Raw genomic sequence first — 57671 nt, forward strand, 5'->3', positions numbered from 1 at the left:
GCCCACCAGCAGGGCGCGCGCGTGGGCCAGCACGAGAGGGTCGTTGTCGGTGTAGACCACTCGGGCACGCGGGTCCAGGAACTGGGCGACCTCGTGGGTGTTGTTGTGGGTGGGCAGGCCGGTGCCGATGTCCAGGAACTGGTCGATGCCCTCCTCTCGGACCAGATGGGTGACGGCACGGACCAGGAAGGCCCGGTCGGCCAAGGCGTTGTCGACGATCTCGGGGAAGAAGGCCCGGATCTGCTCGCCGAGCTCCCGGTCGACGGGGTAGTTGTCCTTGCCGCCCAACCAGTGGTTCCAGATGCGGGCGTTGTGGGGGACGGTGGTGTCGATCTCGGGGCGGGTGGGGTGAAGGGGCACTGCCTGTCTCTCTCGGGGTCGGGCCCGGCCGGGCCGGGCGTGGCGGTCGCCGACCAGTCATACGGCCCCGGAGGGCTCCCGGACAAGAGTTGACGTCCTCCCGCCGTGAACGACGGGGATTGCGACCCGCCCTGAGGGGCGGGTGGTGCCCGCGCCTCGCGTCGCGCGCGGTTCCTGTGCAGCGGCCGGGAAACCCTCAGGTGTGGCCCGGTGGAGGCCTTCCGGGCCAAGCGGCGGCCGGTGCGACCCCTACACGGACGTGGCGGTGACCACGCAGGTCGCGGCGGGCACCCGCCGAGGGTGCCCGCGGTGGCCGGGATAAGGTGAGCGCGTAGAGGTAGAGGCCGCTCCGGTTCCGGGGCGGCGCCGGAACGGGCAGCCGCCCCGCGCGGCTGTCGGTGACGGCCACAAGCGAAGGTGAGGACACCCAGCAATGCTCGGAACCATCGGATTCGTGCTCATGGTCGTGAGCCTGAGCATGATGATCATCACCGGTCTCCTGCCCGCGGTCATCAAGACCCGCTGACAGAGGTGGTGACGGGTACCGGGGCGCCCCGGTACCCGCACACGGCCCCGTGTACGCCGGTCTTCCGGCCCGGGGCACCCGTCCTGTGCCCCGCACGGCCCACGTACGTGGGGCGCGGCTCCCACCTTACGGAACCGGGCCGGGAGGGCGGGAGCGTTTTCCGGGGTCCATGTGGTGCATATCTCGCGCCACGAGGTTCACTTTTACGACGTAGATCCTTTTAGCCCGATTCGACTCCCTCGCGGCTGCACGGGTTCCTTTCTCCCTCACGACTGCACGGGCCGCTGCCGACCCGGGCCGCTCGGCACGGCCGGGGCGGCGGGGGCCGCCCCGGTGGCGCCTGCGGCCCGGTCGGCCGGTCCGATCGGGTTCGCAGGTCAGGGTCGGGGCTCGTTGGCGCGGCTGGGGCGGGACGGACCCTCACGCTGAAGGGGCCGGGGCCGAAGGTACGGGTTCACAGAGCGATGGGCGGCGGCCGCGGCGAGGTCATCGGTGTCGGCCTCCTTCACTCGATGACGGTCACGCACTCCACCCAGCCCCACCGGTCCGGAGAGCGTCGCCAGGATGCACCCGCGAGGCCGTGGGGACAACCCGCTCCCCACCCCGCACACCCCGAGAGCACGGTCACAGTCTCCAGGACGGCCACCGCGCGGCCCTGCCGCCGGAGGAACCGGCCGCACGCACCGGACCCACGGCAGGAGAGGGCCGAAGCGGCCTCCGAGACCCTCCGGTAGGTCTGCCGTGACCGTTTCCGGCCACTGTGCGGCAAGAAGGGCCAGAGCCCGGGTGCGCCGACCACAGCGGTGGTATGTCTGGGATGACGCGGCCCTCGTGTCGTTCGGGTGACCGGAGGTCCCCGGCCCAGGAGCCTGAATGAGAGTTGGCAGATGTCGTCGATCTGGTCACGCGGTGACCGCAGGGGCAGGGTCGAAGAGGCCCTCCTGATGCTGGAGGGGCAAGGGATCATCGACGGCCTGGAGATCCTCACCCGCGAGGACAAGCCCTACCGGGTCCGGGTGCCTGCCGGGATCGTGCACTTGGGCGAGGACGAGGCCTCCATGTTCGCCCTGGGCGCCGTGGTGGGCGCGTTCGGAGGTGTGGCCCGGCGCCACGCCTGAAGCGGCCGCGAGCAGGACGCCGGCCCCGCAGCAGCACGACCGGGCTCCCCTCCACGTGGAGCACACGTTGCCCGGCACGGACCCTTCCGCTGCGTCCGCGGTCCGGTGCCGAAGGCCCCGCACGGCCTCAGAGCCAGTCGTAACGGCGGAAGACCCCGTACAGGGCCACGGCGGACAACACCATGATCACCAGGGTCACCGGCCAGCTGAACACCCAGTGGACGGCGTCCTCCGGGGCGTTGTTCATGCCGTAGAAGGAGGCGATCAGGGCCGGCACGACGAGGATGCCGCCCCAGGAGGAGATCTTCTTCATCGCCTCGTTCCGGTCCTGGTCGATGAGGGAGTTGTTGACCGACATGATGTCCTCCAGCAGTTGGCGGAACCCGTCCACGTGTTCGCGCGCGGCCGTCACGTGGTCGGCGACATCGCGCATGTGGTGGTGCAGGAGGACGCGATCGGGGTCGGGACCGTGTGTCCGCGGGCGGTCGGGCCGGTCCGGACCGGAATGTTCCGGGGACGCCATGAGCTCCTGCAGCACCGGCCCGAGGGGGTCCACGGCCCGCTGCAGGAGGATGACCTCCCGGGTGAGCCGGTAGACACGTCCGGTGGCCTGGGGGTCACCGTCGAAGACCTGGGTCTCGAGCTCGTCGATGTCCTGCTGCAGTGCGGAGACGGCGGGTGCGTAGGCGTCCACGACGGCGTCGAGGACGCCGTGGACCACCGCGAGTGTGCCCTGCCGGAGGATGCGCGGCTCCGATTCCACGCGTTGACGCACGTTCTCCAGGTCGATGTGCTCGGTGTGGCCGATGGTGACAGCGACGTTCTCCGAGGCGAACAGGTGCACCTCGCCGATCCCGATCCGCTCGTACACCTCGTCGTACTCGGCGGGGCGCAGCACGAGGTACAGCACATCGCCGTAGGTCTCGGCCTTGGGACGCTGATGGGCCACGATCGTGTCCTCCAGCGCAAGAGCCGGCAGCCCGAAAGTGCGGGCGAGTTCGGTGAGCTGGGTGCTGTTGGGTGCCTTCATCTCCACCCACACCATGAGGCCGGGGTCGGCGGCGACCTCTCTGTGGGCCTCCTGGACGGTGTCGGTCTCCCGTTCCCGGAGGCCGTCCCGGTACAGGAACGTGCGCACTTGCCCGGGAACGTCCCCGGAGGGCGTTGCGGTGCTCCTGGGGCCCACGGCCATGGTGCGTTCCGGCGCGGGTTCGGACATCTTCGGCTCCCCGGTGGATCGACTCGTGACAGCTCGATCTTCACCCGTGCGTGAACGGATCGCCGGGGGCCGACACGCCGGCCGGTGCTTCAGGGGCTCCCCAGGGCCCGCAGGGTGATGTTGAGACGTCCGCGGAGGTCGAGCCAGGAAGGAGCGGTGTCCGGGAAGGTGCGGGGGACCCCGTGGTAGGCCATGCGCGCGGGGCCGCCGAAGACGAAGAGGTCGCCGCTGCGCAGCTGCACGTCGGTGTAGGGGCGGGTGCGGGTCTCGGTGTTGCCGAAGCGGAACACGCAGGTGTCGCCGAGGCTGAGGGAGACCACGGGCATGTCGGCGTGCTCGTCCTTGTCCTGGTGCATCCCCATGCGCGCGTGGGCGTCGTAGAAGTTGATCAGGGCGATGTCGTAGGGCGGGTCCTCCCCCGCGGTGGGACGGCCCAGGGCTGCGGCCAGGGCCCGGTCGGCCAGCTCCCCCAGCATGTCGGGGAAGGGCTGGACGGGCGCGCCCTCGGGCAGGCGGTCGCTGTAGGAGTAGGGCCGCCAGAACCAGCCCAGGCTGGTCATCGACACACTCATACGGCCACCGCGCGGCATGGTGTGGTGGCGTGTTCCCGCCGGGCCGCGTGCCCACTCGCGGCAGTGTCCGAGGAGACTGCGCTGGGTGGGGGCGTCGAGCCACCCGGGCACGTGCACGGCCCCGGGTGCCACGGTCACCGGCGGCGCCCCGAACAACGGCTCGTCCATGCCTCCAGGGTAGGTCCGGTGTGTTCCGCCGGGCCGGGCCGAGCGGCCCGGCCCGGCGCGGTCAACGCCGGAAGAGGTCGCGGACGTTGACCACCAGCAGCACCACGACGACGATGCCGACGGGCACGGTGACGGCGATGCGCCAGTTCGCGACGAAGGCGGCCACCACCCCGGCGACGACACCGAGGACCACCGCCACGACCGCCATGCCGACCAGGTACTGGCGGAACCTGCGGCGTGCGACGGCGTCGACGGCGGCGAAGAGGAGGATGACACCGACCATCGCGTAGAAGGTCCACTGGCCGTCGAGCAGGAACAGCGTCAGTGCCAGCGACACCAGCAGCAGCGGGGTACTCAGCGCCACCCACAGGTACTGGAACCGGTTGTGGCGCTGCTCGCCCGAGGCGTAGGGCATGTGCGGGCTCTTGAGATGGCCGGTGGGATCGGGCTCCAGCGGGGTGTCCGACTCCAGCGCCCGCAGGTGGGACTCGCGTTCGTCGCAGGTCAGAGCCTGGCGTTCGCAGAGGCGGGCGTGCTCGGCCTCCATCTCCTCCAGTTTTTCGTCGTACTCGCGCGAGAGCGGCCGGGAGTGCGCCTCGCGGGCCAGGACCATCCGCGCGGAGTCGAGGCGGCGCATCTCGTCGCGCCGGCGGAGGATGTCGGCCTCCAGTTCCTCGATTCTGCGGTCCAGGTCCTCGATGTGAGCGCGCAGTTGGGTGCGGGCGGCCTCCTCCGTGGGGGCGACCTTCTGCAGCCCGACCCAGGCCAGGGGGTCGGCCCAGGAGCGGCGGACGGTGCCGTCGCGTTCGTAGCGGGGGCCGCTGGGTGCACGCTCACCGTCGAAGAAGTCACCGGTGTCGCGCCCCCACAGGCCGCGGTAGCCCCGGATCCAGGGGGTCTCGTCGTCGACGAGGACGGCGCTCCACTCCCGGTCGCCGCCGGGGCCGATCTCGACGCCGTCACCGCGGGCGTAGTCGACGAAGGGCACCCCGATGCCGTGGCGGTTGATGGCGCTGTCGGCCCGGAAGAGGCGCTGGGTGAGACGGCGCCAGGCGCGTACGAGCCCGCGCAGGAAGGAGGGGTCGACCTGGATGAGGTAGTCGCCCGGCAGCATCTGGTGCGAGTGGGAGCCGGCGCCGACGTAGATGCGGGGGTGGAGACCCTTGCGGTGCAGGCCGGGGTCGTTCCAGCTACGACGCAGGTCGTCTCCCTGGTATTCGTGCGAGGAGGCGCCCACCCAGGCAGGACGGGTGGTGCCGTCGGGGTCCTCGACGAGGTGGACGCTCACACGCTCCCAGTCGGCCTCGTGGTCGTTGACGCCGCCGTAGATGGTGCGCCAGTCGTTCATCGCGTAGAAGAACCAGTACTGCAGGACGGTGTAGCCGCCCTCACGGGTGACCCGGCCGTAGTAGTGGGACCCTCCGTCGTCGAGGCGTTCGCGGTAGCGGGTGACTGCGGCGTAGGTGACACCGCCGGGAACGGTCCCCCGCACGAGCAGGGAGAGCTTCATGAGGATGTCCAGGACCCTGCCCAGGACACCGACGGCGACCAGGCGGCCGCTCTTGGGGATCACCGATCGCGCGATGCCCTTGAAACGGCGGGCCTCCTCGCGGAGCGTGTCCTCCTGCACGAACCGCAGGTGCTTGCTGCTGCGCGGCCATTCCTCCTCGGCCCGGGAGAGCCGGTCGAGGGTGAGTTCACCGGCGGGCACGACGAGGCGTTCGCCGCCGTCGGGTTCCTCGATCCAGAGGCTGCAGTTGCGGACGTAGCGCTCCACGTCGGTGGGGAAGAACAGTTCCCCCTTGGTGTACACGAGCACTGGTTCGTGGGCGCGCAGGAGCTGGAGATCAGATGGGGACGGCATGATCGCACCAAGCTAGTACATGCGGATGTGGACGCGTGATCAGTAACGGCGCGGGGTACGGCGAGTTCCCGTTCCGGCAGCGGTGGGCGGGGCCTCCCCGGCATCGGGCCGGACGGAGGGAGGGTGCCGTGTGCGGGAGGAAGCGCCAGGTCCCGGGCCGGGCATGGGTGTCGGACCGTCGGGTGTGCGGGGCGAACGGTGGTCGGTCCTGCGTTGCGCGGTCCGCGGCGCGGCCAACCTGAATGTGGCCATGGTCACGGGCCCAACCCCGCACGCCGTTGGGGAGGGGCGCACGAGTGTGCGGCAGGCCTGGGCCTCGGCGTTGTCCGAGCCGCTGGGGCCTGCGGGTGGGTGGTGCCTCAGCGGGAGGCCCCAACGGGTTCGGACGCAGGCACGGGCGTGTGCGGGTACCCCTCAGCCGTTTCGGAGCAGACCGGACCGGGGGCGCTGTGCTGCGCCGCCGCCCCGGTGCCGGTACCGCGGCGCCGGACCACGCTGCGCACTGCGGGGCGGTCGGAACGGTCTCCGCGTGCAGCCCCGATCCCGGCGATCACCACCAGGGCCATGCCGATGACCTGAATCACGGCCGGGGTCTGACCGATGAGGAGTAGACCCATGATCAGGGCGACGGCCGGTTCGAGACTGGAGAAGGTACTGAAGGCCGTACGGCTCATGCGCTGCAGGGCGACCATCTCCAGCAGGAACGGGAGCATCGGGAACAGCAGCGCGATGAGCAGGGTGAAAGCGATCAGCTGCGGGTCCGGGTCCATGACCGCGCCCGGCGCGCCCAGGGGCGCGGTGACCGCGGCGCCGACGACCATGGACAGGGCCAGGCCGTGCACGGCGCTGAACCCGGCGCCCACCCGCTGGGTCAGGACGATGTAGCCGACCACGCACAGGGCTCCGGCGAGGGCGAAACCGATCCCGGCCAGGTCGAGCTCGCCCTGCCAGGGGCGGGTCAGGCACAGGACCCCGGCCACGGCGGCGACGATCCAGACGAGTTCGCGCCGGCGCCGCATGGCCAGGACGGCGACCACGAGAGTTCCGAGGAACTCGATGGAGGTGGCGGTACCGAGTTCGATGCGTGCCGTTGCCTCGGAGTAGAAGAGCATCATCCCCGCGCTCGCTGTGCCCAGGATCACCACGGAACCGAGCTCACGCGGGCTCGCCGCACGCACCGCGCGCCACAGCGAGGGTCCGCCGAGGGCTGCCAGGAGCAGGGCGGCCCAGGTCAGTCGCATCCAGGTGACGGTCGCGGGGGCTGCTGCGTCGAAGGCGTGCACGGCCATCGCGCTGCCGGTGTGCAGGGCGAACATGCCGATGAGCAGCATGAGGGGCGCCGGCACCCCGAATCGGACACGGCTCGGTGAGGACAGGAAGGAGAGGATCACCCGACCATTGCATCCATGCCTTCCGTTTCTGTCCAGGGAGCTTTGGTTGATAGATCATGTAGTTTCGGTGGATGGATTTCACCCGACTGCGCCTGCTGGTCGAGCTCGGGCGCCTGGGCACGATGGCGGCGGTGGCCGAGGTCACAGGGATGAGTACTTCGGCGGTGTCCAAACACTTCGCCGTGCTCGAACGTGAGGCGGGGGTCCCGTTGATCGCCCCGGACGGCCGGCGGGTGCGGCTGACCCCGGCGGGGCGGCGCCTGGCCGAGCACGCGGTGGAGATCCTGGCCCGGGTGGAGGTGGCCCGGGCCGAATTCGAGGGCGAGGGCGAGCCGGTGGGCCGCGTCCACCTGGTCATGTACACCAGTGCGGCACCTCTGGTGCTACCCGCGGTACGGCGCCTGCGCGAGGACCATCCCGGCATCGAGGTCGATCTGACCGAGTACGAGTCGGAACAGGCCCTGGACCTGTTGCAGGAGGGCGGTGCCGACCTCGGGGTGGTGTACCAGTACAGCCTGCTCCCCCGGATTTTTCCGGAGACCCTGACGGTGCACCCGATCGGTACGGAGGGGTTGCTGCTCTCCCAGCCCTCGGCGGGTGCCGACAGCCGCACGTTGACGCGGCGGCGCCTGCGCGAGCACGCGGACGCGTCCTGGATCGCGAGCCCGTTCCGGAGCGACGAGGACGCCCTGGTCCAGCGCATGTGCGCCGATGCCGGGTTCACCCCGCGCCTGGTGCACCGCCTCGACAACCTGGCCCTGATCGAGGACCTGGTGGCGGCCGGGTTGGCCGTGGCTGTGGTGCCGCGGCTGGCAGCCACGACCCGGCGCGGTGTGGCGCACGCGCCGCTGGGCGAGCTGGGCGGGGTGCGCCAGGTCTATCTGGCCGGGCGTACCGGCGGGTGGGCGTGGAAACCGATCCGGGTGACCGCCCGTTACCTGCACGAGTCGGCCCGTTCCGTGCTGGAGGACGTTCCGGGCCTGCCCGGGGAGGGGTGAAGCTCAGCCGGCGACGGCGAAGGGGCCGACGGAGGGCACGGGGACCTTGCTGGCTGCCTCGCGCACAGCGGTGAGCAGGGGTTCGGCGCTGGCGCCGGCGCGGGTGAGGGCGACGATGTGACGGCGGGCGGTCTCGCGCACCCCTCGCACGACCACGTTCGGGGGGTTGTGGCCGGTCCAGGCCAAGCGGGGCATGAGGGCGATGCCCAGGCCCGAGCGCACGAGGGCGAAGACGGCGCTGAAGTCGTCGACGGTGTGGACCACACGCGGCTGGAACCCGGCCTGGTTGGTCGCGCCGGTGACACAGGAGTACCAGGCGGTGCCGGGCGCGGACATGATCCAGTCCTCCCCCGCCAGGTCGTCGGACAGGTGCAGGTGGGTGCGGGCGGCCAGGGGGTGCTGGTAGGGCAGGATCGCGTCGAAGAGCTCCACCATGACCGACTCGGTGTGGAACTCGGGGTCCCCGGCCGGCGGCATGTGCGAGGTGGACATGGTGAGGGCGACGTCGAGGCGTCCTGTGCGCACCATCTCGGTACTCGCCTCGGGCTCGGCCTGTACGACCTCGAAACTCCACTTGGGGTGACTCTCGCGCAGGTGCGCCAGAGCGGGGGCGATCAGGTCGCTGATGCCGGTGGAGAAGGCACCCACCCGTACGACACCGCGGTCGCCGGCGGAGTAGGCGTGCAGGTCGGCGGTGGCTCGTTCCATCTCGGCGAAGATGACGTGGGCCCGCTCCAGCAGGACCCGTCCTGCTCCGGTGAGCAAAAAGCGGCGGTCATGGCGTTCGACGAGGGCGACGCCGGACTCCTTTGCGAGGGAGGCGAGCTGCTGGGAGACGGCCGACGGTGTGACGTGGAGTGCCTCTGCCGTGCCCGCAACGGTGCGGTGTTGGTCGAGGGCTTGGAGGAGCTGCAACCGCCGAAGGTCGATCATGCCCTCCAACTTAGGACAAAACATCCGACCTTCAGCGTGGTTTCAGTCGTGTTGAGTGGTTTTCGGGCGTGATCCGGTGCACACTTGATCACATCAGGTCACACCGCACGCACCCTCCGGCCGCCGACGCCTCCACCAGCCAGAGAGAAGGATCGACATTCTTTCTCTCCAGGGATCTCTTTCCTGAGTTTCCTCACACGGCACCCGTGTAGGCGCAGGCCCACACGTACAGTAAGAGTCACAGCTCAACCACCGAGCCTCGGGGAATCGAACCTCGGTGGCCACCACCTCACGCTGCTGGAACGGGTGAGAAGAAAATGCAAACTTCGCTGATGACCAAACCTCGGCCGTCCGACCTGGGTGTCCTCGGTTTCCGGTACTTGGGCGCTCACGAGGTGGAAGAACTCGCGGACCTGTGGGGTGCGCTCCACCAGCGGCACACTGTGACCGCTCCGCACCTGCAGGAGACCATCGGCGCGATGAGCCTGGACGAGTCCTGGCGGCGGCGCCGCGCCCAGTACCTGCAGTGGCTGCGCGACCCCGACACCATGGCCGTCCTCGCCGAGTACGAGGGCGACCTGGCCGGTTACGCGATGGTGACCGTCCGCGACAACGCCCTCGGCAGCTGGGACCGCGGCGACCGGGTGGCCATCGTCCAGACCTTCGCCATCGACCCGGAGTACACCGGCACCGGGGTGGGTTCCAAGCTCCTGGAGGAGCTGCGGAGCCAGCTCAGCGCCTCGAACATCCGCGACATCGAGTTCTCGACGCTGGCCTCCGCTTCCGAGGACATCGACTTCCTCCAGGAGGAGGGTTTCCAGCCCCTCACGACCACCATGGTCTGCCGCGTGAACGGGTTCGGCGCCCACGACTGAGCCGGCACACAGCCGGACCGGCGACAACGGCTGGGCGAGCCCCCGGCCCTGCGGGGACGGGGGCTCCGGCGTGCGCATCTGCGCCGACACACCCGGGCACACCGAAGCGGTGAGGCGCTACCCTCTGGCCCGTGGCCTCCTCCGACTCCAACACCTGCACTTTCCCCGGATGCGACCGCCCCGTCCCGCGGCCCTCCTCCCCCGGGCGCCCGCCCCAGTACTGTGACCTGCCCGAGCACACCCGGTGGCGCGCCTGGAAGGAACGCCAACGCCTGGCCCAGGAGGCCGAGCGCGCGAGCGCCGAACACACCGGGGAGGACGCCGACGAACCGGACCCGCCCGCCCACCCCGGCGGTCAGGGGGAACCGGTCACTGCGGCACGGTTGCGCGCCGACGACCTGCTCACCCGTTTCGCGGTCCAGAGCGAACAGCTGGAGGCCACCCTGCGTGGTGCCACCGAGGCGTTCGCCACCATGACCGATCCCGGCGCAGCCGAGGCCCAGGTCGAGTCGGCCCGGGTCGAGGGCGCCCGGCGGGTCGCCGAGGCCGATGCCGCCCGCCTGGAGGCCGAGAACCGGCGCAGGGAGGCCGAAACGGCCCGGCGCAGAGCCGAGAAGGCAGCTGCTGCCGCGGTCGAGGCCACCCAGGAGGCCGAACGCATCGCACAGGAGGCCGTCGACCGCCGTGACGGTGCCGAGTCCGAACGCGACCGGTACGCCCGGGAACACCAGCGGGCCGTGGCCGAACGCGACGCGGCCGTGGCCGAGGCCAACGCGGGTCTGGCCGCCGCAGAACGGCGCCTGGCCGAGCAGAGCGAACGCGCCCGGGCCGAGCTGGCACACGAGCGTTCCGAGTCCGAACGCCGCGCGGCCCTGGCACGCGACGAGATCGCCCAGCTGCGTCGTGAGCACGACGAGCACGTCCTTCGCGCCGACGAGGCCGAACGGTCCGAGCAGCAGGCCCGGGACCGGAGCGAACGTGCCGAGGAGAACGCGCGTGCCGCCGAACGGACCCTGGCCGAGGAGCGCACGCGCTTGGGCACCGAGCTCGAGCGCGCCCGCGACCGGCACGAGAGTGAGGCCGCAGCAGCCGCGGCCGAACGTGAGCGGCTCATGGCCGAGGTCGGCCGGCTCACCGGCGAGCGCGACCGGCTGGCCGGGGAGCTCGACAAACAGCGCCACAGCGCCGAGATCACACTGTCCGAGTCCCGGGAGGCGGCAGCGGCCCGGTTGTCGCTCGTCCGGCAGGAGCGCGACCGTGCCGTGGAACGCGCCGAACGGGCCGAGGCCGAGCTCGGCCACGCGCGTACGCATGCCGACGAGAACACCGACGATCAGGAGCGATGAGCACCGAGCACCCCCCGCAGGAGCCGATCCCTAGGATGGAGACCGTGCGAGATCTGGGAACCACTGGCAATACCGGCGCCATGGATCTGGGGGGTTCCCGGGAGGAGGGCCCCCGACGTGTGGAAGTGGCCGAGCGTCCCCGGCACAGGGTCGACCTGAAGGCGCTCTTCGGGCTGGAGCCCGGGACCCCCTGGGCGTGGGCCACCGCTGTGCGGGCCGCCGTCGCGATGATCGTCTCCTTCAGCCTGGTCGCGACGCTGATCGATCCCCGTCTGGCCACCCTCGCGGCCCTGGGTTCGATGAGTGTCCTGTACGAGCGGAACACCCCCTACGCCTACCGGTCGGCCGCGCTGGCCCTGGTGGGGCTCGGGTTCGTGGCCGCTGTGACCTTCGGATCGCTGGCCTCGGCCTTCTCCCCGTGGGCCGCGGTCTTGGCCATCGGGCTGACCGCGGGTCTGGCGACGTGGTTGTGTGCCGCCTGGCGGGTGGACAAACCGGGACCGATCTTCTTCGTCCTGGTGAGCACCATTTCCACGATCGTCCCGGGCGGGCCGGCCGACGTGCCCCTGCACGCCGGGGTGGCCACCCTGGGCGCGGCCGTGGGCTGGTGCGTGTCGATGACGGGGGCCGTGCGGGCCCGGCATCCCGAGTACCAGGCGGTCTCGGAGGCCTTCCGCCAGCTGGGCGCGCTCCTGCGGGCGGTGGGTTCGCCCGACCTGGACCACGCTCAGCACCAGGCCTCGGTCGCGGTGGCCGAGGCCTGGCGGATCGTCCTGCTGGCCCAGACCCGCGGCTACCGGGGCACACCCGAGGCGGCCCGGCTGCGGTCGCTGCTGCGTTGGGTCTCCGACATCCACCTGGCAGCCACGCAGGTGTGCATGGCCCGCAACGAGCCGTTGCCGGACGCGGCAGTCGGCTTCGCCGACCGCATGGCCGCAGCCGTGGCCGAACCCTCACTGGCCCCCGACCCGGACGAACTGGACGAACTGCGGCGCGGTCTGCGTCCCCGTTCCCTGGAGGCCAGGGTCTACAACCTTCTGGGCCGCGCAGCGGTGGCGGCCCGACGCACCCCCGACGAGGCCGACCGGGAGGACGAGCGCGGCAGCCGCCTGCACGACGAGCGTTATCCGGCCCTGTGGGGGGCGTTGCGGTCCAGCCTGACGGGGCAGTCGCTGATCCTGCCGACCGCGCTGCGCATGTGGATCACCGTGACCCTGGCGGGTGTGCTGGGCCTGTGGATCGGCCTGGACCACTACTACTGGGTCGCGCTGACCACCACCTCGGTCCTGCAGGGCGGAAACGTCGTACTGACCCTGAACCGGTCGTTGCAGCGCTCGCTCGGCACGATGCTGGGCGTGCTCTTCGGCGCGCTCCTGCTCACCCAGGACCTTCCACTGGCCGCGGTCGTGGTCCTGGCGGGCCTCTTCCAAGGACTGACCCAGCTGGTGGTGGGGCGCAATTTCTTCTACGGGTCGGTCACGCTGACCCCGATGGCGCTGCTGCTGTCCTACACGGCGATGCCCTACCCCATCGAACAACTCGCCCAGTCGCGCATCGTCGACACCGTGGTGGGTTCCCTCCTGGGTCTGGCGGGGGCGCTGTTGTTGTGGCGGCGCACCGCGGCCACACGGCTGCCGCAGACGATCATCAAGGTACTGGAGACCGCGCGCCCGTGCGTGGTGGAGATGCTCGACCAGGACGTGCACATGTCCCCGCAGCGCCGCTACGAACTGCGCCGGGACATGCGGGCGGCACTGGTGAGTCTGCGCGGTGTCTACAACAGCGCCGTGGGCGACCTGCCCCGGGCCCGTGCCACCCGGCCGTTGTGGCCGGTGGTGGTGGCCACTCAACGCACCGGCTACCTGGCGCTGTCGGCCCTGCAGTTGGAGAGCCCCGAGCCGGTCGGCACGATCACGCTGCAACGGGTGGACCTGGCCTTCAGAGAGCTGATCTCCTCCATGGAGGAACGGCGCACCCCCCGGATGGGGGCGCTGCCGCGCCTACCCGCCTACCCCCGCATCAACATGGAGCTGCGGGCGCTCTCCAGTTCGATGACCACGGCCGTGGCTCAGGACGAGCGGGCCGCGCAGAAGGAGGCCGCACGCCGGGCCCAACGCGAACGGCGCCGCGCCCAGAAGGATGTCGACGCTGACCTGTGAGGGCGCACCCGCCGCTCGGGGCGGGTGCGGGCCTCATCCGACGACGGCGAAGGCGCGCACCGGGAAGGCCGCCATACCGCGGACCTTGGCCGGCACCGCATGGAAGCGGAACCCCTCGGCGGGCAGCTGGTCGAGCAGGCACAGGTGGCGCACGACCGGCACACCTGCCGAGAGCAGGGTCCCCAGAGCGGGCCGGGCCCCCTCTGCGGCGGGAGCGGTGCGGTCCACACCGACGGCGTCGACACCCACGAGGGCTGCGCCGCCCTCGACCAGGAACTTGGCGGCCGCCTCCTCCAGATAGGGGTGATCGGGGTCGTTGTATCCGTCGGTCCGCCAGTAGCGGTCCCATCCGGTGCGCAGCAGGACCGCGCGGCCGTGCACGTCCAGCTCCCGCAGGAGGCGGGTGTCGATCGGGTTCCGTTCGGTGGCGTCCACGACGAGCCCGGGCAGGTCGGCCACGCGTTCGAGGTCGAGGTCGGCCAGGTCGGCTCCGTCGCGGTAACGGTGGGCGGGCATCTCGACGTAGGTTCCGGTGGCTCCGGCGAGGCCGACACGGCCGCCGGTACCGCCCGCGCCGGAGACGGGGTCGCTCCCGGCCGCACCCTCCTCCACAGTGGGGGCGGGCAGTCCGGGGCTGGTGGTCATCCCGTCGGTGATCTGGTGGCTGACGTCGACGAGTGTGGGCATGGCTGTCTTCCCCGTTTCACGAGCGCGGACCAAAGGTCTAGACCACCCTACGGGTGCGCCCTTCGCCACGGGAGGTCTTGAGCACATCGATTCGGCGGACCTTCGTCTCCGGGCGCTGGGCGCGCAACGATAGGCTCTGCAACGGCCGGTGACGGTTCCCGGCCTTGCCTTCCACCACAAGAGCAAGAAGGGTCGGGCCCATCGTGTCACTGTACGGAGCGGCCAAGTTCGTCGTCGCCCCCCTGAGCCGGGCCGCATGGCCCCAGCGGGTGGAGGGCGTGCACCACGTGCCCTCGGACGGGCCGGTGATCCTGGCATCCAACCACCTGGCTCTGATCGACCCGCTCTTCATCGGCACGGCCTGCCCCCGTCCTGTGCGTTTCATCGCCAAGCAGGAGTTGTTCGACGAGAGCTCCCTCCCCCGCAAGGCGCTCGCCCGTGTGTTGCGTGCCCTCGGACCGCTCTCGGTGGACCGCCGCCCGGGCCAGAGCGCCCAGGAGGCGATGGACAACAGCGTGGAGGTCATCAACGGCGGCGAGGTCTTCGGGATCTTCCCGGAGGGCACCCGTTCACCGGACGGGCGCCTGCACAAGGGCCAGACCGGCCTCGCGTGGTTGGCACTGACCACGGGCGCCCCCGTGATTCCCCTGGCACTGTCCGGCACGGAGCGGATCCTGCCGCCCGGGCGCAAGGTTCCCTCGTTCAACCGGGTCGGTGTGCGCTTCGGCCCACCCGTGGACCTGTCGCCCTGGTCGGGGCAGGCACACCGGGCGCGCCCCCGGCGGGAGGCCACCGACGCGATCATGGCGGCGATCGCCAAGCTCTCCGGGCAGGAGCAGGTCCCGCGCTTCGCCGCCTCGGTCAAGGCCGAACTCGAGGGCGGGAGCAAGTGACTTTCCCCACAGTTGTGGGCGGGCTGACCACGCGCTGACCGTGTGTTGAACCGTGGTGGGACCCTCCGCCGTCGCGCCCCGATCGGGCGCGAACCCGCGGCGAGCAGGGCTCTGCCTCCGATACGGGAACGGCCTTCCCCGGGAGGGCCTCCGCGCAGGAACGCAATTTCCCACCCTTGGAGTAGGGCTACCGGCGTGTGGTATCGGATAGATTAGGCAAGCCTTACCTTTCGATGGCGTCCGACTCTGGCGCGAAGACTTTGGAGCTGTACGATGACGCGACCCCTGCGAGTGGGAATCGTTGGCGCGGGACCGGCCGGTATCTACGCCGCCGACCTGCTCACCAAGGACGAGACCCTGTCCGCGTGCGGCACGTCCGTCAGCATCGACATCCTCGACAAGATGCCCTCGCCCTACGGCCTGGTCCGTTACGGCGTCGCACCCGACCACCCGAGGATCAAGCAGATCCAAGGGGCACTGCACAAGATCCTCGACAAATCCCAGATCACCTTCTACGGCAACGTCGAGTACGGCGTGGACCTCAAGCTCGAGGACCTGCACCGCCACTACGACGCGGTCGTTTTCGCCACCGGCAGCGACCGGGACCGGCCCCTGGACGTGCCCGGCGTCGACCTGCCCGGCAGCCACGGCGCCTCCGAGTTCGTCTTCTGGTACGACTCCCACCCCGACGTCTCCCCGTCCTGGCACGTACAGGGCACCAGTGTTGCCGTGATCGGCGCCGGCAACGTCGCCGTCGACGTGGCCCGCATCCTGGCCAAGGACGCGGACGACCTGCTGCAGACCGACATCACCGACAACGTCTACGAGGGACTGCGCGCCAAGCAGGTCACCGACGTGCACGTGTTCGCACGCCGCGGCATCGCCCAGTGCAAGGCCACCCCGATGGAGCTGCGCGAGCTCGACAAGCAGCCCGGCGTCGAGGTCGTGGTCTACCCCGAGGACTTCGACCTGGACGAGGGCAGCCTGCAGGCCTGCGATGACTCCAACCAGGTCAAGACCAACGTCAAGGTGCTGCAGGACTGGGCGCTCCGCGACGAGCGCGGTGAGGCCAAGCGCCTGCACCTGCACTTCCTGCACAGCCCCGTGGAGATCCTCGGAGAGGACCGCGTGACCGGTCTGCGCACCGAACGCACCGAACTGACCGGCGACGGCAGCGTCAAGGGGACCGGGGAGTTCATCGACCACGAGGTCCAGGCGGTCTACCGCGCCATCGGCTACCTCGGCTCCCCGCTGGCCGGGCTGCCCTTCGACGAGTCCCGAGGCGTGGTCCCCAACGAGGCGGGACGGGTCCTGGACCTGGACGATCAGCCGATCGAGGGGGTCTACGCCACCGGGTGGATCAAGCGCGGTCCCGTGGGCCTGATCGGCCACACCAAGGGCGATGCCCTGGAGACCGTCACCAACCTGGTCGCCGACCGCGAGTCCCTGACCCCGGCCCCGGAACCGGAGCCGGAGTCCTTCCGCGACCTGCTGCGTGAGCGTGGCGTGGAGTACACCACGTGGGAGGGCTGGCAGCGCATCGAGGCCCGCGAGGAGGAGCTCGGTGCCGAGCGCGGCCGCAAGCGGCTCAAGATGCTCACCCGCGACGAACTGACCGGGGCCGCCCTGCAGTCCTAGGGCTCCGGGCGCCCCGGTGCCCCGACCGAACCAGCCCTGAACGGGCTCCCCGGCCGGTCCCGTGCCCCTCTACGGGACCGGCCCTTCGCCTCCTCCGGGGCGGTGACATAGTGCATTCGGCTCACTTGTACATGCCGGAACAACGGGTGGCCCACATGGGTTAGAGTCGCTGTTGGTCGGCGTGGTAGCAAGTGTCCCCCGGGCCTCAACTATTGCCTTCGCGGAATACCGCGTCCGGCCCCTCCTCCCGGGAGGGTGACCGTACGGTCCGGAGCCCCGTTGTGCCCTGCGCCGAGAGGCGACCGCCACGTCGGCCATCAACCTGGTGCCCCGCTCCCGCCTTCGGTGGGAGCGGGGCGCTGTGGTTATCGAGGAGCACTGAACGAAGGACGGTCAGGCGTGGACGAACGGCACCCCCGACAGCCGGATTCCTCCGAGCCGCCCGAGGACTCCGCGGACACGGGTGCTGAGTCGCGCCCATCGAACCCGTACCGGATCCCTCAGCGGCCGCCGGAGAACGAACCCGGGGAAACGGGTGGTTTCAGTTACGGGCACCCCGCTCCGCAGGGGGAGGGCCTCACCGCGGAAGCCTGGGACAACCCCTTCCGCAGCGGATCTGCCGCCGAGGCCGGGAGCGGCCTCGAAACCCCGTGGGGCACACCCGTTCCCGGCGGCGGTTCTCCCGTCGGAGCGAGTCCCTCCGGGTCCACAGCCTCCGAGGACGGCTGGGACACCGGAACCCCGTGGGGCGCGCCCGTACCTGACGAGGAGCCCAGTACCTCCGCGTTCGGTGCCGTCGGTGCCTCCGATGAGACCCCTGGACCGAGCGAGGGCCGGGAAGAGCCGCCCCACGTGTGGGGCACGGTCCCTGAGAGCGCTCCGGGCGGAGCCGGCGACAGCGATGCCTCCTGGGACACCGATCTCTCCACCCCTTCCGGAGCACACGAGGAACCCGGCCCCGGGGAGGGCTGGATCCCGGCCCCCGAGGCCGGGGACACGTGGACGGGCCCCGCATCCGGTGTTTCCCGGGACACGGACCTTTCCGGCTCCGGCAGCGTCGCGGGAGGCACCAGCGGCACGAGCGACACCTGGAGCGCCGGCAGCGGTGCCTACAGTGCAGCTTCCGCCTACGGCGAGGACGCAGCCGGGGACGCCTGGGCCCCAGGCGCCACGGGCGAGGCCGGTGGTTCCTGGGACCCGGACACCGGCAGCACACGGGGCACGGGGCCTGCCCCGGCGTCCGAACAGCGCGAGCGGTCCGAGACCCACGACACCTGGGGCACACACGCGTTCGGCAGTTCCCTGATGTCGGGCAGCGCCCCCGGCGGACCGGCCGATGCCCAGGGACCGTCCGAGGGTCTGGACGCGTCCGGCGGTGCCGCCGACATCTGGGGCTTCGGCCCCGGTGGCCACGGCGTCCGGGGTCCGGAGCCGACCGGCACCGGTCACTCCTGGGACACCGGTGCGCCTGAGGGCCGCGGTACCACCGACACCTGGGGCGGCGCCCCCGCCCCCGAATTCGGGACCCACGAGTCCTGGAGCCCCGGTCCCTCGCACGGCGAGGACGGCGATGCCTGGGGCCGCCCCGGCCCCGAGGGGCCCGGTCCCGACACGGCCGCGTTCGGCCCGGTCGGCCACCCCGGCGCCGAGGAGTACCGGTACGGGGCCGCGCACGACGACGGTTGGGGCACCTGGGACGACACCCACAGCGGGGACCAGGGCTGGGACGACCCCTACCAGGACCAGCCCGTGCACCAGGGGGACACCCCCTACCCGGGCGGCCCGGTCCGGCCCCCTGCTTCCGAGCAGTACGAGTACCTGTACGACAGCGGGCGCGACGGCTACGGCGGTCACGGCGGGGACGACGGCTACGGCGCCGGCCCCGACGCAGCCCCGGACCCGGGCCCCGGCCCCCGCCGCAAGTCCCGCAAGGGCCTGCTCATCGGTGCCGCATCGGCTGTGCTCGTGCTCGCCCTGGCCGGAGGCGCCATCGGCTGGTACGTGTGGCAGATGCCCGAGCCCCAGGAGGCCACGACCGCCTTCGCAGCGAGCTGGGAGGCCCAGGACTACGAGGCCCTGGCCGAGACCACCAGGGGTGACGACGCCGCCGAGATCCTCGGGGGCATCGACGCCGGGCTCGGTGTGGACTCCATCGACGTCAACGTCGGCCAGCCCTCCGTCGAGAGCGGTGAGGGCAGCGCCTCCTACGAGGTGACGGTCTCGCTGACCAACGCCGACGACTGGGGCTGGGAGGGAGAACTCCCGCTGGTACGCGAGGACGGCGAGTGGTGGATCGACTTCTCGCCCGAGGTGGCCTACCCCGGTCTGGGCGAGGGCGAGGTCCTGACACGCACCGCGGTGTGGGGCGAACGCGGCCACATCCTGGCCGCCGACGGGACCCGGCTGGACACCCCGGAGGTCTCGGGCTCGCTGCAGATGATCGCGGGTTCACTGGGTGAGGCCGACGAGGACGACATCGAGCGGCTCGGTCCGGCCTACGAGGTGGGCGACACCATCGGTGTGGACGGTCTGCAGCGGACCTACGAGGAGCACTTGGCCGGTGATGCGGCGACCACGATCGTGACGGCCGACGCCGAGGAGGCCCAGGGCGAGGGTTCGGTGGAGGCCACCGAGGAGAACACCGTGGCGACCCTCGACGGCTCCGACGGCGAGGACATCACCACCAGCATCGACCCGAACGTGCAGAGCATCGCCTCGAGCGCGATCATGGCAGCGGACGACCCCGCGGGGATGGTGGCGGTACGCCCCTCCTCCGGCGAGGTCCTCGCCGCGGTGAACGTGCCCGGCGGGTTCAACCGCGCGTTCGAGGGCCAGTACCCGCCCGGTTCGGCGTTCAAGATCGTCAGTTACAGCGCGCTGCTCGACAACGGCTTGTCCACGGGCGCGACGATGAACTGTCCCGAGGAGTACGACCTGGGCGGCTGGCCCTTCCGCAACGCCGGTGACGCCGAGTACGGCGCGCAATCGGTGACCGAGGCGTTCGCGACCTCCTGCAACACCGCTCTCGTGTCGGAGCTGGGCGACCGGGTCAGCGGCGAGCAGCTGCAGGCCAGCGCCGAGCAGTTCGGGATGAACCAGCCCCTGGACATCGGGGTGACCACACACGAACCGCTCTTCCCGGCGGTGGACAGTGCCACGATGCTCGGCGCGCAGGGCATCGGCCAGGGTCAGATCCTGACCTCGCCGCTGCACATGGCCACGCTCCCGGCCGCGATCGCCGACGGTTCCTGGCGCCGTCCGGTCCTGGTGAACGACCCCGAGCCCGCCGACCTCCCCGAGCCGACACGGATCGCCAACGCCGAGGCCATCCGGCCGATGATGCGTGCGGTGGTCACCGACGGAACGGCCGAGAGCCTCGACTTCCAGGGTGAGGTCTTCGGTAAGACCGGTACGGCCGAGTTCGGTACGGCCGAGGACGCCGACGAGGACGACGAGCTGCCCAGCCACGCATGGATGGTCGGTTACAAGGGCGACGTCGCGTTCGCCGTGGTCGTCGATGGCGGCGGCGGCGGTTCCTCGGTGGCGGGCCCGCTGGCCGAGAGCTTCGCCAATGGACTGCCATAAGCCACAAAACGAACGGAAGGCGCGGCACTCCTTACTCCCAAGTTCCTCCCGACACAAGCCTGCTCCACCCCAAGTCGGGTAAACGTTCAGCACAGCGCGGATAATTTTACTTTAAGTTATTCATTCATTTCAGACTGTTACTGCTTGCTGGTGAAGGGCATGAGGGGAGTGGCTCGGAAACGGTCCTCTCGCCGCGGGTGAGCGGGCCGGTCGAGCCGGAAGAGCATACCCGTGTCGAGAGGACACCTGGAATGAACCGCAAGACCCTGACCAGCATCGCCATTGCGGCTGTCGCAGCCCCTGCCCTGGCCCTGGGCGGCCCGGCCGTGGCGATGGCGGACAGCTTCTACGGGACCGGCGGCGAACACGCCGGCCCGAAGGGTGCCCACCAGTGGGGCGTCGTCGCCGCTACCCAGAGCCCGGACTTCGGGCACGGCGGCAAGGACCAGAACGGTGACCACGGCCACGGCGGCTTCGGCAGCATCTACGCCGGCGGCTACAACTACGCCGGCCCGGAGGGCGCGGGCCAGGGCGGCACCGTGAGTGGTACCCACCACTGAGGAGAGCACCCGGTGTCGGGCGCGGTGGTGCACGCACCACCGCGCCCGACCGCTTTCAGTAGCCGTTTCACCACATGGACCGAGAAGAGGAACATATGGGACACACACGCCGGGCCCTGGCCGTGGCCGTGGTCACCGCCGGGTTCACCTTGGGAGCTCCCGCCCTCGCTCTGGCCGAGTCGGGCTTCGCCACCAGTGAGTCCTACGCCGGGCCGGACGGGGCCTCCATCACCTACGTCCAGAGCGTCGTCGACGACCAAGGCAACGTCTCCTACGAGCACGTCACCCTCCATGCCGGGCCGGACGGTGCCGGGCAGGAGAGGACTCGGAGCAGCGCGGGCTGACCCTTCCGCCGTACCTCGGGACGCCCACCCGAGGGGGCGTCCGTCGCTGTTCCGGACGGCCCTTCCTCCCCTGTCCCGTGACCGGGACAGGGGATCAGGGTCCGGGTGTTGGGATCCTCTCCCCTGCGGGCCCCTCGGCCGGGACGCTCTCCCCCGTGCCGGGCACGTTCTCGCTCGCGGGTTCGGGTTGCGGGGTCCCCGGTGTCAGCACGAACAGCAGGACCAGAAGACCCGCGGTGACCGCTGCGATCACCGCGCACGCCGCCCAGGGTTTCCAGCTGCCCAGACCTGGTTCGGCCGGCTCGTCCGGGTCCTCGGCCGCAAAAGAGTCGAGTCGTTCCGCGAGATCGGGCGCTTCCTCGTCAAGCTGCCGTTCGATCTCCGCGAGGATTCGCCGTTCATGCTCTCTCAAGGACATGGCACCCTCCTCAGCCGTAAGGGGACTGACCGCCGTCTCCGGGGTTCTACGAGTCTCCCCAGGCCACGCCGCGAATATCCCGCTATCGTCAGGTTTTCCCGGTAGGGTTCACCCAAACCCACGGGCCCGTGCGCACATGCCGGTCAGGCGCCGTAACACTCGACCTCGGCTGCCTTGACCCCGGCCCAGACCGTCTTTCCGCGCACGAGACCGAGTTCGGCGACGGCGGCGGGACTGACGTCGGCGGCGAGGTCGGGCGGCCCCGCCAGGTGGACCCGGACCTGGTCGCCGAAGCGCTCCACGCCGTCCACACACACCCGCCACACGTTGCGGGGACTGCCGTGGGGCGGTTCTGCGTACAGGGCCACGGACCGGGGCGGGAAAGCCACCAGCGCGGGCCCGGACGCCGGCTCGGGCAGCTGTACCGCCGCCGCTCCCCCGTCCCCCTCGGTCTCCAGGGTGACCGTGGTGTCCTCCGCCTGTCCCCGGAAGAGGTTCAGACCCACGAGCCGGGCGACGTAAGGGGTCCGGGGTCGACGGGCCACCTCTGCGGGGGTGCCCTGCTGCACCACCGCGCCGTGTTCGATCACCGCGATCCGGTCGGCCAGGACCATGGCGTCCAGGGGATCGTGGGTGACCAGGACCGTGACCCCGTCGAACTCCTCCAGCCAGTGGCGCAGACGGGCCCTGACCTCCACCCGCGTACTGGCGTCCAGGGCCGCCATGGGTTCGTCGAGCAGCAGCAGACGCGGCCGCACGGCCAGGGCCCGGGCCAGCGCGATCCGTTGGGCCTGGCCCCCGGAGAGGTTGCCCGGGCGGACGGCGGCGTACTCGGCCAGGCCCATGTGTTCCAACAGGGACTCGGCCCGGCGCCGTGCCCCGGCCTTGCCCGCGCCCTGGCAGCGCGGACCGAAGGCGACGTTGTCCAGGGCGCTCATGTTCGGGAACAGCAGGTAGTCCTGGAAGACCATGCCGATGGGGCGCCCCTCCACGGCGGTCGTGGTCTCGTCGCGGCCGTCCACCCGCACGTGTCCGGCCACCAGGGGCACCAACCCGGCCAGTGCGCGCAGGGCCGAGGACTTTCCTGCCCCGTTGGGGCCGAGCAGGGCCAGGATCTCGCCGCGCTCGGCGCTCAGACGCGCGTCGAGGGCGAAGTCGCCGCGGCGCAGTCGCAGGTGGGCGTCCAGGAAGGAACCCATCACGTGTTCATCCACTTCTCGCGCAGGGTCACCAGCACGGCCAGGGAGACCAGCAACAGGACGAGGCTGAGCACGATGGCGGCCTCCGGGTCGCGTTGCATCGCCATGTAGACGGCCAGGGGCATGGTCTGTGTACTGCCGGGGAAGTTCCCGGCGAAGGTGATGGTGGCCCCGAACTCGCCCAGGGCCCGGGCCCAGCACAGGATGGCGCCGGCCCCGATACCGGGCAGCACCATCGGCAGGGTCACTCGGGTGAAGACGGTGGCGCGGTTCGCGCCGAGGGTGGCGGCGGCCTCCTCGTAGCGGCGGTCGGCGCCCCGCAGGGAACCCTCGACGCTGATGACCAGGAACGGCATCGCCACGAACACCTGCGCCATGACCACGGCGGCGGTGGTGAAGGGGACGGTCAGGCCGAACCAGGCATCCAGGTGGGTGCCGAGGAGACCGTTGCGTCCCAGGACGATGAGCAGGGCCACACCGCCGACGACGGGAGGGATGACCAGGGGCACGGTCACCAGCGCGCGGACGAACCGGCGGCCGGGGAACTCGGTACGGGCCAGGAGCCAGGCCAGCGGCACCCCGAACAGCACGGAGACCACCGTGGCGACGGTGGCTGTGACCAGCGAGAGCCAGAGCGCGTCGAGCACCTCGGGGTCACGCAGGCGTTGGCCCATCTCCGGCCAGGGGGCACTGACCAACAGGCCGGCGAAGGGCAGCACGAGGAAGGCGACGGCGGCCAGCGCGGGCAGGAGGAGGATCCAGGGTGCGCGTCCCGGGCGGGGGCGGCTCCGCCTCGGGGTGGCCGGGATGGTGAGGTGCTGGGCGGTCACGGAGTACCGAACCCTGCTTCTTCGAGGGCGGCGGCGCCGGTCCCGGAGAGGACCAGTTCGACCCAGGCCCGGGCGGCCCCGGGCTCCTGTGCGCCGGAGAGCACACCGATGGGGTACTCGTTGACGGCCTCCTCCGTTCCGGCCTCGGGGAAGCCGATGCCTTCGACACGGTCCTGGGCGGCGACGACGTCGGTGGTGTAGACGAGTCCGGCGTCGACCTCGCCGAGTTCGACCTTGGTCAGAACGGCGCGCACGTCCTCCTCGTAGGTGACGGGGGTGATGTCGGTGCCGGATTCCTCCAGGGCCGCGGTGGCGGCTGCACCGCAGGGGACCTCTCGGGCGCAGAAGGCCGTGTCGACCCCGTCCCCGGACAGGTCGCCGAGGTTCTGGACGCCGGCGGGGTTCTCGGGGGGCACTGCGATCTGGAGGGTGTTGGTGGCGAACAGGGTTCCGTCCTCGGGGTGCCCGGCGGCCGGGTCCGGGTCCAGACCGAGGTCGTCGACGACCCGTTCCATCGTGACGGTGTCGGCGGCGGCGAAGACGTCGGCGGGCGCACCGGAGTTGATCTGCACGGCCAGTTCGCTGCTGCCGGCGAAGTTGAGGACGACGTCGACACCGGGGTGTCGGGTCTCGAACTCCTCGGCCAGGTCCTCGAAGACGTCGGTCAGGGAGGCGGCGGCGAAGACGTTGAGTTCACCGGACAACTCGCCCCGGTCCTGTGGGGCGTCCTGCCCGCCGTCCCCGGCACAGGCGGCCGCGACCAGGCTCAGGCACGTGACTGCGGCCAGGAACGCCGGGCGAGGGGGTCGGAGGGCGGTTTCACCCATGGCGGTCTCCGGTGCTCTCGATGACGACGTTGGTGGACTTGACGACGGCGGTGGCGGTACTGCCGACCTCGAGGCCGAGTTCGTCGGCGGCCTCGCGGCTCATGAGGGAGAGCACCCGGTGGGGCCCGGCCTGGATCTCCACGGAGGCCATGACGCGGTCGCGGACCACGTTCGTGACCAGGCCGCGGAAACGGTTGCGGGCCGAGGAGGTCCGGCGGGCCGGGTCCTGGTCGGAGCCGGCGCTCATGAAGGCGGCCAGGTCGGCTCCCTCGAGCAGGCGGCGTCCGCTGTCGTCGCGGTCGGCGGGCAGACGCTCGGAGTCGACCCAGCGGCGCACGGTGTCGGCGCTGACACCGAGTAGTTCGGCGGCCTCACTGATCCGGAATCGCGGCATGGGTCGACCATACAAGGCGCACATGCCAACCAAATAGGGGTATCGGCCTAGCATCAGCGCTCATCTGAACCATTTTTGTTGGCGGATGCCACAAGGATCCGACCCGTGCCCGGGACCGCGCCCCGGTGGTACGGGCGCGGCCCCGCTGCGGCCCGGCGGGGCACCCGTCCCCGGGACGGTCCTCAGCTGCGGACGTCCACGACCTCGCCGACCGGCCCCTCGGCCCGGTAGGCGTCCAGGGCGGTGACCACGTAGCCGGAGGTGTCCTCGTCGACGTCGTCGGTCAGCCCGGTTCCGCCGGTGAGCCCGACCAGGTTCTCCTGGGCGAGTGCGGCGCACTGCTCCTCGGGGTCGCCGCCGGCCGCTGCCTCGGCGTCGTCGGGGCCCAGGCGGTAGACCGCGTAGAAGCGGGCGTCCCCGTTCTCGTCCCAGGTGAGTTCGGCGGTGCCGTCGGAGACATCGGCCTCCACCCCCTGGACGGCGCCGACCTGCGGCTCTTCTTCGCCGGGGCCCACCCGCGGCGGCAGGGCCGGCTGCCCGTAGTGGCTGTCCCGGAGGTTCTCGACGGCGGCCTCGTTGTCCCGCATGCTCTTGATCGAGAAGTAGATGTCGCCGTCGACCTGCTCCTTCTCCCCGGAGTAGTCGAGCTGGGTGCTGAGCGCGTCCTCCTCGCTCCAGTCGTCGCCCAGACGGTAGGCGCCCTGGCCGATGTAGAGGTCGACGCCGGTGCCCTCGACCTCCTCGGCCCACCAGTCGCTCATCTTCTCGTAGTCGGCCGCCTCGAACCCGCGTTCCCAGTAGAGCTGCGGGGCGACGTAGTCGACGGTGCCCTCCTCGATCCAGGTCCGGGTGTCGGCGAACTGGTCGTCGTAGGACTGCAGGCCGGCGCTGGGCGATCCGCTGGGGTCGGTGGAGTCGTTGCGCCAGATCCCGAACGGGGAGACCCCGAAACTCACCCACGGCTTGCTCTCGCGGATCTGGTCGTGCACGTCGCGCATGAGCTGGTCGACGTTGTCGCGGCGCCAGTCCGCACGGTCGTCGAAGCCGCCGCCGTACTCCTGCCAGGTGGCGTCGTCGTCGAACTCCTCACCCTCGACCGGGTAGGGGTAGAAGAAGTCGTCGAAGTGCATGCCGTCGACGTCGTAACGTTCGACGATGTCCGTGATCACGGCGGTGACCCACTCGCGGACCGCGGGGTTGCCGGGGTCGACGTAGGCCTCCTCGCCGTGCTCGACGAGCCATTCGGGGTTCTGGCTGACCGGGTGGTCGTCGGTGAGGTTCTCCAGGTCGGGGTCGAGCAGACCGACCCGGTACGGGTTGACCCAGGCGTGCATCTCCAACCCGTGCTCGTGGGCCTGTTCGACCGCGTGTGCGAGCGGGTCGTACCCCGGATCGCCGCCCTGCTCACCGGTGAGGTAGCGGGCCCAGGGCTCCATGTCGGAGTCGTAGACGGCGTCGGCGGTGGGACGCACGTGCAGGAACACGGAGTTGAGGTTCATGTCGACGGCGTCGTCGAGCCAGGCGTCGAGCTCCTGCTTCTGTTCCTCCTCGGACAGGCCCGGTTCGGAGGGCCAGTCGATGTTGCGCACGGTGGTCAGCCATGCACCGCGCATCTCGCGCTTGTCCTGGGCGGGCCCGCAGGAGGCCGAGGGAGCGGACCGGCCGCCGGAGCCGTCCTGGGACTGTTCCGGTCCGGTCGAGCAAGCCGAGAGCAGCACGGTGGCGGCGACAGCCGTGATCCCCCACCGGGTGGCGGCGCGCGGCGTGGTCACGGCCCGTGCCACAGAGTCCATGGGAAACGTCTCCTCCGAGAGATGGTTCGCGTGCCGCCGTCCCCCCGGCGCCACACCGCGTCCAAGATTAAAGCAATACGTCAAGATTTCGTCACGATCGCTGTTTGATGTGGACAATATCGCCCGAGGAAGGCATCGGAACCCTCGCCCGGTCGGTCCGGCGCCGCACCCGCAAGGGCCCGAACCGGACACACCCTCCCGAACGACGTCCTAGACTCGGGTGCCGTGAACTGCGCCCTGACCCCACCGAAACTCGCCGTCCGTACCGTCGAACTGCGCGATCGCGCCGAGAGCCTGGTGCACCACCTGCCCGCCGGGGCACCATTGGCCTGGCTCTCCGAGGGGGAAGGGGTCGTGGGCTGGGGCGAGGCGATCCGTCTGGACCTGTCCCCGCAACCCCAGGGCACCTCCCCCGTCGACACCACCCGTTTCTCCGAGGCCGCCCGGTGGATCGACGACCTGGTCGCCAGGGCCTCCGTCACCGACGAGGTCGGCCTGCCCGGAACCGGACTGGTCACCTTCGGCACCTTCACCTTCGCGCCGACCTCCCACGGCTCTGCGCTGGTGGTCCCGCAGGTCCTCGTGGGACGCCGGGACGGGCGCACCTGGCTGACCACCGTCACCGACACCCCTTGCACCCACCCACGCGAACTCCCCCACCACCGCTCCCCCATCCGCCCCATCGGCCCCATCACGTGGCAGGAGAGCTCCCTGACCGCCCGGGAGTGGAAGGAAGCGGTCTCCGACACCATCGCCCACATCCGCGGCGGGGAGCTGGAGAAGGCGGTCCTGGCCCGTGACGCGGTGGCCCGGGCCGAGGGCCCCATCGACGTACGGGTGCTCCTGGAACGGCTGCGCCGCCGGTTCCCGAGCTGCTTCACCTTCTCCGTGGACGGCATGGTGGGGGCCACGCCCGAGCTCCTGCTGCGCCGCGAGGGCGACCGCATGACCTCGTTGGTGCTGGCGGGCACGCGCCCCCGCGGTCAGGACCAGGAGCACGACCGTGCCCTGGGCGAGGACCTGCTGGCCTCGGCCAAGGACGACCAGGAACACCACCTGGCAGTGGACTCCCTGCGCGTGGCGCTGGGCCCCCTGGTCGAGGAGCTGGACATCCCCCGGGCCCCGGAGCTGCTGCGGTTGGCCAACGTCCAGCACCTGGCCACGCACGTGGGTGCCCGGTTCGCCGAGGGGGTCTCGGCCCTGGACGCCGTGGCCGCCCTGCACCCCACGGCCGCCGTCGGGGGCACACCCACCGAGGCGGCGATGCGCCTGATCGCCGGGACCGAGGGCATGGACCGGGGCGGTTACGCCGGTCCGGTCGGCTGGATCGACGGCGACGGCAACGCCGAGTGGGGTATCGCGCTGCGTTGCGCCCGCGTGGAGGGCGCCCGCGCGCGCCTGTTCGCCGGCGGGGGCATCGTCGCCGGGTCCGATCCGGAGGCCGAGCTCGCCGAGACCGAGTCGAAGTTCCGTGTCATCCGCGAGGCCCTGACCGACCCGGATGCGTGAGACCGGCGAGCTCGGCACCAGCCCGCAGCAGCGCCGGCGACCCGTGCGAGTACCATGCCCCTGACGTGAGGGCCGGTCCGGTCCTCACGTCGCTCCTGCGCCGGGCCCATGAGGCCGCGAAGGCAGGTGTGCGGCGCCGTTGCGCCTGAGCCGTGTCTGCACACACGAACCGGCACCGGGTCCCCCACGACGGACTCCGGTGCCGGTGCTCTGCGGGCCGGCCGGGGTCAGGTCCGGCCGACGTCCCGGCCCTGGGTGTGCCAGATGCACACCACGGACGGGCGGACGAAGCCGCCGTCGGGCCACGTGCTGGTGGGTTCCTCGACGGTGCCGTTCTCACCCGGGTGCTGCGGGGCGATGAAGACGGTCTTGTTGTCCTCACTGATGAGAGGGCCGCAGCACTCGGCCTCCACCGGGACGGTCGCGAAGGTACGCAGCTCGCCGCGGAAACGCCCCTCGACCGGGACCACGTGCAGACCGTCGTTGACCCCCAACGCCCCGGGCTGGCCGTCGGTGGAGACCCACAGGTTGCCGTCCCGGTCGAAAGTGACGTTGTCGGGTGCGGCGATCGGCATGACCTTGGACTTGTCGTAGCCGGCGAAGTAGGTGTTCTCGTCCTCCGGGTCGCCGCACACGATGGGCACGCTCCAGGAGAAGGACTCCGATCCGGCGTCGTCGCCGCCCTCGACCAGCTCGAGGACGTGGCCGAACTTGTTGGGTCCGCGCGGGTTGGGCTCGTCGGCCTGGCCGGGCTCGCGGGCGTCGTTGTTGGTCAGGCAGCAGTAGACCTTCCCGGTGACCGGGCTGGGCTCGAAGTCCTCGGGTCGGTCCATCTTGGTGGCGCCCACCGCGTCGGCGGCCATCCGGGTGTGGATGAGCACCTCCTCGACGGTGAAGCCCTCCACGAAGCTCTCGCTGTCGCTGGTCAGCGGCACCCACTCGCCGGTGCCGTCGAACTCGCCGTCACTGGGCAGGGCTCCGGTACCGTCGATCTCCTCCTCGGGGCTGTTGCCGGTCAGGCGACCCACGTAGAGGGTCCCGGTGTCGAGCAGGCTCATGTTGTGCTTGCGTGAACCCTCGACGTACTTCTTGGCGCTGACGAACTTGTAGATGTACTCGAAGCGCTCGTCGTCGCCCATGTAGACGGCCACACGCCCGTCCTCGGTGAGGGCGGTGGTGGCGCCCTCGTGCTTGAAGCGGCCGAGCATGGTGCGCTTGACCGGCTGGGCCTCGGGGTCGAGCGGGTCGATCTCCACCACCCAGTAGAAGCGGTTGGCCTCGTGGGGGTGCCGGGCCAGGTCGAAGCGCTCCTCGACCCGGTCGAAGCGGCGGCCCACGTAGGTCTCGCCCTCGACCGCGATGGAGTAGCGTGCCAGCGCCTCGCGCTGGTCCTCGGGGGCCCGGTCGCCGCCCACGAAGTACTGGTCGCAGTTCTCCTCACCGCTGAGGACGGTGCCCCACGGGGTGTAGCCGCCCGCGCAGTTGTTGAGCATACCCAGGACCTCGGTGCCGTCGGGATCCGCCTCGGTGCGCAGGAGCTCGTGGCCGGCGGCCGGCCCGGCGATGCGGAACGGTGTGTTCCCGGTGATACGGCGGTTGAAGGGGCGCTCGCCTCCGGCCAGGCACCACTGGCCGGTGCCGTTCCGGCGTTCCAGTTCCACGATCGAGCCGCCGTGTGCGGCGATGGCGACCCTGATCTGCTCCGGCTCGGCTTCACTGCCGTCGGTGTAGCCGGCGAACATGAGCTCTTCGTTGGTGTACTCGTGGTTGACCCACAGGAGCCCGTGGTCGTCATCGAGCTGGTGGAAGGCGACGTAGTCGCAGTTGTAACCGAACTGCTGGGCCTGGGCCTCGCCGGTCTGGTTCTCGAAGTCGAACTCCGGCGCACCGGGCAGGACCGGCTCACCCCACCGGATGATGACGTGGTGGTCGTAGTTCTCCGGGACCGTCACCGCGTCGTCGGTGTTGGGCTGGACCGCCTTGAAGGTGGGGCGGGGCGACGGGTGGTTCCGGTCGTTGGCCACGGCCGGAGCCACCGAGGAGAGGCCCAGCGCCCCCGCACCCGCGGTGACCGCAGCGCCCTGCAGGGCGGTCCTGCGGGACAGCACCGTGCGGAAGATGTCACCGAAGTACGGGTTGTCGCTCTTGTTGGGCGCCGGATGGAAACAGGCGTTGCCGCACCGGTACTGGCAGGTCTTGGGGGAACGGCCGCCTCCGAGGTCTGTGAACAGGGGCAGGAGCCGTCGGCGGGGCGCGGATTCGGGCACTCGTTCTCCTCGTGGATCGTGGGCTCCACACCCTCAGCCGGTGCGGGGCTCCGGGTGGGGCACGGGGACTGACGGGCAGGGCCCTCTGCCTGGTCGACTACGACCTTGGCCGAGGTTCCACTCGCTCCGGTGAAACCGGGGTGAACACGCACGCAACACCTGTACACGAGTCACCCTGGTCACGCCGGACGGTCGCGAGCACACACACCGTAGGGCCCGGGATGATCTTTGCCCACCCCCCTACGGAGTTCCAGAAGACGCGCCCGGAAGCGGCTCGGGCGACCCCGAGCAGGCCGGGTCAGGGCCGGCCGGACCGGGGCGCGACGAGGCCCTGCACGTTCACGGGAGAGCGTCCACGGCCTCCTCGACCGCCGCCTGCAGACGGCGGCGCAGATCCGCGCCGGCCGCACGCGAAGTGCACACCTCGATGATGCGCAGCCCTTCGCCCATGAGCGCCTTGGGCAGGTCACCGGCCCATTCCAGGCGGGTGTAGGGCAGGTCGGACACGGCCGCGATCCGCTCCATGGACACCCCGTGCGGCGTTCCGAAGACCCGCTCGAAGTCGGGGTGCCCGGCCTGTTCGAGACCGGAGAAGATCCCGCCGCCGTCGTTGTTGACGGCCACGACGGCCAGGTCGGGCCGGGGTTCCCCGGGGCCGATGACGAACCCGTTCTGGTCGTGGATCATCGCCAGGTCGCCCAGGAGGGCGAAGGCCTTCCCCTGCTCCGAGCGCTGGTGGGCCAGCGCCGCCCCCACGGCGGTGGAGACGGTGCCGTCGATACCGCTGACACCACGGTTGCCGACCAGGCGCACGCCGCAGCGGGGCCGCATGGTCGAGTCCAGGTCGCGGATGGGCATGCTGGATCCGGCGAAGAGCAACGAGCCCGGACCCAGGTCGGCGACGAGGTCGCGGGCCAGGCGGGGTTCGCTGAGCGCCTCCTCCGAGTCCAGGACCGAGTCCAGGGCGGACCGGGCGGCGAGCTCGGCCCGCTGCCAGGAACGCGACCAGTCGGTCTCGGCGGGCGTGCCGTACTCGGTCCCGGCGGGCGGGGCCACGGCCGCGACCACGTCGGTGGCGGTGCGGGCCGGATCGGAGTAGGCGTTGGCCAGGTGGGAGACGGGATCGCCCACCTCGTCGGCGGTGACCACGACGTGGCGCTGTGCGCGGCGCAGGTAGGACAGCACCTGCCGCGACAGGTTGGGCCGGCCCACACTCACCACGAGTTCGGGCGTGTGTTCGCGGACGAACCGGGACGAGGCCAACAACTGCCGGTAGGTCGAGACCGCACCCGAACGGCGGGCGTTGGAGGTGGGTTCGGCCAGCAGCGGCCATCCGGTGAGTTCGGACAGAGCCAGGAACGGCACCGGGTCGTAGTCGCCGTCGCCGCACACGATGACGCCTCGTTCGACGCCGGGGAGCTCGAAGGGTGCGGGTTCGGGTGCCCGCAGCGGGCGGGCGGTCCAGGGCCGTCCGTCGGAACGCCCGTCCAGGGGTTCGGGCCAGGACGGTCCCTGGCCCTCGTCGGGGGTGAGCGGGTCGCGGAAGGCCACATTGAGGTGCACGGGCCCGGGTCGGCCGCCCCGGGCCGAGGCCCAGGCGCGCCCGGCCAGCGAACGCCAGTAGGCGACCGTGCCGGGCACCGGGTCAGGGGTACCGACCTCGGTGAACATACGCACGGCCTGGCCGTAGAGGCCGATCTGGTCGGTGGTCTGGTTGGCCCCCGTACCGCGCAGTTCGGGCGGCCGGTCAGCGGTGAGCACCAGCAGGGGGACCCCGGACTCGTCGGCCTCCATGACGGCAGGGTGGAAGTTGGCCGCGGCGGTACCGGAGGTGCAGACGAGGGCCACGGGGGCACGCGAGGCACGCGCCAGGCCCAGAGCCAGGTACGAGGCCGAACGCTCGTCCACACGCACGTGCACCCGGATGCCGCCGTGGGCGACCAGGGCGAGCGCGAGCGGGGTCGAACGCGACCCCGGCGCGACGACGGCCTCGGTCAGCCCGCAGCGGGCCAGTTCGTCAACGAGGACCCGCGCCAGGGCGGTAGACGGATTCATCCACAACGCTTTCGTTCGTCAAGTGTGTACCGGTTCCAGTCAACCCGCTCGGCTGCCCCGACGCGAGCCGACCCGGTGTGATCCGATGCGTTCCCGTCGTGGGAGCGGGTCAGCGGACCTGCCCGGCGTTCCGGGCCGCCTCGGCGCGCCGATGCCAGCCGGCCGGGTCGGTCTCGACGGCACGCAGACGGTCCTGGTCGACAGTGACCGGGCGTACCGGCAGGGCCCCGTCGACGGGCAGCAGCGGGTCTGCGGTGACGTCGGCTGTGAGCATCTGCACGGTCGCGAGCCCGCAGGCATAGGGCAGCTCGGGCAGGGCGGCGGCCAGTGCGACCCCGGTGGCGATCCCGACGGAGGTCTCCACGGCGCTGGAGACGACCACGGGCAGCCCGCAGGCCTCGGCGACCTCCAGGGCCGGGCGGACCCCGCCCAGGGGCTGGGCCTTGAGCACGACCACGTCGGCGGCCTCGGCGGCACGGACCTTCAGCGGGTCCTCGGCCTTGCGGATCGACTCGTCGGCGGCGACCGGAACGTCCACCCGGCGACGGACCCGGGCCAGATCCTCCAGGCTCGCACAGGGCTGTTCGGCGTACTCCAGCCCGAAACGCTCCAGCGCGGTGATCATGGCGACGGCGGTGTCCACGTCCCAGGCACCGTTGGCGTCCACCCGGATCCGGCCTCCGGGGCCGATCGCATCGCGGACGGCTTCGACGCGGGCCAGGTCCTGCGCGGGGTCCTGGCCCTTCTCGGCGACCTTGACCTTGGCCGTGGAGCACCCGCCGCGCGCGACGATGTCGGCGGCGCGTTCGGGGCCGACGGCGGGCACGGTCACGTTGACCGGGACCCGGTCGCGCACGGGTGCGGGCGGGCCCAGGTGGGCCGCCTCGTGGCAGGCGGCCCACCAACGTGAACTCTCCTGGGGCCCGTACTCGGCGAAGGGAGAGAACTCGCCCCAGCCGGCCGGGCCCTGCACGAGCAGGCCCTCGCGCACGGTGATACCGCGGAACCGGTTGCGCAGACCGATCGCGAAGGCACGTCCCCGGACCGGACCGGCTTCCGAGGCGAGGTCCGGGCGGCTCACGGGCGGCGCGGGAACTTGTCGAACTCGGGGCTGCGCTTGTCCTTGAAGGCGTCCCGGCCTTCCTGGGCCTCTTCGCTCATGTAGTAGAGCATGGTGGCGTCACCGGCGAACTGCTGCATGCCCGCGGCTCCGTCGCTGACGGCGTTGATGGCGCCCTTGACCATACGCAGGGCCAGCGGGGACTTGGCGAGCATCTCGCGGGCCCACTGCACCGTCTCCTTCTCCAGGTCGGCGAGGGGCACCACGGTGTTGACCATGCCCATCTGCCTGGCTTCCTCGGCGTCGTACTGGCGGCACAGGTACCAGATCTCGCGGGCCTTCTTCAGGCCGACGGTCTCGGCCAGCAGCCAGGAGCCGTATCCGCCGTCGAAGGAGCCGACCTGGGGGCCGGTCTGGCCGAAGCGGGCGTTGTCGGCGGCGATGGTCAGGTCGCAGCACACCTGCAGGACGTTGCCGCCGCCGATGGACCAGCCGGCGACCATGCAGATGACCGGCTTGGGCAGGCGGCGGATCTGCACCTGCAGGTCGAGGACGTTGAGGCGGCCGATGCCCTGCTTGGCCACGGCGTCGTCGCCCATGTAGCCGTCCTCGCCGCGGATCTTCTGGTCACCGCCGGAGCAGAACGCCTGATCGCCGGCTCCGGTGAGGATGATTACACCGACATCGGAGTCGTCGCGGGCGATGCTGAAGGCCCGCTCCAGCTCGAAGAGGGTCTGGGGCCGGAAGGCGTTGTGCCGCTCAGGGCGGTTGATCGTGATCTTGGCGATGCCCTCCGCGGTCTCGTAGATGATGTCGGAGTACTCGCCCGACCGCTGCCAATCGATCACGCTGCTCACGGCTACTGCCTTCTCCTCACGGGGACACGGGGACGTGCGTTGCGCACTGGATGAACCGTACGCCCGAACGTCAACTTCGTACATTCTGCCAGGCCTCGTGGAACACGTGTGCCTCACCACCGGACACGGTCGGGCGCCCGTGCACGGTCCGCACGGTCCTATCCTGGCGTGCGTGGTTAGCCAGAACACCGTGCCGTCCGCCGTCCCTGCCGGTCCCGCTTCGGGAGGGCGTGCCTTGCAGGCCGCAGTGGGGTTGTCCCCCGAGCGACTCACCGAACTGTACGCCCACGCGCTGGAAGGCCGGGGACCGGCCCTGCTCCCGGTCCCGGCCGGTACCCCCGAGGCGCGGGTGCGGGAGTTGTTGGGTTCGATGCGCCCGGGATCGGTGTTGACCCCCGAGGGCCGGACTCCGCTGGAGGAGGGCGCCCCGGTGGCCGAGGACACCGCGCTGGTGGTGACGACCTCCGGGTCGACGGGCGCCCCGAAGGGGGTGGAACTGTCGTCCTCGGCCCTGCTCGCGTCGGCGCGTGCGTCGGTGGAGCGCATCGGTGCCGTCCCGGAGGACGCCTGGCTGTGTGTGCTGCCGGCCGGGCACATCTCGGGGCTGCAGGTCATCACCCGGGCCCTGGCCCTGGGGGCCGAGCCCGTGCACGCCCCTTTCGACGTGGAGGGCGTGGCCGAACTCGCCGAACGCCTGCGCCCGCACGTGTCCCTGGTGCCCACGCAGCTGCGCCGCCTGCTCGCGGCCGGGGTGGACCTGGGCCGGTTCGGCACGGTCCTGTTGGGCGGTGCCGCCGCCGAGGCCGAGCTGCTGGAGGCCGCCCGTGCGGCCGGTGGGCGGGTGATGACCACCTACGGCATGAGCGAGACCTGCGGCGGTTGTGTCTACGACGGGGTGCCCCTGAACGGTGTCGAGGCCCGGGTGGAGGCCGAGGAGCCCGGTGGTCCGGGTCGGATCGTGCTCTCGGGCCCTGTCCTCGCGAGCGGGTACCGGTACCCGCCGGGGTCCGAACCGGGCCCCGACCCGTTCGTGTACGGGCCTTCCGGGGAGCGTGTGCTGCGCACCCAGGACCTGGGGCGGTTCGAGGAAGGGCGCCTCCGGGTGCTGGGCCGGGTCGACGAGGTCATCAACACCGGTGGTCACAAGGTCGTACCGAGCCAGGTCAACACCCTGCTGAGCGCCCACCCCGCGGTGGCCGATTCGGTCGTGGTGGGACGCCACGACCCGGAATGGGGCCAGAGGGTCAGCGCCGTGGTCGTCCCGGCCGACGCCGGGGCCCCGCCGACCTTGGCGGACCTGCGCTCATGGGTACGTGAGCGCCTTCCCGCCCATGCCGCACCGCGCGAGCTCGATCTGCGGGACTCGATCCCGTTGCTGGCCTCGGGCAAACCGGACCTCGTGGCCCTTCGGCAGTCCTGAGCGGCATCGGCGGACGTTCGGGGGACGAAGCAGCGTTTACCGGTGCGCTCCCAACCCATGGGAGCCTGGGGGCGAAGATGTGCGTGCGCGCACCGGCTCGGTCGGGTGCACACGGCAACGGGAGGCGCTCGACCGAGCGGTGGTGTGCGGCCGGGAACTTCCGAAGGCTTCTTCGCGTCTTACCCGAGTAACCGGTCCTTCGGCCCCTCAGTCCCAAGGAGGCCCGCGGTTGGCTACTGCCATCGGCCCACCCGTCCGCGACCCTGCGCCCTCCCCCGGGCCCGAGAACACCCGGTCCTGTCGCGACCCCTCCGGGACGGCCCCCTTTACCCGCTCCGGCGCTCGTACGGCCACTTCAGACACAGTGACTTATGCCACTCTCGCCGATATCCAATCGAGACTGGGAACATTTGACTCCTCGACGCGTTGGACATATTGGCGCGTCCAGTCGGCGGGAACCCTCCGCCGCGTGCCAATCGCCGAGGAAGGGAGGGAGTTGCCCGGATGACAAGCACTGGCATGACCGCTTCGGACGAAGAAGCGACGGCTGGAAGCGCTCCGACCGAGGAGATCACCGTCGATGCGGCCCTGACCGACCTGATCACCCGAGGCCGTGCACAGGGACAGGTGTCCCTCTCCGAACTACGCACTGCCTTCACCGCGGCCGGAGTCTCCGCCTCCGAGGGCCGCACCATCCTGCGTGAACTCACCGAGAACGGGGTCCGCCTCTCCAAGAGCGACGACGACTCCGCTCTGGTGGCCGACCCTGACGCCGAGGACGACGTGCTGGAAAACACTCTCACCGCCACGGTGCTCGACACCGACGAGACGACCAAGGCCGCATCCGGCAAGGCCTCGACCCGCAAGAGCACCTCCACCCGGAGGAAGCCGCGCTCCCCGCGGCGCGCGAAGAAGGCCGAGAACACCCAGAACAACATCGATCCGGACGCCACCGAGACCGATCTCGACGACCAGTCCCCCGCGATGGGCGACTCCGTCCACACCTATCTGAAGGCGATCGGCCGCAGGCAGCTGCTCACCGCCGAGCAGGAGGTCGATCTGGCCAAGCGTGTGGAGGCCGGGCTCTACGCCGAGTACCGCCTGGGCCAGCACGGCGAGGTCGACGAGTCCTACGACCTGGCGCCGGCCGAGCAGGACGAGCTCGAGTGGGTGGTCGAGGACGGCCGTGCCGCGAAGTCGCACATGCTCGAGGCCAACCTGCGCCTGGTGGTGTCGGTGGCCAAGAAGTACAGCGACCGCGGGATGTCACTGCTGGACGTGGTCCAGGAGGGCAACCTCGGGCTGATCCGTGCGGTGGAGAAGTTCGACTACACCAAGGGCTTCAAGTTCTCCACCTACGCCATGTGGTGGATCCGCCAGGCCATACAGCGCGGCTTCGCCGACTCGGCCCGTACGATCCGCCTGCCCGTCCACGTGCTGGAGCTGCTCAGCAAGGTCAGTCGTCTGGAACGTGACATGCACCAGGCGCTGGGCCGCGAGCCCACGCCCGAGGAGCTGGCACTGGAGCTCGACAAGACACCGACCCAGATCGAGGAACTGCTGCGCGTGACGCGTCAGCCCATCAGCCTCGACTCCACCATCGGTGAGGACGGCGAGACCCGTATCGGCGACCTCATCGAGGACGTGGACGCCTCGGAGGCCTCCGAGGTGGTCGACCGGCAGATCATGGCGGACCAGCTGCGCAACGCACTCTCGGACCTGGAGCCGCGCGAGGCCACGATCATGTCCCTGCGTTTCGGCCTCATGGACGGCCGTCCGCGCACCCTGGACGAGATCGGCAAGCACCTCGGGCTCACCCGTGAGCGCATCCGCCAACTCGAGAAGCAGTCGCTGTCCAAGCTGCGCCACCCGAGCCGGGCCCAGCAGCTCCTGGACTTCGCGAGCTGAGGACCTGTTCGGGGTCCGCAACCACACGTGGGGGTCGTCCCGTCGGGACGACCCCCACGTGTGCGCGGGCCCGGAGCACAGCAGGAGGACACGGCCACGAGGACGGGCCCGGGGAAGAACGGTGCCGCGGCACCGCCGAACACGGTCCCGTTGGCGCGGCCGCGCACGGGCGGAACGCGGCGAACGGCCGTGGTCGCCGCCGTCGCCCCGCCCCGGAACGCTGCCCCGTCCCGGGATCCGCCACGGGGCTTGACCGGTCAGTTCTCCAGAGCGGCGCGCAGGATCCGGACGGCTTCCTCACGGTCCAGGCCCACTCGTTGGATGACCTCGGCGTAGGTGCGGGCGGCCTCCAGAGCCTCGGCCCGCTGGTCGTCACCGGAGGCCGCCACGAACGTGCCCGAGCGCCCCCGGGTCTCCACCACACCTGCCTGTTCGAGTTCCCGGTAGGCACGGGCGACCGTGTTCACGGCCACCGAGAGCTGCCCGGCCAACGCCCGTACCGTCGGTAGTCGGTACCCGACGGGTAGTTCCCCGTTGGCCGCGGCGATCGCGACGATCGCCCGGATCTGTTCGTAGGGCGGAACCTTCGACGTCGGATCAATGCGGATGAACTCCGCCATCTCCTACTGCACTCCCTACAGGGGCCCGCGGGCCCCGTCCCCGTCGAGTGCGGGGGTCTGTCCTGGTCCGGTCGGGATCCAAACTACCCCGTGCGCTCCCTCCGTACGTGCCCGCACAGCCGGAAACCGACAGGACCGGGGCCCCGCACGGCAGGAAACCGCGCAGGGCCCGGCCGGGAGGGATCAGTACGTGTTCCGGGGGATGCGCTGGATGCCGTGGAGCCGGTGGTCCTCACGTGCGGTGAGCAGCTTCTCGGCCTCCTCCGTGGCACGGCGCACGGCCGGCTTCGCCAGACGCTTGCGGCGGTGGATGCGGTCCGTGTACCCCTTGGAGCCCACGAGGATGCGCTCCTTGGCGTAGGCGGCACGCATCGCCTCGGTCAGGGCCGTGTCCAGCTCGAGCCCGTGGTGGCGCACCTCCTCGGCGGAGGCTCCCTGTCCACGGGCGGCCTCCAGCTCGCTCTGGGCCCGGGAGACCGAGCGCATCAGACCGGGCAGCCGGTCGGCCCGCTCCTGGTCCTCGGCCAGACGTTGCATCGCCTGTTCCCTGCTCTGCATGACCGGTGACATCTGTCGTCCTCCGTTACCCGCGTGTGGTCGGTCACAGTCACTCTAGTCTCCTCGGGTCCGGGGGCGGCGGCGAGAACGTGGAGCGCGGGGGACCGAAGCGGCGGCGGGCACGGTGCCCGCACGGCCGTCACAATGGAAGGCAGGAGGCCGGCGGTCGTCACGTGTGGCGAGCGGCGCGTCGGCCTGGCCCTCGCCGCCCCGAGCTGCCAGCTTTGTCGGGCACATTCCCGAAAGGAAGACCGTGAGCAGGAACAACGCCGGACTCAGCCGTGAGCGCATTCTCATCGAGGCGCTGCACATCATCGCCGGCCGGGGGCTGGGCGGGCTGTCCATGCGCCGCCTGGGCGACGCCCTGGAGGTGGAGGCGATGGCGATCTACCACCACTTCCCCCTCGGCAAGGAACAGTTGTTCAACTCGATCGCCGCCTACGTGGCCTCCCCCTCGCCCACCGGAGCCGCCTTCCACGACGAGGTCGGCCAGGACGGCGAGGAGCAGACGGAGGTCGAGGAGCAGGCGGTGGCCGACGAGCGCCCCTGGGACCAGCGCCTGACCACGTGGGCCGAGGCCTACCGGGAGCGGCTGCTGACCTACTCGGGCGCGCTGTCGCTGCTGGCCCACAGGGCTCCGCGCACCCCCAACAGCGCGACGACGTGGGCGCTGATGCGGCACGCCTTCGACGAGGCCGGGCTGGCCGGCGAGGACATCGAACGGGCGGCCGACGCCCTGCACTCCTACTGCATCGGCTCGGTGGTGCACCAGGTGCGGCACTCCGGCCACGACGACGAGGACGCCCTGGATGCGCGGGAATGGGCAGCACGGTTCCGGTTCGGTCTGCGGTCCCTGCTGCGGGGTCTGGTCTGACCCGACCGGAGATCGGGACCGAACCGGGAAAAACCGGGACCGAACGAGGAACCGGAACGCCCCACGCCACGTCTACCTGAGGGAACGGTCCAGAACCCGCCCGACAGGACACTGCCGGGCGGCCGAGAAAGTTAGGCTTCCATGGTCCTCAAACGTCTGCTCGCCGGTATCGGGTTCGGTGGGGCTTCAGTGGAAACCGTCGTGGACACACCCGTGGTCACCCCCGGCGGCACAGTGCGGGGCACGATCATGATCGAGGGCGGCGAGGTCGAGCAGCAGATCGAGCAGCTCACCGTCGGCCTCCAGTCCAAGGTCGAGACCGAGGTCGGCGACCACGAGATCAAGAACAACGAGGAGTTCCACCGGGTGAGCGTGGGCGGGCGGTTGAGCCTCTCCCCCGGCCGACGCCTGCAGGTCCCCTTCGAGCTGCCCGTACCTTGGGAAACCCCCCTCACCCTGCACCGCAACCGCCGTCTGCGCCCCATGCAGGTCGGGGTCAACACCCGCTTGCACGTGGAGAACGCGGTCGACCCCGGGGACCTGGACCCCGTGGACATCGAACCCCTGCCCTCCCAAGCTGCGGTCCTGGACTCCCTGGAGTCCCTCGGTTTCGCTTTCAAGAGCGCCGACCTGGAACGGGGACGCATCCGCAGGACCCGCCAGCAGCTGCCCTTCTACCAGGAGATCGAGTACTACTCGCCCCGCCGCTACCGGGGGCTGAACGAGTTGGAACTGACCATGGTCACCGACCACAACGGTTTCGAGGTGGTCCTGGAGCTGGACAAGAAGAGCGGCCTGCTGTTCTCCGAGGGACGCGACACCTACCACCGTTTCAGCGTCGACCACCACAGCGGCGCCGGACACGACTGGTCCGGCCACCTGCACCAGTGGATCGACTCCCTGGCAGGGACCAGGAACCTGCTCTAGGGCGCTGATGGGGGCTGGGGCGGGGGTTTCTTGTTGTGCCGGGGGTGGGGGTTCGTCGGGATCGGGATTTTAGCCCGGCCGGGTCTGCGCGCAACCCGCTCCGGCGCCACCCCCGCACACGTTTCTTTGCGGGGTTGGTGCCGGGTGTGTGGTGGGTTGGTGTGGGGGCGCCTCGGGGTGTGCGCTGCGACCCTTTGCGCCGGGCTTTCCCGACCCTCATCGACGAACCCCTCCCACCCCCGGCGCCCCGGCAGCAGAAGGAACGGTGGGTGCTTCCATCCCCCTGTGGGGCTGCATTGTGACCACCGCTTGCGGCGTGCGGGGGGTGGTTCGCTCATGCGAAAGGCAACGGCCCCCTGCGGGGGCAACTACCGGCCCTTCGGGTCTGGCCCCGCCTGCTCCCGGTGGCGCATTGAGGCCGGGGCCGTCGGGCGTGTGGGCGGTCTCTGAGGGCCTCGGGTTCCTGGTCTGTGGTGTGGAGGCCCGGGGGTGGTGGGTGTGCGTGTGGCTGGGCGGGGTTCGGCGCGTGGGTATTGCTGCCGGAACCGGCTTCGGCTGTGGTTCTTGTTGCCAGGGTCGGATTCGAGGCCCAGGCGGTGCCGGGCCGGGCGGTTGATAGTGCCCGTGTGGGCACCGTAGGCGGGTGCTGGTGCCCACACGAGCACTGTCAACGGTGGTTTTCGGTCTCCGGGGCCAGCCCGGGGAAGGGGCGGACCGCACACCCCGAGGCGCCGCGAACAACCCACCACACACCCGCCACCATCAGCGCAATGAAGCAGGTGTGGCGGGGCGCCGAAGCGGGTTGCGAGGAGCCCCGGCCGGGCTACGCTCGAGGCTCCGACGAACACCACCCACCTGCCACCGGTCCATGGCCCATGCCCCCACCTGTCACCGATCCACCGGACTCCACCAACTAAAGTTACTTCAGTTCAGTAGACACCTGTGGCCTGGGGTTTTACGCGGCCTGAGACAGCGCCGCAAGCCTCTCTCGAGCAGCTTCAGTGCGGCGACGTTCATACTCGGCCGGGCTGAGCTGACCGTTCGCGGAATGCCGCCGCCAGGGGTTGTAGAACCCCTCGGTGCAGGAGAACACCTCCCGTTCCACTTCCATCGTCCGCGCCGGCACCGGTCAGGGGCCGGGGACCGCGCGGCCACCGACCAGATGCAGTTGCCTGCCCTCCCAGTTGCGGCGCAGCCAGCGGTCGTGCGAGGCGACCACGACAGCGCCGGGTGCGGTGCCCAGGGCCTCCTCCAGCTCCTCGGCCAGTGACAACGACAGATGGTTGGTGGGCTCGTCCAGCAGCAGGACGTCGGGGGCGCGGCCCACGAGCATCGCCAGGGCCAGACGGCGGCGTTGGCCCGTACTGAGCAGGCCGACCGGCCGGTCCTGGTCGCGCGGGGCGACCAACCCCAGATCGACCAGCCGCGGCGCGTCGGTCCGTCCGGCGTTGAGCGCGTCGTAGAGCGAGCGCGGAGTGCGTTCGGGGTCGGCGAACCGCACGTCCTGTTCGAGCAGGGCCGCGGTGGTGCCACGGGCCCAGCTCACCTCACCCTCGGCGGGGGTCAGGCGGCGGGCGAGGGTGTACAGGAGTGTGGATTTTCCTGCCCCGTTCGGGCCGGTGACGAGCAGGCGCCCGTCGGCGGGCACGTCGAGGTGGGCCAGCCGCAGACGCCCGGGCACCTCGACCCCGCGCAACATCAGGGCCTGGTCCCCGGCCGTGGCAGGCCTGGCGGTCAGCTGTCCGGAGAAGGACAGTTTGCGCGGCGGTTTGCGCACCTGCTCGCGTTCGAGCTCCGCCAGGCGCCCGCGGGCATCACGCACCCGACGCGAGACCTGCTGCTGCACCCGCTCACCGGAGGCGTCGTAGTTCATCTTCTCGTTGTCCTTGGGCCTGCGGTTGTGCCCCACCCTGCGCGCGGTGGTGCGTACCGACTCGCGCAGGGCCTTCAACCGGTCCTGCTCGTACTCGTGGCGCTGCTGCCAACGTTCGCGTTCGACCTGCTTCTCACGCAGGTAGTAGGTGTAGGCGCCCCCGTAGTGGACGGGCCCGTCCACGGCCGGGTCGAGGTCGACCAGGCCGGTGCAGACCGCGTCCAGGAAGACCCGGTCGTGGCTGGCCAGCACCACCAGACCGGGCAGGTCGCGCAGGTACCCCTCGAAGAACTCCAGCGCGCTGTCGTCGAGGTGGTTGGTGGGTTCGTCCAGCAGCAGGGCACGCGGTCGGCGGATGAGCAGCGCTGCCAGGGCCAGGCGGGCGCGTTGGCCGCCCGACATCCGTGCCACGGTGCGGCCGGCGTCCAGCCCGTCGAGCCCGAGTCCGGCCACGACGAGGCCGGCGCGCCGGTCGGCGTCCCAGACCTCGAGGCGTTCGGCGTCGGCCAGGAGATCGGCGTACTCGGCCAGGGCCCGGTCGTCCCCGGGTCCGGTGTCCACGGCCTCGGCGCTCAGGGCCAGGCGCCGTTCCACCTCGCGGGCGGGCGCGAGCGCGTCGTCGACGACCCCGCCCAGGGTGGCCTCGGCCCCGTAGGGCAGTTCCTGATGCAGGAACCCGGTGTCGTCGGGACGTTCGATGTTGCCGGCGTCTGGCTCCTCCACGCCGGCGAGCAGGCGCAGGAGTGTGGACTTGCCGGCGCCGTTCTCCCCGACCAGGCCCAGGCGCTGGCCGGGTGCCACGTCGAGGCCGACCCCGTCCAGGACCACGTGGCCGCCGTAGGAACGGGACAGGTCACGGGCGCGCAGCAACGCGGCGCCGGTGGGAGCGGACATGGTGTGCGGATTCACGGTGTGGGACCACCCTTCGTCATGGGGGTGGGCCTCGATGCGCGCAGGGGACCGCCGGCGGCGGTCCGCTGGGGCGAGGGTGTCGCCGACATCGAGACCGCACCACGGGCCGGGGCTGTGGCTCGCCGAGCGGGGTCGGCTCCAGCCCTCTCCGGGCGAGCCCCGCACACTCGGGCGATCGGTCTCGATGTCAGTTGCGCATTGCTCGTGCAGAATAGCGGCACCGGACGGGCTGCGCAAAGGTTTTTTCCACGCGCCCGCCCGAGCCGTCCCAGGGCCGGGCCCGACCACCTGGGCGGGGCGGGGCCCGGCGACACCGCTCAGTCGCGGTGGCGGAAGCTCCGGTACTGCTCGACCAGGGAGGCCGTGGAGGCGTCCAGTCCGGGCACGTCCTCCCCGTCGGTGAGGGCGGGTTCGACGCGCTTGGCCAGGGCCTTGCCGAGCTGGACCCCCCACTGGTCGAAGGAGTTGACGTTCCACACCGCGCCCTGCACGAACACCTTGTGCTCGTAGAGGGCGACGAGCTGGCCCAGAACCGCGGGGGTGAGCTGCCCGGCCAGGATCGTGGTGGTGGGTCGGTTGCCCGGGAAGGTGCGGTGCGGCACCAGGTGGGCGGGCACGTCTTCGGCGGCGGCCTCCTCGGCGGTGCGTCCGAAGGCCAGGGCCTGGCCCTGTGCGAAGAGGTTGGCCATGAGCAGGTCGTGCTGGCCGCGCAGGTGGTCGGGCAGGTCGGGGCCGGGTCGGGCGAACCCGATGAGGTCGGCGGGCACGAGGCGGGTGCCCTGGTGCAGGAGCTGGAAGTAGGCGTGCTGGCCGTTGGTGCCGGGGGTCCCCCAGACCACGGGGCCGGTGTTCCACGCGACCGGGCGCCCGTCGCGCTGGACGGACTTTCCGTTGGACTCCATGTCGAGCTGCTGCAGGTAGGCCGGGAAACTCGCCAGGTGGTGGCTGTAGGGCAGCACGGCGTGCGTGTGGGCCTCGTGGAAGCCGCCGTACCAGATGCCCAGCATCCCGAGCAGGAGCGGCAGGTTGGCCTCGGCGGGCGCGGTCGCGAAGTGCTCGTCCATGAGGTGGAAGCCCCGGAGCATCTCACGGAACTGTTCGGTCCCCACGGCGATCATGAGTGGCAGCCCCACGGCCGAGTCGTAGGAGTAGCGGCCACCGACCCAGTCCCAGAACTCGAACATGTGGGTGGTGTCGATGCCGAACCGGGCGACCTCGTCGGCGTTGGTGGAGACTGCGACGAAGTGGCGGGCCACGGCCTCGTCGTCGCCCTCGCGGCCCAGCGCGTCCAGGAGCCAGCGCTTGGCCTCGGCGGCGTTGGTGATGGTCTCCTGTGTGGTGAAGGTCTTGGAAGCGACCACGAACAGGGTCGTGGCGGGGTCGGCGTCGATGAGGGCCTCGTGCAGGTCGGAGCCGTCGACGTTGGAGACGAAACGGAACTCCAGGCCCCGGTCGCTGTAGGGACGCAGCGCCTCGTATGCCATGGCCGGGCCCAGGTCGGAGCCGCCGATGCCGATGTTGACCACGCGGGTGACGGGGCGCCCGGTCCGGCCCAGCCAGGTGCGGGCGCGGACCTTCTCGGCGAAGCCGGCCATGTGGTCCAGGACCCGGTGGACCTGGGGGACCACGTCCTGGCCGTCGGTGCGGACCACGGACTCGCGGGGAGCGCGCAGGGCGGTGTGCAGGACCGCACGGTCCTCGGTGACGTTGATGTGTTCGCCGCTGAGCATGGCGTCGCGCAGGTCGGCCACGCGGGTGGCGCGGGCGAGGTCGATCAGCAGGCGCCAGGTCCGGTCCGTCACGAGGTTCTTCGACAGGTCCACGTGCAGGTCGCCCACGCGCAGGCTGTTGCGGTCCACGCGTTCGGGGTCGGCGTCGAACAGTTCGCGCAGGTGGGTGGAGCCCAGCTGGGCGCGGTGCTCCTCCAGGGCCTTCCACTCGTACCTGCGGTCCAGTGCGATGGCCGCCTCGGCCCGGTCCCCGGTCGCTTCGGCGCGGGGCAGAGGTGTGCTGGCAGACATCCGATGCTCCTGTCCGTACGGTCTGAACTCTCCTCTAGCCTTGCACAGAAGCGCGTTCCCGTCGCAGGGTCTCGACCTCGGTACGCAGCGAACGCAGTTCTTCCAGGACGAGGTCCTGGGTGGTCCGGTCCTGGGGGCCGCTGGGGCCGCCCAGGACGCGGGTGCGGTCGGAGCCGGGCTCGTGGAGGGCTTCCACGGCCACCGCGATGAACAGGTTCAGGGCGATGAGCGTGGACACCAGCACGAAGACGGCGAAGAAGACCCACGCGTAGGGCTGGTGGGCCATGACGTCGTCGGCGATGCCGGACCAACCGTCGGCGGTGAAGATCTGGAAGAGCGTGAACAGGGACGCTCCCAGGTCACCGAAGTGTTTCGGGCTCTCGGCGCCGAAGAGTTCGGTGGCGATGACCGCCGACACGTACAGCAGCAGCACGACCAGGACCATGATGGAGGCCATACCGGGCAGCGCGCGGAAGAGGCCGGCCACGACGTGGCGCAGCGCGGGGACGACCGTCACCAGGCGCAGCACGCGCAGGACCCTGAGCACACGCAGGACGGAGAAGGGCCCGCTGGTCGGTACGAGTGCGATACCGACGACCACGAGGTCGAACCAGCTCCAGGGATCCCTGAAGAAGCTGCTGCGGTAGGCGAAGAGCCGGAGCGCCAGCTCGACGACGAACACGGCCAGGATCACCCGGTCGATGCGCATGAGGAGGTCACCGTGGGCCGCCATGACGGCCGACGAGGTCTCGCACCCGAGGATGAGGGCGTTGACCAGGATCAGCGAGATGATGAGGGCCTGGAACCAGGAGGCCTCGACGGTCCGGTGGACGCCTTCGCGTACGGTCACTACTCCTGGGGCTCCGTTCGGGGTCGGTTCGAGGGCGGTCGAATCTTACCGTCGGTCACCGACATCGACGACGTGGCAGTGGATTCGGACGCCGGAACCCCCGGTGCCGGGTTCGGGTGAGGGCCCCGGTGTCAGTCGGCCGAGGCCCCGAGTTCGGCACGCAACCAGTGCTCCACCCGCATCACGTGGGTCGTGGCGGCAGCGCGGGCGGCGTCGGGGTCGCGGGTCAGGAGCGCCTCGTGGATGCGGTGGTGGTCCTCGCGGAGTTTGGCGGTGAGCCCGGCCTCGCGGTGTCCGTGCCAGACGCGGGCGTGGAAGCTCGCGGAGCTGAGGCCGTCGCTGACCGCGGCGAGGGTGGCGTTGCCGGTGGCGGTGACGATCGCCTGGTGGAAGCCGAGGTCGGCGGAGACGGTGCAGTCCCCGCCGTCGATGTCTTCCAGCAGGGTGCCGATGTGGGCGATCTGGGCGTCGTCGGCGCGTGCGGCGGCCAGGGCGGTGGCGGCGGGTTCGAGCATGCGGCGCACCTGGAGGACCTCCAGGAGGGTGGAGCCCTGGGAGACCTCGGCCAGCACGGAGAAGGTCTCCAGCAGGTCGGCGGGGCGCAGGGCGGTGACGTAGACGCCGGCGCCGTGGCGTGATTCCAGGACACCCAGGGTGATGAGGGCGCGGATGGCCTCGCGCATGGAGCTGCGGGAGACCCCGAGGTCGGCCGCCAGGTCGCGTTCGGTGGGAAGGCGGTCACCCGGGCCGAAACTGCCGTCGGCGATCCGGCGTTTGATCTCCTCGACGGCCCTCTGGGTCACGGGGGTGCGCCGGGCGTCGAGGTCGGTCACGGAGGTCTCCAGGTGTCGTGGGCCGGTTGGACGCGCCGGGGGATGGGAACCATCGTGGCAGTTTCTCCCCGCCCACACTAAGAGATCGTACCAATCCCCCTTCCGAGATTCGGAGAACACCCAGAACCTGCTTGGTCATGGACACGTTCCTTGTTCCGCTCTTGACCTCGTGCCAGAGTGGTCGGACCACTGACGGGTGGATTGGAGAAGGAACATGCGGATCGCGCTGTTCATCACCTGTGTCAACGACACGTTGTTCCCCGACACGGGGCGGGCCGTGGTCGAACTGCTGGAGCGGCTGGGGCACGAGGTGGTCTTCCCCCAAGGGCAGACCTGCTGCGGACAGATGCACTACAACACCGGCTACCGGCGCCCGGCCACGAAGCTCGCGGTGCGTTTCGTGCAGACCTTCGACGGGGCCGACGCGGTGGTGGTCCCCTCGGCCTCGTGCGCGGCCATGATCCGCGAGCACTACCCCCGGCTGGGCCGGAGCGGCAGCCGCCTGTCCCGCAAGGTCGCCGCCCTGGCCCCGCGCGTGTACGACCTGACCGAGCTGCTCGTGGACGTGCTCGGGGTGACCGACGTGGACGCCTACTACCCGCACCGGGTCGCCTACCACCCCACCTGCCACGGGCTGCGGATGCTCGGCCTGGGCGACCGCCCCTACCGCCTGCTGCGCGCTGTGCGCGGCCTCGACCTGGTGGAGGTCGGCCGACCCGAGGAGTGCTGCGGGTTCGGCGGCACCTTCGCGCTCAAGAACAGTGACGTCTCCACCGCCATGGGCGCCGACAAGGCCCGCCAGGCCGTCGACACCGGGGCGGAGGTGCTGTGCATGGTCGACAACTCCTGCCTGATGCACGTGGGCGGGATCCTGCAGCGCCAGCGCTCGGGCGTGCGGGTCGCCCACATCGCCGAGATCCTCGCCCGCACCGAGACGAGCGAAGCCGCCGTCTCCCCCACCACGGAAGAGGCAGACCGTTGAGTGCCACGTTCCTGGGTATGCCGCCCTTCCCCGAGGCCGCCCGGGCGGCCGTCGAGGACTCCCAGCTGCGCCACAACCTGCACAAGGCCACCCACACCATCCGCGACAAACGCGGCCAGGCCGTCGGCGAGCTCGACGACTGGGCCGAACTGCGTTCCGAGGGGGCCGCGATCAAGGAACACACCCTGCGCCACCTGGACCGCTACCTGGAACAGGTGGAGGAGTCGGTGCAGCGGGCCGGCGGGACGGTGCACTGGGCCTCCGACGCCGCGGAGGCCAACGCGATCGTCACCCGCCTGGTGCACGGGACCGGGCAGAGCGACGTGGTCAAGGTCAAGTCGATGGCCACGCAGGAGATCGAACTCAACCGGGCGCTGGAACAGGCCGGCATCACCGCCTACGAGACCGACCTGGCCGAACTCATCGTGCAGTTGGGCCAGGACCTGCCCTCGCACATCCTGGTGCCCGCCATCCACCTGGGGCGGGCCCGGATCCGGGAGATCTTCCTGGAGCACATGGCCCGGTGGGGCGTGCCGGCTCCCCAGGGACTGACCGACGACCCGCGTGCGCTGGCCGAAGCCGCCCGTGTCCACCTGCGCGAGCGGTTCCTCAACACCCGTACCGCGATCTCGGGGGCCAATTTCGTGGTCGCCGACTCCGGGACGACGGTGGTCCTGGAGTCGGAGGGCAACGGGCGCATGTGCCTGACCCTGCCCGAGACCCTCATCTCCGTGGTCGGCATCGAGAAGATCGTGCCGACCTTCGACGACCTGGAGGTGTTCATGCAGCTGCTGCCGCGCTCCTCCACCGGCGAACGCATGAACCCCTACACGTCGATGTGGAGCGGGGTGGCCCCGGGCGACGGGCCACAGGAGTTCCACCTGGTCCTGCTGGACAACGGACGCACCGACGTGCTCGCCGACACCGTGGGGCGCCAGGCACTGCGGTGCATCCGCTGCTCGGCCTGCCTGAACGCCTGCCCGGTCTACGAGCGCACGGGCGGGCACGCCTACGGGTCGGTCTATCCCGGCCCGATCGGGGCGATCCTCACCCCTCAGCTGCAGGGGATGTCCTCGGAGACGGACCGGTCGCTGCCCTACGCCTCCTCCCTGTGCGGGGCCTGTTACGAGGTGTGCCCGGTGGCCATCGACATCCCCGAGGTCCTGGTGCACCTGCGCGAACAGGCCGTGGAAGGGCCCGGGCGCACGGGCGAGAAGGCGATGATGGCCGGTGCGGAGGCGGCGCTGTCCTCGCCCGCCGCGTTGGAGGCCGCGCAGCGGGCCGCCTCCGCGGTGCGCGGCGCCGTGCCCCGGCACCTGCCCGGGGCGGCCTCGGCCTGGACCGACACCCGTTCGGTGCCCGAGATCCCGGAGGAGTCCTTCCGCCGGTGGTGGAAGAAACGAGGAGAGGAGCGCTGATGAGCGGTTCCCGAGAGCGTGTGCTGGGCCGGGTGCGTGCGGCCCTGGAGGACGTGCCCGCCGACGAACCGGCCGAGCGCGTCCCGTCCCGTACCTACGCCCGCAGCCACGGCGCGGGCCCCGCCCTGGAGGTGCTCGTGGACCGGCTGGAGGAATACCGGGCCCTGGTGCACCGGGTGCGCCCCGAGGAGTTGGCCGGACAGGTCGCCGCGGTGTTGGAGCGGCGCGGGGCCCGCCGGGTCGTGGTGCCTTCCGGGGTGCCCGGGGCGTGGTTGGCCGAGACGGACGTGGAGCGTGTACCCGACTCCCGCCAGGATCCGCGTTCGCCGGGCGAACTGGACGCGGTGGACGGTGCGGTGACCGGCTGTGCCGTGGCGGTGGCCGAGACCGGCACCATCGTGCTCGACGGTTCCCCCGACCAGGGACGGCGCTCCGTGACCCTGATCCCCGACCACCACCTGTGTGTGGTGCGGGCCGACCAGGTCGTGGACGCGGTGCCCGAGGCGGTGCGCCTGTTGGAACCGACACGGCCCCTGACCTGGATCAGCGGCCCCTCGGCCACCAGCGACATCGAACTCGACCGGGTCGAGGGGGTGCACGGGCCCCGCACGTTGGAGGTCCTTCTGGTGGCCGGAAACGGGTGAGGAACCCCGCAGCGGGCACCCGCGCGGGCAGCAGACCGAAACGGCCGGGCCACGGGACCGACAGCCGGGGGTCCGTCCTGTTCGCAGCGGCCGGGGATATTTTGCCGTTCCTCAGCGAACAGGGATCGGCAGCAGTTAGCCTGAGTCCGTTTCGGCGACCAAAAACACTTTCGGTGATCACATAATGACTGAGCGCATTTTCTCGGCCGTCCGCTCCTGGCTCGACTGGTCCCGAGGGCTGCACCTGCCCGCACCACCCGACGCCGACGCCCTCACGCTGGTCCTGCATGCCCACCGTGACTGCGGCGCCCCCGACCCCGGCGACTGGACGGTGCAGGACGTGCACGAGGTCGCCGCCGCCGTCCACGGCTACCGTGGCGGCCCCGAAGCACTGCGCTCCGCCTGGCTGCTGTGGTGCGACCACCTCGTCGAGCGCGGCGAACTCACACCGGGCCAGAGCCCGCGCGCACTGCGCGAGGCCGTGGCCGAGGTCGACCTCGTCGCACCGCGACTCCAGGAGGAGGAACCCGACCGCACCCTGGAACCCCTGCTGGAACGCCTCGGGGCCGGTACCCGCCCGGCCGTGGACCTGCCGGCCGTCGTGGCCGCCCCCGCCGAGGAACTCGACACCGCAGCACTGCAGTGCACCGCCCTGTCCGAAGCCGCCCGCCTGACCGTGTGGATCGACGGGGGACGCGACCTGGCACCCGGCACCACCCAGGACGCGCTGCGCCTCGAGGACCTGGCCGCCGCGGCCGAGGCCCTGGGCACCGGCCCCGAACAAGTACGGGAGAGTTTCGCCGTCGCCCGCGAGGCCGGACTGCTGCGCACCACCTACACACGTGTGCTGCCCGGTCCCGCCTCCCGCGACTGGGCCGCGCGTGTACCGGGCGCCGTCGCCGACGCCTGGGCCGACGCGCTGCCGCTGATGACGGGGCTGCGCGGGGTCCTGTCCTACCTGGTACTCACCGAACTGTTCACCACCGGGACCGCACACGGGCCCGCCGATCTGGCCGCATCCTGCGCGCTCGGCTCCGCGGCCGAGGTCGAGGTCGAGGTGGAGCGGGCCCTGTCGGTACTGGAAGGGCTGGGCGCGGTCACCTCGCACGGGACCGGTTCACGCGGCGGCCGGGGCCCGCTGCCCGGGCAGCGGGCACGCCGGATCACGCCCCTGGGCGACCGCTTCATGGTGCGGCAGCTGACCAAGGCGGAGGTGCCCGTACGGGTACTGCCGCGCGTCGACGCGATGTCCGGAGAACAGGCCCTGGAAGTGGTGATGGGGCACTCGCGCCCCCTGGACACCGAACTCGTGCTGTCCCGCTGGCTCACACGCCAAGCGGAACAGGGACGGTTGAGCACGGCGGTCACGGAACTCTTCGACGCCTGCGCCGACCCCCTCCAGTGGCACCGGCGCTCCGCCGTCCTCCACCTGGTCCGGCGATCGGCGACGGACGTGAGCGGGCTGCTGCCCTTCCACGTGCACCACCCCGTCGTGGGCGGCTGGGCCCGGCGGATGCGCCCCGGGTACACCCCCGACCCCTGCTCCCACCAGGACGTGTGGGCGGTGCTGGACGACCACGCGCTACTCATGGAAGCCGGGACCGCACCCGCCGAGGACCCCCGTCTGAGCGCACGCGCGGGGGAACTGGTCCGAACGATCGTGCTGAGCGGTCACCCGCGCGCCGCCCACGTGCTGGACCTGCTCGCGGAGGGCTCATGGGGCGCAGAAACGGCCCGGGCCGCCGAGAACGCCCGGGCCGCCGAGGCCATCATGTGAGAAGGGGCCCGGCCCCGGAGCCGGGCCTCACCCCTTGAGAGTGAGGCAGTAGGCCATGAGCCGCACGCCCGGTTGCGGTTCCCAGTCGCGTTCGTGGACCCGCTCGAAACCGCGCGCCCGGTACACGTACTGGGCCGAGACCATCTCCGGGAGCGACAGCAGCACGATCCGCGAGACACTCTCCTCACGTGCGCGCTCCACCAACGCGTTGACCAGTGCTTTTCCCACACCGCGGCCGCGGGCCTGCGGTGCGACCGCAAAGGCACGGACCTCGGCCTCGTCGGCCCCGCGCGCGATCTCGCTGTGGTCGTGCCAGGGTTCGAACATGATGGTGCCCAGGAGCTGGTCGCCCTCGGCCGCGACCAACACCTCGCCGTGCCCGTCCGCGCCCAGGTCGCGAAGGGCCTGCACGTAGTCGGGGTTGGCCTTCAACAGACCGTCGGCCCGGTAGGCGGTCTCACGCAGCGCGCTGACGGCGTTCATCTCATCGGGAAGTACTCGACGCACGATCATGGACGTCATTCAACATGATCACCCCCGCCGTTCCCCGACTTCTCCGCACCCTCGCGCGTGGCTTCCCGGGGTTGTCCACAGGCCCGCCCACGGGCGCCCGATCCGTTGCACCATGGTGGGCGACGCATCCGTACGACGACCGGAGGCTCCGATGGTCTCGACCTGGTTCCCGTCCGACACCGACCAGCTCTTCTCCCTGGCCCGCGCGCACCCACGGGCACTGGACACCCTGCGCGGGTGCCCCGGGGACCGGCTGCCACTGGAGCGCCTGGTCGTGGACCACCTCAGGAACGAGTACACCGACTACTCGCGCGACCGCAGCGCCCCGAGGCACCGGGAAGCCTGCGAGGCCGTGGCCGCACGCTTCCCGCACCTGGCCCGCGAGTGCCGGCTGCAGATCCGCCGCCGGCACCGCGCGGAACAGGAGGCCGAGCTGCTGCGGCGGCGCTGGGACCCCTCGCAGCGCCCCCACCGCGAGCATCACCGTGCGTTGGCACAGGCCTCCCGGCGGGCGCTCTGCCAGCTGTCGGTCGGCCAGGCGGTGACGTTCCGGTTGTTCCGCCACCACTACGCCGGCACGATCACCGGGGTCGGACGCTCCCGGGTGAGTGTGGCCTACCGGACCCGTACCGGCCGTGACCGCGACCGGGTGCGGCAGATGCACGCAGCCCTGGTGGCACCGCTCTCCGACCCGTGACACCGCCGGCCCCGCAACACCCCCGCAGGGCCCGCACGCCGGCCCCGCCGGGCCACCGGCCCGCGGGCGAACACGAGCCGCGCCCCCGGGCGCACGGAGGGAGACCGCCCCGTGTCCGGTAACACCCGCACCCCGCACACCCCGTGCGTGCGCATCCCGGCCGAGGCCGTCACCGCGCGCCCGGGGAGCTGTCCCACCCACGTGCGCGCCTCGGCCGACCACAAGGTCGAGCACCCCGGACGGCACAAACCGGACCCGCTGTGCACCGACCCGCTCACCGCGCTGAACGCGGCACTGGACCTGGTGGAACTCGACGGTCGCACGGCCGAGGAGGCCTGTGCCCGCCTGCCGCGCCCGGGAGAACGCCCGCACAACCACAGGGGCGCCCCGCTGGCCCCGCTCCACGAAGGTCTGCTCACCTGGGTCCGACACGCGGTGCGCACCTGGCTCGGTGCTCTGGAAGGACCACAGGGCCAGGCCCGTGTCCCGTGCGCACAACCGTGGCTGCTCCGGTTCCCCCCCCGGTACCGCTCCCCCGGCGCCCGCACCTACGAGATCCTGGCCCACGGACGCAGCTACACGCTCCTGGAGGGCACCGACCAGGTCAGGGAACTGCGTGTACCCGTGGTCGGCACGCCCGACGACGGCGCCCCGGGCCCGGCCGACGCGATCGCCGCGCACGTCCTGGCCACCGGTTCCCCGGTCGACCGCACGGCCGTGGACACCGGGCCCTGGCGCCACCGAGCAGGCCACCCGCTGCCCACCCGCGGGGACGTACCCGCACCCGACCGGGTGCGTGTGCTGCAGGTCTCCTGTACCGACGGCACCGAGCAGGTCCGGTTCGACGGCACACCCGCCGAGGCCGGGCAGCTGTACACCGAACGCGGCAGACCCGCCCTGCGCGCGCTCTCCTCACCCGCCGGGGCACGCGTCCCGGGTCCCGACTGCGCGCCCTGCAAACTCCACCGGGGCTGCGACGGACCCGCACAGGTCCCGGGGCTCCTGGGCTTCCGGGACCGTACCCGGCCACGGCGTACGTGGTCGGTGCAGGCCGGCCTGCGCCACCGCACGTGCCCCGCCTCGGCCCACCTGCACGACCTCGGCCTCCCCGGGGCCGGGCCTTCCCCCGAAACGGTGGTGCGCGCCCGCCTGGCCCGCGCACACCGTCGCTCACCGAGCCGGGCCTGCACGCCGGAACCCCGGCCCCGCACCACCGAACCACAGGTGGCCGACCTGCTCTCCGCACACGCCGGCACCTGCGCCCTGCACACCGTCACCGCCGGCGCTCCCGTGCACGCAGGACTGCGGCTCCCCCTGCAGGACCCCCTCGCCGACGTGCTCGTGCTGGCCCGTGTCGACCTGCTGCACCGGAAGGAGGGCTCCTGGATCCAGCGCCAGACCGCGGTCACCGACACCCGCGCCGGAGCCGAGGGCCCCGACCTGCTCGACCTCCACCCCGAGCTGGCCCTGTCGGTGCTGCTGTTCGCCTCCGGGACCATCACCCCCGGAGCGCACTCCCGGGTGGAGCTGGAACGCCTCACCCCGCAGGGCGCCAGGGTCGACGTCTTCGACCCGTTCTCCCCCGGCCTGCGCGACCGCGCGGCCGCGGTGGTCTCCGAACTCGCTTCCCCCTGGCACCAGGACACCGCGCACGCGCCGGCCCCCGGCCCCGCATGCGGTTCCTGCCCCCAACGGCGCTGGTGCCCGGAGGCCCCCGCCCCCTGATCCGGCCCTTCGCCCTCCGGTCCGCCGAATCCCTGTTTCCCGGCCACACCGGTGCACCGCCTCGCTACCCTCCTGACATGGCCGACAGCACCACGAACAGCAATGACCCCACACCCCCGCGACCCAAGCGCATCCAGTACCACCGCCCCGGCCCGGACCTGGCCGCGGCCATGGCGTGCGAGCTCTGCGCCGAGCAGGGCATCAGCAACCCGCCCGGCTGGAACCCCGCGCTGCGCCCGCCGAAGAAAACCCGGTCCGCCGACGAAGAACCCCCGGCCAAGAAACGCATCCTGCCCATCAACCCCGACCAGTCCCGACTCCTGCGCCAGGTGTGGGACCGGGTGATCGAGGACCGGGCCGGGGACGACCCCGAGAGCCGCATGCTCGCCGTGGCCGTCGCCCTGCGCGCCGCCATCCGCGGGTTCTCCTACGTGCTCGCCCACGACATGAAGATCCTGCGTATCGACAACCCCGAGCCGTCGTTGGCGTCCCTGACCTCCTCGGGATGGCTGGGCTCGACCCCCGAACGCATCCTGGCCTCCGGCCCCCTGGACCCCGAGCTGTGCGACATGCCCTCCTTCCACGGCAACCCGTGGCAGGTGGTGGAGGCCGTACGCACGCGCGCGTCGGGCTGGTACACCCGCGCGATCAACCACCGCAAGATGCGTAAGAAACCTGCGCGGCTGCGTGTACTGGGCGCCTACCTGGCTTCCCGGGCCGACCAGGACGGAAGGATCTCGCTCCCGGCCGACCGCATCATCGAGGCGTGCGCGCTCAGCGGCCCGATAGAGCTGGTCGAACTCCTGGAATGGCTGGCGCGCATCGACTGGATCACCCGGCCCGACCTCGCCCAGGACCCGGTCGAGGTCTCCCTGACCGAAGTCACCGGCCCGATGGCGCCCACCCCGTACCCGCCGGACACCCCCGCGAAGGTCACCCCCGCCTCCACCCCGCTGGACCGGCCGGTGCAGGAACGCGCCGACGCCCTCGTACTGGGCCGGGAGGCCGAGGTCGCGCGCTGGGTGGGGTCCTACCGCCAGGAACACGGCCACGGCCCCAGCTGGTCGGTGATCTGTGACGAGTTCGGGTGGCCGGCCCGGCGCGCACCCGACCACGACGTCACCGACCGTATCTTCCACCACCTGCGCGAGGACGAGTGGCTCACCGGTTTCGGGGCCCCCTTCGCCCTGCGCCCCGGCCCCCGCGCGGCCCCGGAAGGGTAGAGCACAAGGCCCTCCCCCGAGCCCCGCACCCGCCCCTGCCCGCGGCACCCGGGTACGCGCCGCGCACATGCCCTGACGTCCTAGAATTCCGCCCATGCCACACTCCCATCACCCCGGCGGGCCGAGCACCGCCCCCGACCGGCCCCGGACCGTCCTGGTCACCGGCGCGGCCCGGGGCATCGGCCGCGCCGTCGCCACCGCCTTCGCACAGGACGGCGACCGTGTACTCGTGCACTGGAGCAGCCGCCGCGAGGAGGCCGAACACACCCTGGCCGGCCTGCCCGGCCGGGGCCACGTACTGCTGCAGGCCGACCTGGCCGATCCCGGGGGCGCCGCGTCCCTGGCCGGGCAGGCCGTGGACCGGGCCGGCACCATCGACGTGCTGGTCAACAACGCCGCCGTCAACCTGCCCCAGCCCCTCACCGAAACCCCTTACGAGCAGTGGCAGCGGGTGTGGCGGCACACCATGGACGTCAACGTGTTCGGGGCAGCCGACCTCAGCTACCTCCTCGCCCGGAACATGATCGAGCACGGGGTCCCGGGCCGCATCGTCAACGTCGGTTCACGCGGCGCCTACCGTGGCGAACCCGACCACCCGGCCTACGGCGCGAGCAAGGCGGCCCTCCACTCGCTGGGGCAGTCCCTGGCGGTCGCGCTCGCCCCGCACGGGATCGGGGTGGCTTCGGTCGCCCCGGGGTTCGTGGAGACCGAACGGGTCGCGCACCGCCTCACCGACGCGGTGCGTTCCGACAGCCCCTTCGGACGTGTGGCCACCCCCGAGGAGGTCGCCGCCGCGGTACGCTACCTGGCCTCCCCCGAGGCGGTGTGGTCCTCGGGCACCGTCCTGGACGTCAACGGCGCCTCGCACCTGCGCTGAACACGCGGGGCCGCGTCCGCCACGCGGCCCCGACGTCCCGCGGCCCGGTCCGGGTCCCGGCCCTCCGGGGCCGCCGCCCCGGACACCCCGCACCCGCCGTTCCCTCGCCCCGCCCCGTTCCCCGCCGGCGGGGAAACCGCGGGGAACACCGGTTCCTCCCGGTTGGCGCGGCCCGCCCGCGCACTCTTTCCGAGATGTTCGCCGAAACCGGCCCACCAGCGGGCGCCGGGGCGATAGAAGTGGAACTGCCCCGGCGTCACAAGGGAACTCCAGGGAGCACCAGTGCCTTCTCACCACACCTCGTCCGACCCCCAGCACCGAACCTCGGCACGGCTCGTGGCCCTCCAACCGGAGGAGCTCCTGGTCTTCGAGGCCGCCCACAGCCCGCTGATGGCCGACGCACTCAACCTCGCTCTGTGGAGCGCACCCACGACTCCGGTCACACCCGAGTCCATGCCCGAGCTCGCCATGGCGCGCGAGGCCATCGATGACCTGGGACTGTGGCCCCGGGAGATCACCTGTGAGGAGTCCCGGACCCTGTGGTTGCAGAGTCTGCGGTCGGTCTCGGAAGCAC

48 protein-coding genes (2 of these 48 running past the window's edge) are annotated in these 57671 nt (G+C 71.3%); 24 read left to right on the forward strand and 24 right to left on the reverse strand.

From position 1 onward, the window contains the following. Window positions 1-360, reverse strand: partial view of an SAM-dependent methyltransferase gene (locus D456_RS0102920; RefSeq protein ID WP_017574654.1) — the start only. It extends 444 nt beyond the left edge of the window; only the first 360 of its 804 coding nucleotides appear in the window; its start codon is at window positions 358-360; the stop codon falls past the left edge of the window. Between the two features lie 1413 nt (window positions 361-1773). Here D456_RS0102920 and D456_RS0102930 point away from each other — a divergent pair. Further along, entirely contained in the window at window positions 1774-2004 is a 231-nt protein-coding gene (locus D456_RS0102930) for a hypothetical protein (RefSeq protein ID WP_017574656.1), read from the forward strand. Window positions 2005-2131: 127 nt separating this feature from the next. Here the strand turns inward: D456_RS0102930 and D456_RS0102935 are convergent, their stop codons facing one another. From D456_RS0102935 to D456_RS0102950, 4 genes are all read right to left on the reverse strand, one after another. Then, window positions 2132-3223, reverse strand: coding sequence for a magnesium and cobalt transport protein CorA (locus D456_RS0102935; RefSeq protein ID WP_017574657.1), 1092 nt, complete (start codon window positions 3221-3223; stop codon window positions 2132-2134). Window positions 3224-3312: 89 nt separating this feature from the next. Continuing rightward, window positions 3313-3963 carry an alpha-ketoglutarate-dependent dioxygenase AlkB family protein gene (locus tag D456_RS0102940; RefSeq protein WP_017574658.1) on the reverse strand — a complete coding sequence of 217 codons (651 nt, stop codon included), beginning with the start codon at window positions 3961-3963 and terminating at the stop codon, window positions 3313-3315. A gap of 61 nt (window positions 3964-4024) precedes the next feature. Continuing rightward, window positions 4025-5827 carry a hypothetical protein gene (locus tag D456_RS0102945; RefSeq protein ID WP_026115521.1) on the reverse strand — a complete coding sequence of 601 codons (1803 nt, stop codon included), beginning with the start codon at window positions 5825-5827 and terminating at the stop codon, window positions 4025-4027. A 359-nt stretch (window positions 5828-6186) separates the two neighbouring features. Beyond that, the gene (locus D456_RS0102950) at window positions 6187-7218 is read right to left on the reverse strand and encodes an EamA family transporter (protein WP_017574660.1); all 1032 of its coding nucleotides are present in this window, start codon (window positions 7216-7218) and stop codon (window positions 6187-6189) included. Between the two features lie 71 nt (window positions 7219-7289). On the opposite strand from D456_RS0102950, the gene D456_RS0102955 reads away from it, so the two are divergent. Further along, on the forward strand, window positions 7290-8216 hold the full coding sequence (locus tag D456_RS0102955; protein ID WP_017574661.1) for a LysR family transcriptional regulator: 927 nt from the start codon (window positions 7290-7292) through the stop codon (window positions 8214-8216). Between the two features lie 3 nt (window positions 8217-8219). On the opposite strand, the gene D456_RS0102960 is transcribed toward D456_RS0102955, so the two are convergent. Next, window positions 8220-9149 (reverse strand): LysR family transcriptional regulator, encoded by a 930-nt coding sequence (locus D456_RS0102960; RefSeq protein ID WP_017574662.1) that lies wholly within the window; start codon window positions 9147-9149, stop codon window positions 8220-8222. Window positions 9150-9481: 332 nt separating this feature from the next. Between D456_RS0102960 and D456_RS0102965 the strand changes: the two genes are divergently transcribed. The 3 genes from D456_RS0102965 (at window position 9482) to D456_RS0102975 (ending at window position 13529) form a co-directional block, all read left to right on the forward strand. Further along, window positions 9482-10024 (forward strand): GNAT family N-acetyltransferase, encoded by a 543-nt coding sequence (locus D456_RS0102965; protein WP_017574663.1) that lies wholly within the window; start codon window positions 9482-9484, stop codon window positions 10022-10024. A 131-nt stretch (window positions 10025-10155) separates the two neighbouring features. Then, on the forward strand, window positions 10156-11370 hold the full coding sequence (locus D456_RS0102970; RefSeq protein ID WP_017574664.1) for a coiled-coil domain-containing protein: 1215 nt from the start codon (window positions 10156-10158) through the stop codon (window positions 11368-11370). A gap of 35 nt (window positions 11371-11405) precedes the next feature. Continuing rightward, on the forward strand, window positions 11406-13529 hold the full coding sequence (locus D456_RS0102975; protein WP_017574665.1) for an FUSC family protein: 2124 nt from the start codon (window positions 11406-11408) through the stop codon (window positions 13527-13529). 33 nt (window positions 13530-13562) lie between these two features. Here the strand turns inward: D456_RS0102975 and D456_RS0102980 are convergent, their stop codons facing one another. Then, window positions 13563-14216 carry a cyclase family protein gene (locus tag D456_RS0102980; RefSeq protein ID WP_017574666.1) on the reverse strand — a complete coding sequence of 218 codons (654 nt, stop codon included), beginning with the start codon at window positions 14214-14216 and terminating at the stop codon, window positions 13563-13565. A 203-nt stretch (window positions 14217-14419) separates the two neighbouring features. On the opposite strand from D456_RS0102980, the gene D456_RS0102985 reads away from it, so the two are divergent. The 5 genes from D456_RS0102985 to D456_RS0103005 all read left to right on the forward strand — a co-directional run bounded on the left by D456_RS0102985 (window position 14420) and on the right by D456_RS0103005 (window position 21236). After that, window positions 14420-15109: a lysophospholipid acyltransferase family protein gene (locus tag D456_RS0102985; RefSeq protein WP_017574667.1), complete on the forward strand. Its 690-nt coding sequence runs from the start codon at window positions 14420-14422 to the stop codon at window positions 15107-15109. A gap of 291 nt (window positions 15110-15400) precedes the next feature. Continuing rightward, window positions 15401-16747 carry an FAD-dependent oxidoreductase gene (locus D456_RS0102990; RefSeq protein WP_017574668.1) on the forward strand — a complete coding sequence of 449 codons (1347 nt, stop codon included), beginning with the start codon at window positions 15401-15403 and terminating at the stop codon, window positions 16745-16747. A 399-nt stretch (window positions 16748-17146) separates the two neighbouring features. Next, a complete protein-coding gene (locus D456_RS27400) occupies window positions 17147-20332 on the forward strand; it encodes a penicillin-binding transpeptidase domain-containing protein (RefSeq protein ID WP_017574669.1) in 3186 nt (1061 codons plus the stop codon). 251 nt (window positions 20333-20583) lie between these two features. After that, complete coding sequence (locus tag D456_RS0103000) at window positions 20584-20892, forward strand: hypothetical protein (RefSeq protein WP_017574670.1); 309 nt, start codon at window positions 20584-20586, stop codon at window positions 20890-20892. A gap of 95 nt (window positions 20893-20987) precedes the next feature. After that, window positions 20988-21236 carry a hypothetical protein gene (locus D456_RS0103005; RefSeq protein WP_017574671.1) on the forward strand — a complete coding sequence of 83 codons (249 nt, stop codon included), beginning with the start codon at window positions 20988-20990 and terminating at the stop codon, window positions 21234-21236. A gap of 94 nt (window positions 21237-21330) precedes the next feature. Here the strand turns inward: D456_RS0103005 and D456_RS0103010 are convergent, their stop codons facing one another. The 6 genes from D456_RS0103010 to D456_RS0103035 form a co-directional block, all read right to left on the reverse strand. Further along, window positions 21331-21654 (reverse strand): DUF3040 domain-containing protein, encoded by a 324-nt coding sequence (locus tag D456_RS0103010; RefSeq protein ID WP_017574672.1) that lies wholly within the window; start codon window positions 21652-21654, stop codon window positions 21331-21333. A 143-nt stretch (window positions 21655-21797) separates the two neighbouring features. Next, a complete protein-coding gene (locus D456_RS0103015) occupies window positions 21798-22853 on the reverse strand; it encodes an ABC transporter ATP-binding protein (protein WP_017574673.1) in 1056 nt (351 codons plus the stop codon). After that, complete coding sequence (locus tag D456_RS0103020; protein WP_017574674.1) at window positions 22853-23683, reverse strand: ABC transporter permease; 831 nt, start codon at window positions 23681-23683, stop codon at window positions 22853-22855. The genes D456_RS0103015 and D456_RS0103020 overlap by 1 nt, the downstream gene beginning before the upstream one ends. Continuing rightward, window positions 23680-24510 (reverse strand): molybdate ABC transporter substrate-binding protein, encoded by an 831-nt coding sequence (gene modA / locus D456_RS0103025; RefSeq protein ID WP_017574675.1) that lies wholly within the window; start codon window positions 24508-24510, stop codon window positions 23680-23682. Before modA ends, D456_RS0103020 begins: the two co-directional genes overlap by 4 nt. Then, the gene (locus tag D456_RS0103030; RefSeq protein WP_017574676.1) at window positions 24503-24904 is read right to left on the reverse strand and encodes a TOBE domain-containing protein; all 402 of its coding nucleotides are present in this window, start codon (window positions 24902-24904) and stop codon (window positions 24503-24505) included. Before D456_RS0103030 ends, modA begins: the two co-directional genes overlap by 8 nt. Before the next feature lie 182 nt (window positions 24905-25086). Beyond that, window positions 25087-26697: a glycoside hydrolase family 10 protein gene (locus D456_RS0103035; protein ID WP_017574677.1), complete on the reverse strand. Its 1611-nt coding sequence runs from the start codon at window positions 26695-26697 to the stop codon at window positions 25087-25089. A 225-nt stretch (window positions 26698-26922) separates the two neighbouring features. Here D456_RS0103035 and D456_RS0103040 point away from each other — a divergent pair, with 225 nt between their 5' ends. Continuing rightward, window positions 26923-28206 carry an isochorismate synthase gene (locus D456_RS0103040; protein ID WP_017574678.1) on the forward strand — a complete coding sequence of 428 codons (1284 nt, stop codon included), beginning with the start codon at window positions 26923-26925 and terminating at the stop codon, window positions 28204-28206. 227 nt (window positions 28207-28433) lie between these two features. On the opposite strand, the gene D456_RS0103045 is transcribed toward D456_RS0103040, so the two are convergent. The 4 genes from D456_RS0103045 to menB form a co-directional block, all read right to left on the reverse strand. After that, the gene (locus tag D456_RS0103045; RefSeq protein WP_017574679.1) at window positions 28434-30473 is read right to left on the reverse strand and encodes a PhoX family protein; all 2040 of its coding nucleotides are present in this window, start codon (window positions 30471-30473) and stop codon (window positions 28434-28436) included. A 339-nt stretch (window positions 30474-30812) separates the two neighbouring features. After that, window positions 30813-32528, reverse strand: a complete 1716-nt coding sequence (menD, locus tag D456_RS0103050; RefSeq protein ID WP_017574680.1) for a 2-succinyl-5-enolpyruvyl-6-hydroxy-3-cyclohexene-1-carboxylic-acid synthase — start codon at window positions 32526-32528, stop codon at window positions 30813-30815. Between the two features lie 109 nt (window positions 32529-32637). Continuing rightward, window positions 32638-33609: an o-succinylbenzoate synthase gene (locus tag D456_RS0103055; RefSeq protein WP_017574681.1), complete on the reverse strand. Its 972-nt coding sequence runs from the start codon at window positions 33607-33609 to the stop codon at window positions 32638-32640. Then, window positions 33606-34445 carry a 1,4-dihydroxy-2-naphthoyl-CoA synthase gene (gene menB, locus D456_RS0103060; RefSeq protein WP_017574682.1) on the reverse strand — a complete coding sequence of 280 codons (840 nt, stop codon included), beginning with the start codon at window positions 34443-34445 and terminating at the stop codon, window positions 33606-33608. Before menB ends, D456_RS0103055 begins: the two co-directional genes overlap by 4 nt. A 253-nt stretch (window positions 34446-34698) precedes the next feature. On the opposite strand from menB, the gene D456_RS0103065 reads away from it, so the two are divergent. Continuing rightward, a complete protein-coding gene (locus D456_RS0103065) occupies window positions 34699-35865 on the forward strand; it encodes an AMP-binding protein (protein ID WP_026115523.1) in 1167 nt (388 codons plus the stop codon). Window positions 35866-36369: 504 nt separating this feature from the next. Next, window positions 36370-37773 carry a sigma-70 family RNA polymerase sigma factor gene (locus tag D456_RS0103070; RefSeq protein ID WP_026115524.1) on the forward strand — a complete coding sequence of 468 codons (1404 nt, stop codon included), beginning with the start codon at window positions 36370-36372 and terminating at the stop codon, window positions 37771-37773. Between the two features lie 257 nt (window positions 37774-38030). Here the strand turns inward: D456_RS0103070 and D456_RS0103075 are convergent, their stop codons facing one another. Beyond that, complete coding sequence (locus D456_RS0103075) at window positions 38031-38393, reverse strand: GntR family transcriptional regulator (RefSeq protein ID WP_017574685.1); 363 nt, start codon at window positions 38391-38393, stop codon at window positions 38031-38033. A 183-nt stretch (window positions 38394-38576) separates the two neighbouring features. Continuing rightward, window positions 38577-38963: a hypothetical protein gene (locus D456_RS0103080; protein ID WP_017574686.1), complete on the reverse strand. Its 387-nt coding sequence runs from the start codon at window positions 38961-38963 to the stop codon at window positions 38577-38579. A 241-nt stretch (window positions 38964-39204) separates the two neighbouring features. On the opposite strand from D456_RS0103080, the gene D456_RS0103085 reads away from it, so the two are divergent. Next, complete coding sequence (locus tag D456_RS0103085; protein ID WP_017574687.1) at window positions 39205-39825, forward strand: TetR/AcrR family transcriptional regulator; 621 nt, start codon at window positions 39205-39207, stop codon at window positions 39823-39825. Window positions 39826-39966: 141 nt separating this feature from the next. Continuing rightward, window positions 39967-40752: a sporulation protein gene (locus tag D456_RS0103090; RefSeq protein WP_017574688.1), complete on the forward strand. Its 786-nt coding sequence runs from the start codon at window positions 39967-39969 to the stop codon at window positions 40750-40752. Between the two features lie 1129 nt (window positions 40753-41881). On the opposite strand, the gene D456_RS0103095 is transcribed toward D456_RS0103090, so the two are convergent. The 4 genes from D456_RS0103095 to D456_RS0103115 form a co-directional block, all read right to left on the reverse strand. Continuing rightward, window positions 41882-43519 (reverse strand): ABC-F family ATP-binding cassette domain-containing protein, encoded by a 1638-nt coding sequence (locus D456_RS0103095; protein WP_017574689.1) that lies wholly within the window; start codon window positions 43517-43519, stop codon window positions 41882-41884. Window positions 43520-43854: 335 nt separating this feature from the next. Beyond that, window positions 43855-45558 (reverse strand): glucose-6-phosphate isomerase, encoded by a 1704-nt coding sequence (gene pgi / locus D456_RS0103100; protein WP_017574690.1) that lies wholly within the window; start codon window positions 45556-45558, stop codon window positions 43855-43857. Window positions 45559-45592: 34 nt separating this feature from the next. After that, window positions 45593-46408: an ion transporter gene (locus tag D456_RS0103105; RefSeq protein WP_017574691.1), complete on the reverse strand. Its 816-nt coding sequence runs from the start codon at window positions 46406-46408 to the stop codon at window positions 45593-45595. A 131-nt stretch (window positions 46409-46539) separates the two neighbouring features. After that, window positions 46540-47241 (reverse strand): FadR/GntR family transcriptional regulator, encoded by a 702-nt coding sequence (locus D456_RS0103115; RefSeq protein ID WP_017574693.1) that lies wholly within the window; start codon window positions 47239-47241, stop codon window positions 46540-46542. 214 nt (window positions 47242-47455) lie between these two features. Here D456_RS0103115 and D456_RS0103120 point away from each other — a divergent pair, with 214 nt between their 5' ends. From D456_RS0103120 to D456_RS0103135, 4 genes are all read left to right on the forward strand, one after another. Continuing rightward, on the forward strand, window positions 47456-48223 hold the full coding sequence (locus tag D456_RS0103120) for a (Fe-S)-binding protein (protein ID WP_017574694.1): 768 nt from the start codon (window positions 47456-47458) through the stop codon (window positions 48221-48223). Further along, entirely contained in the window at window positions 48220-49641 is a 1422-nt protein-coding gene (locus tag D456_RS0103125) for a lactate utilization protein B (RefSeq protein WP_017574695.1), read from the forward strand. Before D456_RS0103120 ends, D456_RS0103125 begins: the two co-directional genes overlap by 4 nt. Continuing rightward, complete coding sequence (locus tag D456_RS0103130) at window positions 49641-50285, forward strand: LutC/YkgG family protein (protein WP_017574696.1); 645 nt, start codon at window positions 49641-49643, stop codon at window positions 50283-50285. The genes D456_RS0103125 and D456_RS0103130 overlap by 1 nt, the downstream gene beginning before the upstream one ends. A 184-nt stretch (window positions 50286-50469) precedes the next feature. Continuing rightward, complete coding sequence (locus D456_RS0103135) at window positions 50470-52062, forward strand: hypothetical protein (RefSeq protein ID WP_017574697.1); 1593 nt, start codon at window positions 50470-50472, stop codon at window positions 52060-52062. Window positions 52063-52089: 27 nt separating this feature from the next. On the opposite strand, the gene D456_RS0103140 is transcribed toward D456_RS0103135, so the two are convergent. Next, a complete protein-coding gene (locus D456_RS0103140; RefSeq protein WP_083904494.1) occupies window positions 52090-52584 on the reverse strand; it encodes a GNAT family N-acetyltransferase in 495 nt (164 codons plus the stop codon). A gap of 142 nt (window positions 52585-52726) precedes the next feature. Here D456_RS0103140 and D456_RS0103145 point away from each other — a divergent pair, with 142 nt between their 5' ends. From D456_RS0103145 to D456_RS0103165, 5 genes are all read left to right on the forward strand, one after another. Further along, window positions 52727-53272: a hypothetical protein gene (locus D456_RS0103145; protein WP_017574699.1), complete on the forward strand. Its 546-nt coding sequence runs from the start codon at window positions 52727-52729 to the stop codon at window positions 53270-53272. 111 nt (window positions 53273-53383) lie between these two features. Continuing rightward, window positions 53384-54997, forward strand: coding sequence for a PD-(D/E)XK nuclease family protein (locus tag D456_RS0103150; protein ID WP_017574700.1), 1614 nt, complete (start codon window positions 53384-53386; stop codon window positions 54995-54997). Between the two features lie 77 nt (window positions 54998-55074). Beyond that, window positions 55075-56220: a hypothetical protein gene (locus tag D456_RS0103155; RefSeq protein WP_026115525.1), complete on the forward strand. Its 1146-nt coding sequence runs from the start codon at window positions 55075-55077 to the stop codon at window positions 56218-56220. Between the two features lie 94 nt (window positions 56221-56314). Continuing rightward, window positions 56315-57097, forward strand: a complete 783-nt coding sequence (locus tag D456_RS0103160; RefSeq protein WP_017574702.1) for an SDR family NAD(P)-dependent oxidoreductase — start codon at window positions 56315-56317, stop codon at window positions 57095-57097. A 282-nt stretch (window positions 57098-57379) separates the two neighbouring features. Further along, window positions 57380-57671 carry the beginning of a hypothetical protein gene (locus D456_RS0103165; protein ID WP_017574703.1) on the forward strand. It continues 1145 nt past the right edge of the window, so only the first 292 of its 1437 coding nucleotides appear in the window; it begins with the start codon at window positions 57380-57382; the stop codon falls past the right edge of the window.

It is taken from the genome of Nocardiopsis kunsanensis DSM 44524, assembly GCF_000340965.1.
GTDB lineage: Bacteria > Actinomycetota > Actinomycetes > Streptosporangiales > Streptosporangiaceae > Nocardiopsis > Nocardiopsis kunsanensis.

Bases quoted from the DNA above. Each gene is read 5' to 3' on its own strand.
- D456_RS0102930 (WP_017574656.1), top strand. From the start codon at position 1,774: ATGTCGTCGATCTGGTCACGCGGTGACCGCAGGGGCAGGGTCGAAGAG.
- D456_RS0102935 (WP_017574657.1), bottom strand. From the start codon at position 3,223: ATGTCCGAACCCGCGCCGGAACGCACCATGGCCGTGGGCCCCAGGAGC.
- D456_RS0102940 (WP_017574658.1), bottom strand. From the start codon at position 3,963: ATGGACGAGCCGTTGTTCGGGGCGCCGCCGGTGACCGTGGCACCCGGG.
- D456_RS0102945 (WP_026115521.1), bottom strand. From the start codon at position 5,827: ATGCCGTCCCCATCTGATCTCCAGCTCCTGCGCGCCCACGAACCAGTG.
- D456_RS0102955 (WP_017574661.1), top strand. From the start codon at position 7,290: ATGGATTTCACCCGACTGCGCCTGCTGGTCGAGCTCGGGCGCCTGGGC.
- D456_RS0102960 (WP_017574662.1), bottom strand. From the start codon at position 9,149: ATGATCGACCTTCGGCGGTTGCAGCTCCTCCAAGCCCTCGACCAACAC.
- D456_RS0102965 (WP_017574663.1), top strand. From the start codon at position 9,482: ATGACCAAACCTCGGCCGTCCGACCTGGGTGTCCTCGGTTTCCGGTAC.
- D456_RS0102975 (WP_017574665.1), top strand. From the start codon at position 11,406: ATGGAGACCGTGCGAGATCTGGGAACCACTGGCAATACCGGCGCCATG.
- D456_RS0102980 (WP_017574666.1), bottom strand. From the start codon at position 14,216: ATGCCCACACTCGTCGACGTCAGCCACCAGATCACCGACGGGATGACC.
- D456_RS0103000 (WP_017574670.1), top strand. From the start codon at position 20,584: ATGAACCGCAAGACCCTGACCAGCATCGCCATTGCGGCTGTCGCAGCC.
- D456_RS0103005 (WP_017574671.1), top strand. From the start codon at position 20,988: ATGGGACACACACGCCGGGCCCTGGCCGTGGCCGTGGTCACCGCCGGG.
- D456_RS0103010 (WP_017574672.1), bottom strand. From the start codon at position 21,654: ATGTCCTTGAGAGAGCATGAACGGCGAATCCTCGCGGAGATCGAACGG.
- D456_RS0103015 (WP_017574673.1), bottom strand. From the start codon at position 22,853: ATGGGTTCCTTCCTGGACGCCCACCTGCGACTGCGCCGCGGCGACTTC.
- modA (WP_017574675.1), bottom strand. From the start codon at position 24,510: ATGGGTGAAACCGCCCTCCGACCCCCTCGCCCGGCGTTCCTGGCCGCA.
- D456_RS0103030 (WP_017574676.1), bottom strand. From the start codon at position 24,904: ATGCCGCGATTCCGGATCAGTGAGGCCGCCGAACTACTCGGTGTCAGC.
- D456_RS0103035 (WP_017574677.1), bottom strand. From the start codon at position 26,697: ATGGACTCTGTGGCACGGGCCGTGACCACGCCGCGCGCCGCCACCCGG.
- menD (WP_017574680.1), bottom strand. From the start codon at position 32,528: ATGAATCCGTCTACCGCCCTGGCGCGGGTCCTCGTTGACGAACTGGCC.
- D456_RS0103070 (WP_026115524.1), top strand. From the start codon at position 36,370: ATGACAAGCACTGGCATGACCGCTTCGGACGAAGAAGCGACGGCTGGA.
- D456_RS0103075 (WP_017574685.1), bottom strand. From the start codon at position 38,393: ATGGCGGAGTTCATCCGCATTGATCCGACGTCGAAGGTTCCGCCCTAC.
- D456_RS0103080 (WP_017574686.1), bottom strand. From the start codon at position 38,963: ATGTCACCGGTCATGCAGAGCAGGGAACAGGCGATGCAACGTCTGGCC.
- D456_RS0103090 (WP_017574688.1), top strand. From the start codon at position 39,967: ATGGTCCTCAAACGTCTGCTCGCCGGTATCGGGTTCGGTGGGGCTTCA.
- D456_RS0103095 (WP_017574689.1), bottom strand. From the start codon at position 43,519: ATGTCCGCTCCCACCGGCGCCGCGTTGCTGCGCGCCCGTGACCTGTCC.
- pgi (WP_017574690.1), bottom strand. From the start codon at position 45,558: ATGTCTGCCAGCACACCTCTGCCCCGCGCCGAAGCGACCGGGGACCGG.
- D456_RS0103120 (WP_017574694.1), top strand. From the start codon at position 47,456: ATGCGGATCGCGCTGTTCATCACCTGTGTCAACGACACGTTGTTCCCC.
- D456_RS0103130 (WP_017574696.1), top strand. From the start codon at position 49,641: ATGAGCGGTTCCCGAGAGCGTGTGCTGGGCCGGGTGCGTGCGGCCCTG.
- D456_RS0103135 (WP_017574697.1), top strand. From the start codon at position 50,470: ATGACTGAGCGCATTTTCTCGGCCGTCCGCTCCTGGCTCGACTGGTCC.
- D456_RS0103140 (WP_083904494.1), bottom strand. From the start codon at position 52,584: ATGACGTCCATGATCGTGCGTCGAGTACTTCCCGATGAGATGAACGCC.
- D456_RS0103145 (WP_017574699.1), top strand. From the start codon at position 52,727: ATGGTCTCGACCTGGTTCCCGTCCGACACCGACCAGCTCTTCTCCCTG.
- D456_RS0103155 (WP_026115525.1), top strand. From the start codon at position 55,075: ATGGCCGACAGCACCACGAACAGCAATGACCCCACACCCCCGCGACCC.
- D456_RS0103160 (WP_017574702.1), top strand. From the start codon at position 56,315: ATGCCACACTCCCATCACCCCGGCGGGCCGAGCACCGCCCCCGACCGG.